Consider the following 55571-nt stretch of genomic DNA (forward strand, 5'->3'; position numbering starts at 1 on the left):
TCTGGGTCACGCCCGAAGGCGGCGGCGGCCCCAACTACGCCGGCATGTGAGCCCGTCGGCATGGGCCAGGCAGCCTGCAGCCGACTGCATCACCCATTTCCCCGATCACAGGAGACGACACCATGGCGCACGCCTTCATCTGCGATGCCATCCGCACCCCCATCGGCCGTTACGGCGGCGCGCTTTCCAGCGTGCGCGCCGACGATCTCGGCGCCATTCCTCTCAAGGCCCTGATGGCACGCAACCCGCAGGTCGACTGGCAGGCGGTGGCGGATGTCCTCTATGGCTGCGCCAACCAGGCCGGCGAGGACAACCGCAACGTCGCGCGCATGGCCAGCCTGCTGGCCGGGCTGCCGCAGGAGGTGCCCGGCATGACGATCAACCGGCTGTGTGGTTCCAGCCTGGATGCGGTGGGCACCGCGGCGCGTGCCATCAAGTCCGGCGAGGCCAGCCTGATGATCGCCGGCGGCGTGGAGAGCATGACCCGCGCCCCCTTCGTGATGCCCAAGGCCGAGAGCGCCTTCAGCCGCAGCAACACGGTCTACGACACGACCATCGGCTGGCGCTTCGTCAACCCCTTGATGAAGACGCAGTACGGCATCGACTCGATGCCCGAGACGGCCGAGAACGTTGCCACCGAGTATGGGATCAACCGGGAGGACCAGGACCGCATGGCGCTGGCCAGCCAGCTCAAGGCCGTTGCGGCGCAGGAAGCCGGCCACTTCGCGCGCGAGATCACGCCCGTGACGATCGCGCAGAAGAAGGGAGAGGCGCTGGTCGTGAGCCGGGACGAACACCCACGGCAGACCAGCCTGGAAGCACTGGCCAGGCTCAGGGGCGTGGTGCGACCGGACGGCACGGTCACGGCGGGCAACGCCTCCGGCGTCAACGACGGCGCCTGCGCGCTGCTGTTGGCCGACGAAACCGCGGCGGCGAAGCACGGACTGACGCCCAGGGCGCGTGTCGTGGGCATGGCCACGGCCGGCGTGGCGCCGCGCGTGATGGGCATCGGCCCGGCCCCTGCGACTCAGAAGGTGCTGGCCCAGACCGGCTTGACACTGGAGCACATGGACGTGATCGAGCTCAACGAGGCCTTCGCCGCCCAGGGCTTGGCCGTACTGCGCCTGCTGGGGTTGAAGGACGACGACGAGCGCGTCAATGCATGGGGCGGTGCCATTGCGCTGGGCCATCCGCTCGGGGCAAGCGGCGCACGGTTGGCCACCACGGCAGTCAACCGGCTGCATGCCTCCGGTGGACGCTATGCGCTGTGCACGATGTGCATCGGCGTTGGCCAGGGCATCGCAGTGATCATCGAGCGGGTGTGACCGAGCCCGGACGTCGACGCCAGCCCTGATGATGCCCGTGGGCTCCGAGAGCCGGCGACTGCAGGATGGACCAATCTTGCCAACGCTGCTGCGCCTGGCACTGCCCAACGTGCTCGCGATGGTGATGACAGTGCTGGTCGGAATCGCGGAGACCTGGTACGTCGGCCGCCTGGGCACCACACCGCTGGCTGCGATGACATTGGTATTCCCGTTTGTCATGCTGACGCAAATGATGTCGTCCGGTGCCATGGGCGGCGGTGTGTCGTCCGCGCTCAGCCGCGCGCTGGGGGCGTCCGACGCATTACGCGCCCAGGCAGTGGCCAAACATGCAGTGATCGTCGGCGCCGGTGCTGGACTTCTCTACTCGCTGGTGTTCCTGCTCTTTGGCCCCGCGCTGCTCCATCTGCTTGGCGGGCGTGGCGCAGTGCTGCACGAAGCAGTGGACTATGCGACGGTGATGTTTGGTGGGGCACTGCTGCTGTGGCTGGCCAACACGCTGGCGTCAATCCTGCGCGGCACGGGCGACATGCGCGTTCCTTCGGGCGCAATCTTTGGCATGGCGGCCCTGCAGATCGTGCTCGGCGGCGTGTTGGGATTGGGCCTCGGGCCGCTGCCCTCGTTCGGTCTGGTTGGCATCGCGTCAGGGCATGTGTTGGCAACCGCTGCCGGCGCGACATTCCTTGCGTGGTACTTGTTGAGCGGGCGAGGACGCTTGACGCTACACCTGCGGGGCATCGCACTGCAAGCCGACATGTTTTTCGACATTCTCAAGGTCGGCGCCATCGCCTGCCTGTCACCGCTGCAGTCGGTCCTTGCGGTGCTGATCTTCACCGGGCTGGTAGCACGGCTCGGGGTACTGCAGCTCGCCGGCTACGGCATCGGACAGCGGCTCGAATTTCTCCTCATGCCGATCGCCTTCGGCATCGGTGTAGCTTCCGTGCCGATGGTGGGCATGGCCATGGGCGCAGGCAACGTGGCGCGTGCCAGGCAGGTGGCATGGACTGCCGGCGGTGTGTCGGCCTTCAACTTGGCGTTGATCGGAGCCGTCGTCTTCCTCGCACCGGATCTATGGGCCGGAGCTTTTAGCCAGGATGAGGCCGTACTTGAGCATGCGAGGCAGTATCTTCGGATTGCCGGCCCGGCGTTCCCGCTGTTCGGGCTGGGTTTGACGCTGTACTTCGCGTCTCAGGGAGCAGGCCGGGTACTGGGCCCGGTGTTGGCAAGCACGGTGCGACTGGTGCTGGTGGCGGGTATTGGAGCCCTGCTGAGTGCCAACGGATCAACGGCAAGCGGATTCTTCTGGCTCGTGGCGGCAGCCATGGTCGCGTATGGGTTGAGCACTGCCGCAGCGGTCAAGTTCACGTCTTGGGGCAACACCCACTGACCGGCCATCGTGATCGGTGTCGAAGATCGCAGTTACTGGCAATAGGACCGCAGTTGCTGAAAGTGCGAACGTTCTAAGGGCAATCCTCAAAACAGATGCATTCGCAACGATATTTAGGATAAGAGAAAACTGCGGTGGTAGCGCTCGCACCGCGAGTTCTCGCAGCGCCGTATGCGCTGCCGCAGTCCCGGCGTGCCGCCCCGCGTCACTACGGCACGCCAGTTCTTGTATTGGTAGCGCATCTTCAGCACAGCTGGTGTTATTGGGCCCGCCTGGCCGCAGCAAGTTTTGCCTTCCTAGAAAAGAAGCCCCGGTCCTTGCGGATCCGGGGCCTGTGCGCAAAGTCAATCAATGAAGCGTAGCCGCGCTGCCGCAGCCTACGTCGGCCATCTTGCCCGTCATGGGCGGTAAGCCCGTTGTGGAAACCCACAGGGTGCTGGCTCTTGAGGTGCAGTGGCTGCTTGGTCTCGTCCGTGCGGGCGTCGTCCACCAGGGTCGCAGCCACGACGCGACACGCCTTGAGGCTGCCGCCGGGGCGAGCATCGGCTGCTCGGCCATCAACGCCAGGCGCTGCGCATTGATGGCTTCGACATCCCAATCAGCCTCGCTCAGGAAAAACTGCAGTCGCTGTACTGCTGCAGCCTGGGCCTGCACCACGGGCTCGGCACCGGCCAGCGCCGTGAGTGTCTTGTTGCGGTCGTGCGGCAGCAGCAGTCCAGTGAGGTACGCCCGGAAGCTGCGTCGCTGGGCCAACGTGTGGAACAGCTCATCGAACCTCTTGACGTAGTCTTCAAGAGGGCCAGGCGCCGGTGGGCATGGGCGTGGAGCAGTCATGGCAATGACCTCCCAAACCGCTTACAGCAATCGACATGCCTGCTTCAACAAAGTACCGTTATTGGGCGCGGCTAGCGGAATTAACGAACGCCAACACCAGCACCAGCATTCCGGGCTACCCCTGAGCCGAAAGAACCTCAGCGGGCGGCTGAGATTCGGCGCAAGTACCTGCGCCCGGTGGCGCCCATTGCCGGCCGGGAGCGGGCTTGGGCTGCACAGATGGTGCAGCGTGCCGATGCCGGCGAGCGCGTCTCGGGCTACAGCCTGCGCGTAGCGCTGGATGCGCTCAAGCGGCCGGGCTCGCCGTTTTGATCGTTGGTGGCTCGGGCAGACCCTGCGCCGCAGGCGCAGGACCGGGCTTTCGTGCTCCGCATCGAGCCTGCGTGCCGGGGTCCCAACTCTGGAGAGCTTGCGCTTGGCTTTCCCCTGAATACCGCCGCCCAAGCTGCGCCTGACCGGCTTGCAGGCACGTTGAATCAGTCACTCCTCAGCGCTTGTGCCGACCAGCAACCCTGGCATGCTGCGCTTCCCGGGGCGCGCCCCTTTTTTCGGCTTTGTCTTGGAAGTGCGGCTCAGGTTGGGTCTGCTGCGCTGGCCCGCGGTGGTGTTCCTGGCAGGACTGGCTGCCGCATGGGGCGCCGCCTGGTGGCAGCAGGAGAGGAACGACGCACTACTGCAGTCCGAGCTGCGTGCTGCGGCGCGAGAAGCGGCCGAGCAACTGCGTCAGCGCATGCTGCTCTACGAGCGCGGCGTGCGCGGGGCGCGCTCGGTCGTGCTGGGAGTCGGCCCCGACCAGGTTACCCGCGAGGCCTTCCACCGGGCGCTGGCATCACGCGATTTCCAGCGCCTGTACCCCGGCATTCGCGCTTTCGGGTTCGTGCGCCGCGTGCCTGCCGCGCAGGAGGCGGCTTTCGTGCAAGCCGTGCGCGCTGACGGCAATCCGGACTTCCGCATCAAGCCCATTACCCCGCATGCCGGTGAACGCTTCGTGCTGCAACTGGTGGAGCCGCTGGAGGGCAACGCAGGCGCGCTGGGGGTCGACATGGCGTCCGAGCCCGCTAGACACGAAGTCGCGCTGGCGGCAATGCACGGCGCCACTACGGCGCTGAGCGCGCCATTGCAGGTGACCCCCGTCATTCAGGGCCGCGAGTACGGCTTCCTGCTGATGTTGCCGATCTACCGCACTCTCGACCCGCCACCGCCATCACAACGCGACGACGAAACCATCGGCTGGGCCGTCGGCGCCCTCTTCACGCACGAGGTGCTGTACGACTTCATCGAGCCCAGTGGCCATCTGGCCTTGGCCCTTTCGGACATCACGCAGGCAGATCGGGCGGTACGGCTTTTCGCTTCGGCGACATGGCACGCAGCTGGACCGGCGGGGTTGACGCAGCAGGCGCCACTGGAGCTGTACGGGCGCCGCTGGCTGGTGGAGGTGCAGGCACTGCCCTCCTTCACCGAGCAATTGAACCTCCACCGCCCTGCGGATGTCGTGGTGGCCGGGCTCCTGTTGTCTGCACTGCTGGCGCTGCTCACGCACGCGGGTGCTCTGGTGGTCACCAGCAGGCAGCTCGCCTACGAAGAGCGGGCCAGCCGCGCAGCGGTGGTGGACAGCGCACACGACGCCATCATCGTCCACACGCTCGGCGATGAGGTGTCGAGCTGGAATGCTGGCGCGCAGCGGCTGCTGGGCTGGGCACCGCAAGAGGTGCTGGGGCGCAGCCTTTCGGCACTCACGGTGCCCGCCGAGCGCCAGCGGGAGCATCGGCAAATGCTGGAGCGGCTTGGCGAGGGTCAGGACGTGCCGGCTTTCGACACCGTGCGCCTGGACCGCTCGGGCCACGCGCTGGACGTGGCGGTTTCCATGGCGCCGATCCGCGACCGGCATGGACGCGTCACCAGCGTCGCCACCACGATGCGCGACATCCGCTCGCAACGTGCCGCACAGGCCCAGATCCTGGCGCTCAACGCCACGCTGGAGCAGCAGGTGCAGCAGCGCACGGCCGAGCTGCACGCGCTGGCCGAGCGCGAAAGGGCGATCCTGGCCGCAGCCGGCAGCGCCATCGTCGCCACCGATGCCGAGGATCGGATCGTGCTGTTCAATCCGGCGGCAGAGCAGCTCACCGGGCGCCTGGAGCAAGAGGTGCTTGGCAAGAAGGCGACCGGGCTGCTCTTTGACCCTCACGAGCTGCGTGAGCGCTTCCTGGCCCGGCAGGCCCAGGTTGGCCACCGCGTGCGGGACACCGAGGTCTTCATGTCGCATCTGCACGATGCCGACCATGCCGAGTGGCATCTGGTGCGCAGCGACGGGGTGCGCGTGCCCGTGCTGGTGGACGTGCGGGTGCTGCGCGATGGCGACGCCACCATGCACGGCTTGGTGTACGTGGCCGTGAACCTCACCGAGCGCAAGCGGCTTGAAGAGGCGCTCAGGCAACGCACACAGGACGCCGAGGCGGCCAGCCGCGCCAAGAGCAGTTTCCTGGCCAACATGAGCCACGAGATCCGCACACCCTTGCACGGGATGCTGGGCATGGCCCGGACGCTGGCCGAGGCGCGGCTGCCGGCAGGGCAGCGCCAGCAGGCCCAGTTGATCGTGCATTCGGGTCGGCTGCTGCTGGGCCTGATCGACGACATCCTGGATTTCTCGCGCATCGAGGCCGGTCAGCTCAAGCTCGAACAGGTGCCCGTGGACTTGGCCGCCATCGCTGCGGAGGCCGTCGCGCTGTTCCAGCCCGCCGCGGCGCACAAGGGCCTGGCGCTGCGGCTGCATCTGCCGCAGCAAGCACCTGCGCCCGTGCTGGGCGATCCACTGCGGCTGGCCCAGATCCTCAACAACTTGCTGTCCAACGCCGTGAAGTTCACGTCCACAGGCGGCGTAGATCTGCGCCTGGTGCACGAGGCAGGCGAGCACTGGCGCTTTGTGGTGCGCGACAGCGGCATCGGGCTCAGCGCCGAGCAACAGGCGCGGATCTTCGAACCGTTCATCCAGGCTGATGGTTCCACCACGCGGCGCTTCGGCGGCTCGGGACTGGGCCTGTCCATCGTCAGGCACCTGGCGCAGCTGCATGGCGGCGAGGTGGGCGTGAACAGCGAACCTGGACAGGGCGCGGAATTCTGGGTGCTGCTGACGCTGCCATCGGCCGCCCTGGCAGCGCCAGCTGTGGCGCATGCACCGCCAACTCCTGGTACGTCGGCGGCCGCGCTGGCAGGCAAGGCCGTCCTCGTGGCCGAAGACAACGAGGTCAACATGCAACTGGCGTGCATGATGCTGGAGCAGCTTGGGCTGCAGGTACATCCTGCCCCGGACGGCGATGCAGCCTTCAAGGCCTATGCGCAGGGTGCCCCGGATATCGTCCTGATGGACATGCACATGCCTGTCATGGACGGTCTGGAAGCGACTGTGCGCATCCGCGCGTTGGAAGCCGAGCGGGGATTGCCGCGCACGCCCATCGTCGCGCTCACGGCCAGTGCGCTGGCCGAAGACCGCCATCGCTGCAAGGCAGCCGGCATGGACGACGTGCTGGTCAAGCCGTTCGACATGGCGCAGCTGACGGCGCTCCTGGAACACTTTCTGCCGTCCGCGGCTCCTGGCACAAGCGGGCCGTGATGCATGCCTGCTGCGCAGCCGTCATGCAGTGGTGCCCAACGCCCGCCGGGCCGCCGCAGTCGGCGGTCCTGCGCTGTCGTTCTTGACCATGTTGACGGACTGGCTCCGAGCCCAGCGCTGGGCGATCGAAACACTGGCATTGGCATCGAGCTCGAGGCCCAATCGCGCTTCTTTGAACCGTTCACTCAGGCCGAGAGCTACACCGTGCGCCGCTTTGGCGGCACCGGGCTGGGTTCGTCCATCGCAAGGCGGTTGGTGGACATGATGAGCGGGCAACTGGAGCTGCGAAGCGAACTCGGCAAGGACAGTACTTTCGGCGTGACCTTGCCGCTGGGATTGCCGCCGCCATGACGGAGCTGAAGTCAGTGGACACCCACTGGTGCTACTCGACCCGATCGAGCCACTCACGGCGACACAGCCTTGTGGCTGGCACCGGGAGGTTGATCCCGAGCAATCAAGACTTCTGCGCGCGAATCGAGCCCAGCCACTCCACCAGATCCCGCACCTGCTCCCGCTGCCGCTCGTTGAGCACAGCCGACAACGCGCCCGAGCCGAGCTGCTGCTCCAGCAAGGCCGTCATGGCGAGCTGCATTTGAGCGTGCCTGGGGTGCGTCTGGATGAGCGCGCCGATGGCCACGGTGAGGCCGGCAATGCTGGCGCGCAGCGAGTCGATCCCTGCCGCGAGATCTTCCTTGTCTTCGTCATCCATGGAGGTCCTTGCCATAGCCGAGCAGGCGCACTGGAGTTTTGTGTGGCAAGCAAGGGGCTCGCCCTTCGTGGCCCCATGGATGCAGTCTTTCCATGGCGGTGCCGCCGATGGCAATGCAGCCGCCAAGCAAGCACCGCTTTCACCAGTCAGCTACGCACCAAGTGACGGCTTCTGGTGAAGACGACGCCCAGGGCGGCTGCTGCCTTTCCAGGATCATCTGTGCGGGAGGATGACCCGGTTTCGCTGTGCCGTTGCTGGTGGCGCTCGCTGATGAGGACCAAGGAGAAACCCGGGCCTGGCTGGGATAAGCCGGAAGCGTCTTGCGCGCTGACCAGGGTGTGCTCAAACACGGCATTGCGCCACCCTTGTGGCGGTGAGTCAGTGGTTGTGCTCCTCCGGACTCCCGGGACGGACAGCTCCCTCCCCTCCTCCCTCCTTTTTCCGTCCCGTTTCCGGCCCGCCTTCGCGCGGGCCGTTTTCTGCCGGCAGCGCAGCGCTTGCCGGGGCCGTGTTCCGTGGTGCTGGCGTGGACGTCGGATGGAGGCGCCTTCCGGCGTCCGGCTGAGAAATCCCTGTGCCACTGTCCGAGCACCAAGTCGTTGAGTTGTCATGCGACCCTCGCGTCAACCGGCGGCTCGATGGCGCCTCACCGTGGCGGCTCGAGCAGGCACCGGCATAACAGCACCGGCATAACAGGTCAGATCCACCGGCAGTGATGCCGCCAGCGCGCGCGCCGGTGATTACCGGTGTTGCGTCGTGGCATGGACGAGAGCTGTTCCTGGAACGGGTACGGCTAGCTGGGCAAGCCTTCCCAGGACTCGGACATGCCGCGCCTGGTTGCGGCCTCAAAGTCAGGACGTTACGAGGCGGCGATGGCTCGGGTTCCATCCGCTGCTGGCCGCGCTGCCAACCGACACGGTTCTGCCCGGGGGCCCTTGGCGCTCATCCCGGCTGGGCTCTGACGCCTCTGACGGCCAGAATCTTCGAACATGGAGCAGCATGACGAGTTGCGGGTGGAGCGTGACGCCCTGGAGAGCCAACTCCTGACGTTGGAGCTCGCCATTCAGGGCTGCTGGCAACGCAATGGCGCCGCACCTGTTGACCTGCTGGAGCGTGTGGAGGTGCTGCTGCGGCAGCTCAGGACGGTGAACAGCAAGTTGTCCGATCCGCGTAGGGCAGTAACTTGAGGCTGCACGAAGCCCGGGGTGGACCCAGCACGCAGGTCAACCGGTTCTGATGCCTAATGCCCCGCCAGTCGCTGCAGCAACTTGTGCCACCCGCTCGGCGCAGGGTCGTCGGCGTAGTCCTCGCCAATGCGTTTGAGCACGCCTTCGGCCCAGCCCGCATCCCACGCGTCGGCATCCCTGGAGCCATCCGGGTACGGGTTGAGACCGTTGAGGATCTGGCCTGCCTCGAAGCCTTCGTGCCAGAGCGCGTCGGATTCTTTCCCGGCCTTCGTCATGGAGCACTCTCCTGGATCTCGCCCGGCTTGGTCTCCACCACACGGAGCCGCGCGAAGTGGCTCTTCAGGGTGGCCGTCATCTGCTTGAACTGTGCTTCGCCCACACCAGGCAGGGGCTCCCGAATCGTTTGCTCGATGGCGGCGAGCTCACCTTGCAGCCGCTGGCGCTGCGCATGCAATTGGGTCAATTCATCCATGCCCGGCCGCTGGGCAAGCCAAAAGCCGGCGGACTCCCGGGAACATCCCGTGTGAGGCCCGGAGCCGGCCTGGAGCCCGGTTCGGCGAGGCGGTTGCTGCACGGCAGTGGTCCGGGCACGCGAGCCCTGCCGCCGTGACTGCCTCGCCACGCCATCGGTGGCGCTTCTGCAGCAGCCAGGGAACGGTTCCGATTTCCCGGCAGGCCCGGGGTTTGCCCGCCCTCGGGCAAAGGGGCTACGCCATGGAAGATGCGACAGAGGCGATCTGGCGCGCGGGATTCGAAGCCGGCCAACAGCTACAGAGCTGCCGCTGTCCGTTTCCCTATCACTCGCTTCTGGCCGATGCCTGGGAGGACGGCTGGACGCAGGGCATGCTCAAGCGAGAGGGGCTGCCCTACCGGAGCCATCCGCAAGGCTTGATTGGCAGCGAGCCAAGGCCCGCAAGACAGCGCCTGTGGCGCGCTTGGTGGCTGAAGTACGAGACATTCCGCCAGCGGTAGTGACCACAGGGCCGGGTGCTATCCATCCTCACAAGCCATGCTGGTGTACAGCAGAACGCTGAAGCTCCCGTGCCGACCCTGCGCCGCTTGATGGTGCACTGACGGGGCCGTCGCCCTGGTGAACTCGTCCAATGGCAGCGGCTGCAGCAGACGACCCGATAGGTGATTTCCCCCGGTGTTCTTGCAATGGTCGGTGGGGCGGCGCACATTGCGCAGGCCTGAGGGGCAAGGGGAAGAGCGCAGCGCGAATGCCCTCGCGCAAGACGCCGCTGGAGGCAGCCCACCGCCGTCACCGAGAAGCCGCAATTTCGGTGGCGGCGGTGGACAGTATCGAGAGCCGTGTCCCAGCCTTGGCTCGGGAGATGCGCTCTGCTGTCGCCGGCTTGCTGGCCCAGGTGCCCTGCATCAGCCGCCAGACGGTTCAGCGGGCCGTGAAGTCAACAGGCATGCCAGTTCCTCCGGATCGACCGGTTTGGTGATGAACCCGTGGAAGCCTGCGGCCGCGGCCGCCTGGCGGTCCGCCTCCTGGCCGTGCCCGGTTACGGCAATGAGTCGCACAGCGCCGAGCTCCGGCAACTCCCGGATGCGGCGTGCCAGCTCATAGCCATCCATTGCGCGAAGTGCGATGTCGAGCAAGACGAAATCGGGCCGCAAAGCCGCCGCCATGCCAAGCGCCATGGGTCCGTCTTGTGCGACCTGCACGTCGTGGCCTGACATGCGCAGCAGCATGGCCATGCTTTCAGCGGCATCGTGCTGGTCGTCAACGACCAGCACGCGCTGCAGGCTTGGCACGATGGTTTGCGTAGCGATTGCAGCTGGTGTGGCTGTTTGCTTTTGAACTGGCAAGGTGATCGTGATGGTGGACCCCTTGCCAATGCCGGGGCTCGCTGCGCTGACGCTGCCTCCATGGAGCTCGACGATGCTCTTGACCAGCGCCAAGCCCACACCCAGGCCGCCTTCGGCCCGGTCAAGCGCGCGCACACCCTGCACGAAAGGCTTGAAAGCCCGCTGCAGCAGGGATTCGCTCATGCCGATGCCGTTGTCGCACACCTGCAGCGTGGCGATGTCTGCATCGTTGCTGACGCTGACGTCGATGCGCCCTGGCGGCGGCGTGTACTTGGCGGCATTGGTGAGCAAGTTGGCCACGACCTGCGTCAGCCGCGTGGTGTCGCCCATGATCTGGATCGGCACTGGCGCCAGCCGTACGGTCAGTGCGTGTCCACGCTGCTTGACCATCGCGCTGGCCGCGTCGACGGCCATGCGCACCAGCGTGTTGAGCTCCAGCGAAACGGGTTCCAGGCGGATCTTGCCGCTGGTGATGCGGCTGACGTCGAGCAAGTCATCCACGAGGCGGCTCATGTGAGCGATCTGTCGCCCCAGCAGGTCCAGGCACCAGCGGGCCTGCGGCTCGCTGGTGAACCGGTCCAAGATCGCCACCGCGTTGCGAATCGGCGCCAGAGGGTTGCGCAGCTCGTGCGAGAGCACGGCAATGAACTCGCTCAAGCGCCGTCCCTCCATCTCCAGCGCCTCGGCGCGGCGACGCTCGGTCAAGTCGCGGACAATGCGGATGAATCCTCGCGGCTTGTCACCATCGCCGTCCAGGCGGGTCGTCGTGACCTCGGCCCAGAACGTGGTGCCATCCGCGCGCTGGCGCCAGCCCTCGACCATCAGGTACCCAGCGCTCCGGGCCGATGCGAGCTCGGCCTCGGGCTTGCCAGACAGTCGATCCTCCTGGGGGTAGAACATCGAGACGTCGCGCTCCAGGACCTGGGAGCTGTCATAGCCCAGCAGGCGCTCGCCTCCCGCGTTCCATGCCTTGATCCGCCCCTGGCCATCGAGCAGGAACATGGCATGGTCCCGGACTCCCTCGACCAGCAGGCGCAGGCTCTCCTCGCGCTCGCGCAGCTGCTCCTCGTGGCGGCGCCGCTCGGTCAGGTCGCGGGTGACCTTCGAGAAGCCCAGCAGCCGGCCGTGCTCGTCCTTGATGGCGGTGATGACGACGTTGGCCCAGAATCGACTGCCATCCTTGCGCACTCGCCAGCCCTCATCCTCGAACCGGCCCAGCTCCGTGGCGCGCACCAGTTCCTCCTGCGGCCAGCCGCGCGCCACATCCGGCGGCTCGTAGAACATCGAAAAATGCCTGCCGACAGCCTCCTGGGCCGTATAGCCCTTGATGCGCTGTGCGCCGCGGTTCCAGCTGGTGATGACGCCGTGGCAGTCCAGCGAGAAGATGGCGTAGTCCTGGACCGTCTCCACCAGCAGCCGCAGGTTGCGCTCGCTCTCCACCAGGCGCTGTTCGCTCTCGCGCCTTTGCGTCATGTCGCGCGTGACCTTGGAAAAGCCCAGCACCTCGCCGTTGGGGCCCAGCAGCGGGGAGATCAGCACGCTGGCCCAGAAGCGGCTGCCGTCCTTGCGCAGCCGCCAGCCCTCGTCCCGCCACTGCCCTTGCTGCACGGCCGTGCGAAGCGCCTGCGCGGGCACGTCACGGTCAAGCGCCTCCTGCGGGTAGAAGACGGAAAAATGCCGGCCGATGATCTTGTCGGTGCGGTAGCCCTTGATGCGCTCGGCGCCCGCGTTCCAGGAGGCGACCAACCCTTCGGGCGTCAGCAGGAACATGGCGTAGTCGTGGACGCTGTCCATGAAGCGTCGGAAGAGCTCGTCGTGCCCGTCGCTGAGCAGCTCGCGCATGGTGGGTGCCAGCATTGCGGGTGGCGCCACGCCGGACCCGTGTACCGAGATCGTCGCTTTGGGCTTGGTCATTGCATCAATGGTATGGCCGCGAAGCGCCCAACCAATGAAGGCGTGGTCAGGTCGGTTGACATCGGCCGCTTGCAGCCGTGCCTGGCCAGATCGGCACCGCGGCACGTGGCTTTCAGGCATCTGCCTTGCGCGGTTTCCCTGTGCCAGCCAAGTCACTGCTGGAGATCGGTACACCGCCCATCGGACACCGAACGGCACTGGCCCCACGCAGCGGACATCGGCCCCTTTGTACGGTCAGCGTGCCGGACATGGCACCGGTCGCAGTGCTCGGTTGACGGCCAGGACCCATCAGCAAGTGGCCTGGAACAAAAAAGCACCCCATCACCCTAGCGGCCGACCCGGAGCGTATCGATGCGCTCGACAGCACCGTCTTCAGCAGGCCCGGACTGCGTCAGGTATTGGGGCATGAACGCCCAGCGCAAGCCGTCCAGAACCACCGCCACCAGCCCCAGCTCGCGGCACACCGAGTGTTCCTCGACCAGGCCCTCGCGGCCGGCCACGGTCTCGGCTTCACAGGCATCGAGCCGGCAGAGCTCCTGCTGCATCAGCTGCGCCACCGAGGCCGTCACGCGCACGCGGGTGCCGGGCAGGAAAGCGGGCGTCGGTGTGGCGGGGGAGGCGGCAAGGGCACGCGGCGCCAGGATGTAGTTCGGCACGAACGACAGCCGCCCAGCCGGTTCAGTGGTGAGGTGTCCCAGCGCCGTGTTGCGGCAGGACGCCAGTGCCAGACGCTCGCACAGGTGCGGCTTGAACACTGTCCTGTAGCGGCCAGAGAAGCGGTTACCGATGCAGGGACCCAGGGTGTCCGGCATGCTGCTACTCCAAAGATCTCCAGCGACAAGGGCCGCCGGCCTAGGGCCTGAGGCCCGCACGGTGTCGCTGATGCACAGCGCAACTGTCGCCATTGGCCCGGCGTCCCAGCCACTGCAGCGGGCAGTGCGCCTTTCCAGAAAACGCCTGCCTCGCGCGCAGCCATGGGCAAGCCTTTATGAACTGCAATGTGTCGGATCCTTGGATCCTGCAGTACCGGGGCCAGCCGACAGTCCCCCGGGGAAAGGACAGGGTGAGCCGGTGCAGTTACCGAGGGCCGAGCAAACACCCAGCCACCGCTGACCAGCAGCAGCGCCTTTGCCAGGCACTGCGTCGGTCGACACCCGGGCAGAGTGAAGTGCTCAGGATGCAACGTTGCGGTTCGCCGCCGCCGCAATCAGATGCTCGATGTGCTCGGCGCTGGCCGGCTTGGTGACGTGGACATCGAAGCCTGCTTCCAGGGCGCGCTACTGTTCCTCCCGGTGAGCGCCACCAGGTACGCCGTGGACAGCCACGGCTCCTGGCGCAGGCGGCGCGCGACGTCGTAGCCGCTCAGACCTGGCATGCCGATGTCCTGCACAACGACTTCCGGAAGAAAGGAGGCCGCCGCCAGCAGGGCACCCTCGCCGTCGCTGGCGGTGCGCACTTCGTGCCCGGCCATGGTCAGTACCGCGGCCAGGGTCTGCGCTGCACCGCCGTTGGCGTCGGTGATCAGGACACGCCGTGGCCGTGCCGACGACGTGCTGCCGTCCTTTGCTCCCGGGCCGGGGACGGCATCCGGCGACTGCGCCAGCGGCAGATCTATAAAAAAGCTCGAGCCCTGGTCCTGCCCCGCGCTTTCGGCCCAGACGCGGCCACCGTGCATTTCCACCAGACGCCACGTGAGCGCCAGCCCGATGCCCAACCCGCTCTGGACGCGGCCGCCTTGCTGGTCGAGCGAGGCAAACATGTCAAAAACGGCCTTTAGGTGCTGCGGCGCAATGCCGATTCCGTCGTCCCTGACCTCGATAAGGGCGCTGCCGGCTGCGCACTGCAGCGACAGCCGCACCTCGGACCCTGGAGGCGAGTACTTCGATGCGTTGACCAGCAGGTTGCTCACGACCTGGGCGGTACGCACGTCGTCGGCCTCGGCCCACAAGGGCTGTGGCGCGGGGCTCACGCTCAGCGTCTGCCCCCGCGGCTCGAAGACGCCGGCATGGGCCTCGGCGGCCGCGTCGCCGCCGGTGCGCAGATCCAGGCGCTTGCGGCGCAGCTCCAGCCGCTGGCGCACGATGCGCGAGACGTCCATGAGGCCGTCGATAAGCCGCACCAGGTGTTCGACCTGGCGCTCCATCACCTGCAGCACCTTCCCGGCGGCCTCGGAGCCTGGCGCGGTGCGCACGATGTGAAGCCCGGCGCGCAATGGCGTGAGCGGGTTGCGCAGCTCGTGCGCCAGCGTGGCGAGGAACTGGTTCTTGCGCTGGTCCACCCCCTGCAGCGCCCGGGTCAGGTCCGCGTTGGTGATCTCGGCGAGCTTGCGCTCGGTGATGTCGATGACGTTGCCGACATGGCCCAGGAAGGCGCCGTCCTCGCCTATGCGCGGCACGCCCATGTCGATGCACCAGCGCCATCGGCCGTCGGCACTGCGTACACGGTAGTCCAGCTCGAAGGCCCCGCGCCGGGCCGGAGGGTGCGGAAGCTGGCATCCGCAGTCGGGCGGTCGTCAGGGTGGACGGCATTGAGCCAGCCAAAGCCCAGTGCGTTTTCGGGCGATTGGCCGGTGAACTCATACCAGCGCCGCGACAGGAAGCCCGCTGCCAGCGCCTGAAGCTTGCCAAGCTGCTGCTGCGACAGCCCCGTGGCTGCCGAGAGTTCCCGCGGTGATATGGAGCGCATGGGATCAGTTGTTATTGGTACGCGAGCCAGCTGCCTTTGAGGCCACTGCCTTGACCCGCGCCAGAAGGTCTTCAGCCGGACACGGCTTGGGCAGCACCAGCAAGCCCAGGTCCTTGGCCTTCTGTAGCTCTTCGGTGAACCCGGTCATCAGGATGACGCCTGTCGAGCTGCCGCTCTGGGCGATTCTGTGGGCCAGAGCAATGCCGTCCATGGACCCGGGCATGCGGATGTCGCTGAGAACGACGTCAAAGGGCCCCCTGCCCTCCAGCGCCTTCACGGCATCGTCGGCCGTCCTGGCCTGCTCCACCCGGCAGCCCGCGGCCACCAGGACGTCGGCCGCGGCCTGGGCCAGGTCCTCGTTGTCCTCCACGAGCAGCACGCGAGCGTCGATGGACGTGATGCCGGTCGCATCGCCGTGGGGTCCGGCGGCCGACAACGGCTTGCGGGACAAGGGGAAGTACAAGCGGACCGTGGTCCCGCGGCCCAGTTCGCTCTCGATCGTGGCGGTTCCTCCCGACTGCGCACACAGCCCGTAGACCTGGCTCAGGCCCAGGCCCGTGCCGTGGCCCACCGGCTTGGTGGTGAAGAACGGCTCGAACACCTTGTCGACCACGTCAGGCGCAATGCCGACCCCGGTATCACGGACCTCCAGGACCGCGTGGCCGGCATCCGAGCCGCTCACCTCGTTGGCATTCGCGCGGCCTGCGGTGAGGTGCAGCACGCCGCCATCGGGCATCGCATCCCGGGCGTTGACCGCCAGGTTGACCAGCGCGAGCTCCAACTCGTTCGGATCAACCTCGATGTGCAGCCGTGCCGACTCGATCTCGCTCTTGAGCTCGATCCGGCTGTGCAGGGCCGAGCGCATCAGCTCCGTGAGCGCGGCGAGCTGCTCGCGCAGGTCGATGATTTCCGGGCGCATCGGCTGGCGGCGCGAGAAGGTCAGCAACTGGCGGGTGAGCTTGGTGCCGGCCGACACCGAGCGCTCGATCCTCGACAGGCAGGGCTCTAGCGCAGGCGGCACTCCCTTGTGGCGCAGGATGTGCGCGTTGGTGCCGATGACCATCAGCAGGTTGTTGAAGTCGTGGGCCACGCCACCGGTGAGGTGCGCGACGGCCTCCAGGCGCTGGCCCTGGACCATGGCCTTGTGCGCCTGCTGCGCCTGCTCCAGCGCCTCGTTGATGCGGCGCTGCGTCAACGCGTGGGCGTTACGGATGGACGCTGCGGCGTCGGACATGGCGGCACCGGTCTCGTCGATCTCGATCACGCCCGTGGGACTGAAGGCCACGGCACTGCCTTGTCCCAGCGCCTGGGCGGCCTGCTTGAGCGCCACGACAGGCCGCATGAGCGCCCGACCCACCCACAGGGCACTGATGACGGCACCCACCGCCAGCAACGCGGCCACCGAAGCAAACCATGCCAGTGCCTGCGCAGACCATGACGCGACTTCTGCACGGGGAACACCGATCGCAAAGCCCCAGCCATAGTTGCTGCCCTTGCTGAAGGCTGTCGTGACGGCTCGCCCATCGACGCTCACAGTTTCGAAGCTGCCCTCCTGGCGGGCCGCGAGCTGTTGGAGCATGTCGGCCGTCGCCTGCTTGCCCACCAGCTTCTCCGGGTTGATGGTCCGGGCCACGATGAAACCGTTGCGGTCAAAGACGGAGCCGATCCAGCTGGCCGGCAACCGCTGCTCCTTGAGCAACTGCTGCAGGTAGCTGGCATAGCCACCCACGGACAAGTAGTAGCGCAGCTGCCCCTTGATGACGACGGGCACCTCCACCGCGAAGCTGTACTGCCGGCCAAAGGGCGCGAAGTACAGGTCCGACACCAGCGTGGCCGTCGGGTCCGCTTGCCGGCGCAACTCGGAGAAGACCGTGCGCGGCAAAGGTGCCTCGCCGAAGGTTCGCCGGGTATTGAGCAGTTGCTGGCCCGAGAGGTCGCTGAGCACCACCACCATGTCGGGCTGCGGGGCGACTTCCCGCGCGTAGCGGTGGAAGGCCTCCAGATCGTCCTGCACCAGCGTGGGCGACTTGGCCAGCGTCTTGACCATCGCCTCGCGCCGTGCGAGCTCGCGGTCCACCACCATGGACATGGCCCGGGCTGTTTCCAGCACCCGCTCTTCGAACGACTGCCTCTCCTGGCGATAGAAGTACGCGATGCTCGCCACCGCTGCCAGCAGCGTGGGCAGCAGCACCGACATCGCCAGGAGAACCAGCCAGGAACGCACACTGAACCTGCGCGGCATTCACCTGCTCCGTAGGGACAACAACCGAAGACCTACGGAACCAGCTTCCTCAAAGGTCGGGCACGAGTGTAACGAGCACAAACTTGCCGGGTTCCCGGCCTTGGTGAGGGCGTTGATGGCTACCGGCGTCGCAGGGCCTGTCCTCAAGGAGCGTGTCGAGGACGGGCACGCCCTGAAGCCATCGAGCAAAGAGGGACAGTGGCCGCGAATGAACATGCGCAGCGCCATAACGCCAGCCAGCTCAGGCAAGGTGGCCTAGTGCCAGGACTCGTTGCGCCAGACCAGATTGGTGTCAGGTTCTGTGACCGGGCCATCCCGGTAGCTGAGGCCGTCTGTCTTGAGAGCGCCCTGGTACCAGCCATCCAGCCAGGCATCGGCTTCGACCGAGCCGTGCGGGTATAGGCAGACTCCAGCTACTTCCGAAAGCGCTTGACCATGAGCGAAGCCTTCGCTCCATATCTCTCGTTCGTTCCGTCTGATGGCTTTCATGGCACGAATCCTTTGGGGTTGCCCCTCTCGCCCATGGCAGCTCTTCAGCAAATCCGGAACCAACCCGCCCGACCATGCCGCGTCAGTGCTCGGACGTGGCAAAGGCGCTCCCGTCTCCTTGACCTGCAGGGCCGTTGTCCTCAACCGTGCACGCCGCCGGCGCAAAAAAAGCCCCGAGCCTTGCGGACCCGGGGGCTTTGAAAAAGGCCGATCGATGAAACGCAGTCAGCCCAACGACTACGGCGTCCATCTTCGCAGCAACCGGTGCGAGAGCCTTTGTAGCAGGGTTGCAGTAGGTCTCTTACCTTTGGGTACGGCAGGTCGTGGTTCGCGGGGGCCGTGTGGGCGTCGCCTACCCCGCCACAGCCAAGCGTGTAAGACGCGTTCAGGCGCCAGCCCAAGCTTTTTTGTCCACGGATAAGGGCGCTAATCTGAGGGCGGTTTTTGGCGGTTGATTTCCATCCCTAAGCAGGCTTGGCGCCAGCTGCCTGTGGCGACAAGGACTTGCAGCCCCGACCAGACGCGCGCTCTGGTCGCGGCGCACGCCCAAGTGAGCGTGCCGCAGCAATCCAGCCCTGCCGCGCACGACCGGGAATCGCACCGTAGGTCATACCGGTCCACAGGCCAGCGTGGCAGCAGGGCCGAAACCTCGCGGCCGGTGCAGCGGGCCAACGATCTACCGGGTGCGACAAGTCGGTCCGGGCTGCGCGACCTGTCAGCCCCCTCCCCTGCAAGTGCTGCTGGTCCCCGCCGTAGAGACGTCACAGCAAGGTATGCCACAAATGCCGTACGTTGTTAAGATGCGGCATATGTGGCGATCAAGGGGGTTGTGATGCGCATGGCTCTGGTCTCGGAGGACTTCATCAAGGCACTGTCGCTTCCGAACAAGGAGCAGCCGGCGATGATCGACCTGCCCCAGGAGGTGACGCCGGACCTCCTGAGCTCGCTCCAGGAGGCGCTGAGCAAGGCTGCGCAGGTGCTCGGCCCCAAGCTCGTGGCCGATGCGGATCGGCTGGCGCAGTTGCTGGTGGGCGTGGCCACGCCGTCCGCCGACCTGGTGCGCGAGCGCATCGAGCGCAACAAGACCATCAAGCTGCTCACGCAGCAGACGCCGTGGTTCACGGCCGCCGAGATCCAGGCGGCCAATGACGGCCATGCCCGGGCGGTGGCTGACTGGAAGCGCCGCGGCCGGATCTTCTCGGTCGCGAGCCCGCGCGGCATGGACCTGTACCCCGCCTACCAGTTCGATGCCGCCATGCAGCCGCTGCCCGTCATCCGCTCCATCCTCCAGGCCTTCGGACCCGTGGCGGACCCCTGGACGCTCGTGGCCTGGTTCCATTTCCCCAACGGCTGGCTGGTGCGCAAGGACGATCCCGAGCACCGTCCGCAAGCGCCGAAGGATTTCCTGGACGACGAGGAGGCGGTCGTTCGAGCTGCCGGCCTGCGCAGTTCGAGCTATGTGGCATGACGTACACGCCCCCTCGCGCCCCGGGCGTGGACGAGCGGTTCGTCGTGCGGCAACTCACGCGCGAGGACGCGCCTTTCTGGTACCACGTCTACAGCAAGAGGGCGCCCTACGCGGCCAACACGGCGCTGAGCTTCAACCAGGGCTGGGGAAGCACGCGGTTCGCCCCCATCAGGCTTGCCGACGGCAGCTGGGCCCACACCTACTACGTGGCCAGCAGCCGCGAGGGGGCGTACCTGGAATCCGTGCTGCACGACATCCCTCTCGGGGTCGCAGCCTTCTTCGACAAGACGGCGCTGGACGTGTCGTACCTGGCCAGGATCCAGCTGTCCGATCCGTTCGAGTACGTGAGCTTGCACAGCCATGATCTGCCGGCCCTGGGCCTCACCCGCGCCCAGTTGATCGACAGCCTCCCCGCGGACTATGGCCTGACCCGGCCATGGGCCGAGGCTGCCCTGATCCAGCGGCCCGGCGCCGCGGCCATCGGCTACACGTCTCGCCGCAACGACTCGGCTCGCTGCCTGATGCTCGTCGAACAGCGGATGCCCAGGCCGCCGTTCACCGTGGTCGAGGACACCTGTATCGGCTCATCACCGGCGCTGCGGCGAGAAGTCCTCGACCTGGTTTCGAGCCTGGGCATCAGCGTTCTCTGACGCCAGGCGTGCTTCGGGGCAAAGGCGCTGGCGCTCCAGGGCGGACCGGAGGTCCGCGCAGCGCGGTGGCGAGGACGACGCGGCGCGGGGCGCGCCAGCGCGGCCCATGCGCGCGGCACCACACCGTCCGGGCTGCGGGCACAGGCTTTGAAGAAATGGACGACGGCGTGCCGGTGCGAGCTGATCCCGGGAACTCAGCACGCCACCTTTTCGAGGCGGCGCCATGACGTTCTTCAGCCGGAGTTCTTGCGGAGCCGCCCCCGGCGCTTCGGAGCTGGCACCAGCCCAAGATCCGCCGGCGTCAGCTCGAATGCCCGCATGAGATTGCGCACCTTCACCAGCGCCTCCAGTCGGGCGCCCTCTTCCATCTCGCGCAGTTGGCCTTCGGCCTCGGCCAGCTCGGTGCGCAACTCAGCAATGCGAGCCCGGAGGGTTTCGGGTGTCGGTTTGGCAACGGGCTTCACCCAACCCTTGGGCAGGTCGTTGTCGGTCTTGTACATGCCGCAATGATGCCGCCTTGCTCATCGCGAGGTACGGGCTTGGCGAGATCGAAAGCCCAGCAACTCACTGCCCCTTGTCTGGCCTGCCAAGCTGAACAGAGCCGGTGAAAAAGGCATGTGACGGTTTCGCTGGCGCACATCGCGGACAACGTGGAGAGCTTGGACGAACCGGCTGCGAGAGGTGCAGCCAGCACACCTTCAAGTACCGGCTTTACTTCGGCGCCGCAGGGGTGTGCCGCGTGCGCTACGACAACGAGCGCGGCAAGGGCGACCATCGTCACCTGGGCGAGCGGGAAGAGGCTTACCGCTTCACCACGGTGGAGCAGCTGCTGGCCGATTTCGAGCGCGACGTGCGCAACTGGAGGCCATCATGAAGGCAATCATTGAGGTAGCACCCAGGAACTCCATCTTCAGTGCGGCGGCGCGTCAGCTCGAACAGTCCCGCCGCGGCCAGGAGACGGACTTTCACCTGTCGTTCGAGACCGCGCGGCTGCTGTTCTCGGAGCTGACGCCGGCGCGGCTGGAGTTGCTCAACGTGCTGCGCGGCACGGGAGCGTCCACCGTCTACGCCTTGGCCAAGGCAGCCGAGCGCAACTATTCGAACGTGCATTCGGACGTGGCGCGCCTGGTCGAGTTGGGCCTGATGGAGCGCGACAGCGACGACAAGGTCTTCGTGCCGTTCGACGCCGTCGAGATCCGGCTTGCGCTGGCGCAGGCAGCGTGAGGCGGTGCCCCTGGCTCAGGAATGCCTCGGCATCGTGTCTGACAGTGGTGGGCGTAAACAAGTGCTAGCGCACCTGGCCAGATTGAAGTCGCAATGCCGGTGACTGCTCGCCCGGCACAGGACATCAAGCTCACTCCATACCCGCCAACGCCATCGACGCCCGCACCTGCCGCCCGCGCGAGATCGTGACCGCTCTGGGGCGGCGCTACCCGCACGCCTGGAAGGTGTGCGACGAGTTCCGCACCGACAAGGGAAGCGCCCTGCCCGACTGGCCGGACTGGTGCTTCCTGCCGCTGCCGGCCATGTACCCCGTCGTGACCGACGGACGCGATGTGAAGCTGTCGCAGCAGCAGGCGCTCGACCTGTACCGGCTCGCGGCCCTGTCGGCGTGGCGGATGATGCAGGGCATCTACCGCTTCGACCCGGCCGTGTTCGAGGCCATCGCAGACACGCCGGTAACGGGTGACCTGCCTCACGAAATCCTGTTCCGGCTGCCCGAATGGGCCGTGTACGTCGAGACGCCAGGGCTGCTGTACGGGGGCGAGACGCTGCACGGCTTCTTCGCACACCTGGACTTCGCCCTCGACACCGGCGCGGCCGAGCTGCGGCTGCTGCTCGATGCCGATGGCGCGTTGGACCCGCTGGGGCTGCCGCTCGGACCCTGGCCGCTGTCGGAGTCCATTGCACGCACGCTGGCAGCCACCGGCACCGAAGCCGCGCGGGCGGCATCCGCAGCGGCTGGCGCTGGTGTCCGGACCGTGGTCGAGCCGCTGGTGTCGCTGCTGCTGTACCTGTGCAGCCAGGCGGCCGAGATTGGTGACGGCACTCGCCGCCCGGCCAACCCACAGCCGAAGAAGACCAAGCGCGGCCCGCGCCTGTTCCAGGCTGAGAAGCCGACCGCCTGGGACGTGGGCGTGAGGCTGGGGGCGGCCCTGCGCCGCGCCTAACAAGCCCAGCAGACGCGCGGTCCCGGCGACGGCACCCACCCCGGCCAGAAGCCCCACATCCGACGCGCGCACTGGCACGGCTTCTGGAGCGGACCGCTCGAAGGCCAGCGGCGCTTTGGCCTGCGCTGGCTGCCGCCCATTGCTGTCAACGTCGAGAGCTGGGACGAACTGCCGGCCACCGTGCGCCGCGGCGAGTAGTCAGCCATCAGCGCCGCCCCGCCCTGCCCCGCCCTTTCGTCACGGCGTGGTCTGCCGAGGAACGCACTCAAAGTCGGGATGCTGGTTGGTCTTGAACAGCATCAACTCGAATAGCGGCTGCGACATCTGCGCGCCCTCGTAGGCCGTCTCGACCTTGCTCAGCCAGCGCACGCTCTTGACCCCGAGTAGCCGGCACAGTTCGGACTGGGACAGGCCTGCGCTCTTGCGGTAAGCCACGACGTTCTCAGCAGTGGGTTCTGGCAATGGCATGGGGGCCTCTGTGGCTCAGTTTGATGCTGCAAATATAGTCCATAAGACTACGGCATCAAATCCAGATCACGAGGCTATCCAACCGGAGTGTCACCGGTAGCGCCTTGAGCCGCGGCCAGCGCCTTCTGTGCCTTGTCTTGTCGGTTCAGCGGCGTTGCAACGCCATCAGTTGCAGCACACAGCACGCCGTCACGCTCACGCCGCGCCAGCGCGAAGGTGTGGGTTTCACCCCGCGCAGCCATGCTCACGGTGCCCAGCATCTCATGGCCAGGAATCGGCCGGGTGTAGATGCACCACTGATCCGTGAGAGCCACAACAGGGCGTGCTCGGTCCAGGCGTGACGTGTCGATCTTGGGACGCGAGGGTGGTTGCATGGCAGGAGCTGCGGGTTGCATCGGGTTCCAGCACAAAGCGGCATTCTGGCTGACCAGAAAAAGTTTACTTGGCAACTACATACCGATACGCATCGGTGCTTGAATATATAGTCCTAAAGACTATAGTTAAGACATTGCAGCACCGCTGCACCGGCACCCCCCGGCAAGAGGGGTAAGTGAGAAACCATGAGCCAGTTCTATGCGCAGTTCTCCGTCTTCATCGAGGAGTTCAAGGCCCAGCGTGGCCTGAACAAGGCCGTGGCGCAGCGCCCCGCGCCTGCTGTCCACCGCGTCTTGACCGAGGCCGAGAGGAAGGCAGCGATGGACGAACTGGACTTGCTGCTGCCGCAGTACGACCCGGCGTATGAGTACGCCGCAGGCGATGCGGCATACGAAGCCGGTAAGCGCGTGGAGGACCGTATTCGGTTCCTAACCTGGTATCTGAGCGCTGCCTGAACCTGCCACTAGGCGCCAGGGGCAGGCCGATCACGCCCCTGGTGCCGGTTCGGGCAACCACAGGAAGCCGACATGAATACGCCCGTTATCGCCTAAAGCTGAGGACGTCCACTATGCGAAACATGCACTACTTTGGCAGCGACGCTTTGGCTGCTGTTTGCTGTGAAGCCATGGGCAAGGTACTGCACCCAATCGACGGAGAACTAGCCTGCGTCTACCTCCAGGAGGCCAACTGGATCGCAGAGTGGCTTGGGCGCTGTAACCCGCATTCAGAGATGCCTGCCATCTTCACCCTGCTGTCGCCCGAGATGGAAGGACGTTGCTCGCAAGGCGCCTGTGACGCGCTTTCACTGCGCAACGCACACCACGAGCTTGATGTTTGAAGCGGGCGGCGGGTAACCAATCCGCCTACGCTACACGGCCGCCTTCGAGCGGCTTTTTTTGTGTTGACTATTGCTGGGGCCAGCCCAGTACTTCCAGGCCTACCCTGCTACGTAAGGCTCAGTAAACGCACTAGTAGCCCAAACAATCGGATTGCAGGATATGGGCAGTGCCTTCTCTGTATTACACGTTGCTCCGCTAGTAGTCCATGCCCAGCCCCCGTCAGCTTCTGGTCGTCGATGTCGGCCCGCTCAAGCCGCTGATCGCTTCATGCGCGGCGCAGGCCGGCAAGCCCCCGACGACATGGGCGCGTGAACTGATGGCTCAAGCCGTGGAAGCACTCGGCGCAGGACCAGCCCCTGAGCGCCCTTCGCCCAAGCGACCGGCGCGCAACGGCAATCTGGTCAAGTTCTTCGCGCGCCTCACGCCAGAGGAAGCTGCAGCAATCAAGGCCTCGGCCAAGACTGCCGGCCTCTCACAGTCCGAGTACGTTGGGCGGCTGGCGATGAATCCGACTGCCGCCGGCGCCGTAGGCGTGCCGGCCCTGCAGGCGCTGGCCGAGTCGAACCGCCAACTGCTGGCCATCGGCCGCAACCTGAATCAGATTGCCCGCACGCTCAACGAGTCCCCGGGCCAGATGACGGGTGCCGACCACGCTCTCATCCTCAGGGTGGCAGAGCTGGCCAGGGCTCATGTCGAACTCACCGCCAGCGTCATCGCGGAGCTGTCGGTCACGCGCCGGAGCGCCGCACAGCGGGAGAGATCAGATGGGCCAACCCCGAATCGACGGCGTGCTGCTTGAGTGGGGCACGCGACTTTTCTACCCCGGTGCGAAGCGAGGCCGAGCTGGCGAGGAAGCGAAGCCAGTGCGGTTCGGTCGGCCAACGCCCAAGGCGATCCGCAAGCGCATCGAGGCCACGGTGTACCGTGTGCCGCAGGTCATGGTGAAGATCACCGGCGGCAGCCGCGGAATGATTCGGCTGCGCTCGCATCTTGACTACATCACGAAGAACGGCCGGCTGCCGCTCACTGACGACAGCGGGAAACCCCATACCGGGAAGCCGGCGGTACGTGAACTGGCCGAGGACTGGAAGTTTTCGGGCTCGCTCATCCCGGAGATCAGCAATCGCAAGGAGGCGCTGCACATCAGTCTGGGCATGCCTGCCGGCACGCCGGCCGAGGCCGTGATTGCCGCGGCTAAGGAGTTCGGGGCAGAGGAGTTCCCGGACTACGAGCACGCCTGGGTTTTTCACGGGCACCAGAAGAATCCGCATGTCCATCTGGTTGTGAAGATGGAAGGGCGGCACTTCAAACGGCTGCCGACCCGCAAGCCGGACCTTCACCGCTGGCGCGAGGGCTTTGCGCGAGCACTGCGCCAACACGGCATCGAGGCCGATGCAACGGGGCGCTTGGTGCGGGGCGTGGTTCGGAATGAGGATCTACTGTGGCGGGTGAAAGCGCGGGAAGACGGGCGTCTTCTCAAAGAGCGGACAACCCACGGCACGGTAACGGTGCAGGAGTCCTCAATGGAGTACACGCTGCAGGCCTGGGGACACCTTCACAACGCGTTGGCAGAGTCGCTTGATACAGCGGATCAGAAGCTGGCCCGCGACGTCAAGGAGTTCCTGGCTGGAACGCCAATGGTGCAGCACATGGCGGCACTCGAACAGGCAAGACAGCAGGAGCGGGCACGTGGACAAGAAGCGCAGCAGCCGGGACCGGCACCGAGTTGGTGACCCTTCTCAACGAGCTGCTACCTCTGACAAATTCCTGCGACGGCGGATGCTGCGTGCGGCAGGGAAGGCCGCGCAGAGGAGCCAGTCCAAGGCCTGCGCCTCCAGTCAACCAAGCACCTTCCGCAGCGCCTTCTCCACTTCAATCCATTTCTCTGGCGGGAGGAGGGTGGCGTCGATCTGCAGCAGCGTGTGCTTGCCATCGGCGCGAAACACTACAGGCTTGCCGGCGATCTTCAGGCGCTTCTCCAATAGATTTTCTGGAGTCGTGGACGGCGACGCAGACGCCTTCGCCGCCTCACCGACAGCTGTTTGACCGTCAAACTGATCCGGGGACGGTGCGGCCGGCTCTTGTCCCGAGGACGGAGTTTGACCGTCAAACCGTTCTGAAGACGGTGCAGCTGGGTCCTGCTTGCTCAGCAGAGTTTGACCGTCAAACTCGCTGCCTTGGTTCGCCAGAATGCCTTTCAGCGACTCCACCGTGCCGCGCGTGACGCTCTCGTGTCCAGCCACTTGCTGTTCCACAACGTCCGGCTGCTCCTGGTGCAGCTTGCGCAGCTCGTAAAGTTCACGCAGCCCGCGACACTTGCCACTGCGGTACTGCTCCATGATCCAGTCCGGTGCATCGACCAATGCCAAGGCGTAGGACACCATGCTCTTGCTCTTGCCAAGACGCCGAGCGATCTCGGTCGGTGTCAGGCCATCATTGGTCTTGCGCTTCACGAACAGAGCCAACTCCATCGGCGTCAGCCCTTGGCGCTGCTCGTTCTCCGCGACCTGATCAAAGTCATCCGCAGTCTCGTCCACGAACGCCGGGATGGTTGCCTTGCCCGCCATGCGCGAAGCACGCAGGCGCCGCGCGCCGAAGTTCAGGACGTAGCGCCCAGGCGTTGCAGGATGCGGTTTAACGGACACCGGTTGACGCACACCGCGCTCGCGAATGCTGTCAGCGAGCTCCTGCAGCGACTCGGTATCGAATTCCGTCCGCGGTTGGTTCGGGTCTTCGTCGATGGCGTCCAGTTGCAGTTGCAGTGGAATACCGGCGGCGCCCTGAGCACCCTTCTTCATCTTGCCCAGATCGACCACGTCGGGCAGATCCAGGGAGAACCTGCGGCTGCTCATTACGCCACTCCCATGAGATGCGTGATGCGGTCGAGCACCGGCTTGACTTCGCGCCACGTTTCACGCGCTGCAGTCTGGTCGCGGATCTCGCCGATGAACTGTCCGCTGGCTTGGCACTGTTGAATTACCGTCCGATCTGCCACCATCGCGAAGTCGTCACCGCTCTTGGGATCATCCACGAGCGTCAGAAGCATCGACCGATACTGGCTGGACGAGAAGATCGTTCGCATGTTCTCCTTGTGGAGCGCCACGGCCTTGACCCGGGTTGGCAGCATTCCCAGGAACTTCAACGACGGATTCAGGCCGGATCCCATGACCGTTGCGATACCAACCTCCGGGGCATTGATCAGCTTGCCAATACCATCGATCGCTTCCTGGCCGAGGTCGATAGGCGCCAGAACGAAGTCTGCAGACACCAGGGCTGACAGTACGCGGATGTCCGGATTCGGGCCAGTGTCCACCAGGCAGACGTCGAACTTGTCGGCTGCGCTGGCTCGCAGGAACCGACGCATGTTCGTGGCCAGGATGTTTCGCTCATCAACAGGGTAGTCCAGCAGTTCGAGCAAACCGTCGTAGTCGCTGGGCACCAGCACGAACTTCTCCGCTTCGACGGTCGCTGCCGGATCGGTGAACACCTGATCGGCGGTAGTCGCCGACTGCAAAGGCTTGCCCGACTTAACGAGGGCACGCGTGGTGTTGCCTTGGTGATCCACATCGAGTACCAGCACGCGCAACCCGAGGCGGACCAAGTGGTGAGCCATGAGGCAGCACAAGGCCGACTTGCCGACGCCGCCCTTTTGATTCGTGAATACAAGGGTCTTCAAGGCTTACTCTCCGGAGACGGTTGCGCGCTCGCAGGCACGGGCTTGGTCTGCTTGTGACGGCTCAGGTACTCATCAATTGCCCGCCGCAGGTGCTCGGACACTGACAACCCAGTCACCTGGGACAGTTCCTGAAGCTCTCTCCTGGCCGGTTCGGGCAGGAAGAAATTTGTGCGCTTCATATACGCACATCATACGTACGCTGAGAAGCTATGCCTACTGGCTACCGAACTCTCAACTGCTGCCGCGAGTCCGTCACCAATCAGCGGGGATGCTAGAAGTCCTGTTTCGTGCTGTTCGCACTCTCAGTACAGCGTGTTGACGCTCTCGTTCTACGGAGGCGGTGCAGTCTCGTACAGCACCGTTAGGGGAGAGGGCCTAATCCTGGCTGGACCCGTACAAGCATCCATATCTGGATCACCGGCATGTCTCAGTTTGAAAAACGGCCGACGGCGTTCGCATGTCGATGTGCTGTACCGACACTCCGAGGAGATTGGCCACCTGCATCACCGCGCATCATCACCGTTCCGCGCTGCTGTTGAGTGGCAGCTCGGTATCCAAGGGCATGCGCGGGCCATCCGACATGAACACGCAGCAACTAGGCGGTGTGGCCGCTAGCTTCGGTTGTAGCGTATCGGGATCAGCTTTCGTTCGTAACTTCCATCAGGGGCAAACCCGAGCAGCTGGGCTGCCGCCAAGGGATCAAAAACGCGATTAAATTTTCTGACTCGAAAAATGTATGAGATTGTCGCAGCAACTCATAACGACTCTGGTTTACCAAGCAACGGTGCGATTACCTCTGCCAGCGTCAAGTCGTAGTACCGCGCAATCTGCATGAGCTGCGGCAGCGTCCAGTCCACCGTGCCCTTGACAAGCCGGTGCGAGTGCGAATAGCTCATCCCCAGGATTTCCTGGACTGTCCGCGACTGCTGGCGGTGTTGCACGCCCCGATTTCGTAGGAAACGGCATACGCATGCCGCCACCCGCGCCCTATCAGGCGACAGGTCCAACTCGTTCATTGCGCTGGCGTCCTCCTCGGCTTGCGCAGATCCAAACATCCGCTTCTCCCTTTCCCGGCTTCTTTGTGTTGCCTCGAAACAAACGGCCAGCGCTTGAAACGGCCAGCCTGCCTGTTAACCGATAGTTTCTCCCGCAAGTTCCTGCCAGTGGATCGTTCGCTTCAAGGCGGCCATGATTGAATTTCCTATTTAGGAAATTTCATATCATGAAAGCAGTTGCCCTCCAGACCAAACAAGTGCTGGGGGGCGCTTGCGCCGCCCTCGTGCTGGCTGCAACTTCCCCTGGAGCCCATGCTTTTGACAGCTGCAAAGTGCTGTTGTGTTTGGCGGGCCCATGGCAGTCGATCTCTGAATGCGTGCCCGATGTGACCGAGTTCCTGCGGTGCTGGTCTCGTGGGAAATGCTCCCTGTCGTGCTCCCAGGCTGGCACCGTGTCCTGGGCCTCAAGTGCCAACTGCCCACCGCAGTACGGCCTCTATGAGTACGACGTCTACGGCCAGGCTACCTTGGTGGGTTGCACCAAAAGCGGCGTGATTGACGTGAACTGGCAAGGCATGCCGAACTGGACGCGCGTGTGGTGGACCATGGGCGGCACTGAGGAGCCAGTCATCGAGTACAGCGATGCGGCCCGCTCCCTCCTCGGCGAACATGTGAATCCGCAGTTTGACGAGGACTACGCTACATGGTTGGCTAGTCAACCAAAACCAGCTGATAACTGCTACTTGTACGGGTGCAGCAGCCATTAAGCACAAAGTGGTCGGAGTCGCCTCGTGGACCCCATCGCCGCGCTGCTTCCCTTGCTACCAATCTGCGCTCCAGCAGTCCACCCCGACACGATTCTGCGGGTAGTCCATACAGAGTCTGGCTACAACGCTCTGGCCATCGGCATCAACGGCGCACGGCTTGAGCGACAGCCGCGAAATCTTGCCGAAGCCATCGTCACGGCGCGCGAGCTTCGTCGCCTGGGCTACGACTTCGACGCCGGGGCGGCTCAGATCAATGTACGAAACTGGAAATGGCTCGGCCTCGATGAGGCGAGCGTCTTTGATCCCTGCAAAAACCTGAAAGCAGCACAAACAGTGCTGCTGGACTGCTTCAAGCGGGCACCCGCCGCGGACCCGCAAACGGCGTTGCGCCAGGCGTTGTCTTGCTACAACACCGGCAACCACCGCAATGGCTTCACGAATGGCTATGTCACGAAAGTCGTTCGTGCAACTGTTGCCTCTATCGTTGTTCCTGCAACTTCACAGGAGTCGCCACCATGAAAGTCAACGCCGTACGCCAGCTGCAGCAGTCCCAGTATTCCGTCCATGGCGATCCGCGGCCCGAAGCCGCGCCGGCACGGGCAGCCTACTGGCAACTGGCGCTGCTGGCGGCTTTTCTGGTGCTCACATCACTGCCGCAGGCAGCGCATGCAGGTCTGCCCGACCTTGAAGGAAAGGTCAACGACATCGTTACGTGGCTCCAGGCCGCTGGTATCGCCCTCTTCACCGCAGGAATCATGTGGGCAGGCTACCGCATGGTGTTCGCTGGCGCGCAGTTCCGCGACGTAAGCAACATTCTGTGGGGCGGTGTGCTCGCCGGCGGCGCTGCAGCCTTCGCGGCATGGCTGTTCTCGTGACTGCCATGCGCGAGATCATCTACAAGGGCGCCACGCGCCCACCGGTCATCTGGGGCGTGCCGATGCTGCCAGGCCTCGGAGCCGTAGGCGTCGGCAGTGTCGTCGCCGCGTGGACCGCATACGCGTTGTCGTCCCCTTGGCCACTGGTTGTCACTTTCCTGCTGCTCGTACCGTTGCTGGGCTGGATGAAGATCGTCACGAAGAAGGACGACCAGCGCGTGATCCAGTATTTCTGCTGGATGCAGATGCAACTACTGCATCGCAACCGATCGCTCTGGAACGGCTGCCGCAGCTACTCGCCGATTGTCTACACAGGAGGCAAGGATGTCCTTTGACGAATCGAGGCGATGGCCGCTGGCACGCCAGGAGGTCACAGTCCCCGCGTTCGTCCCGTTAGGGGAAATGATCACGCCGAGCGTGAACAAGCTCCTGAACGGGGATTACGCGACGACCTGGGAGGTCGAGGCCATCCCTTTCGAGACTGCTGCTCCCGTCACCATCGAGGGGCGCCACATTGCGAAGGTCAACTGGCTCAACTCGCTTCCCCCGTGCTTCTTGGTCCACGAGACGCGCGCTCAGTATTACGAGTACGACCGGCTAGATCCGGTTCGTGGTGAAGGCTACGCCGTCGTCTTCGACGAGGACCTGGCCAAGAGGCAGGCGCGCGAGCCTTACCTGACCAACAAGATCTTCATCACGCTTGTGCTGCGTCTGCAGCAGCCTCGGCGCAAGGGACGGTTCGGATTCCCACTGAGCCCGAACCGCAGCCGTGAGCAAATACTGCGGGACGAGATGCAAAACCTCCAGCTGCTGGAGGAGGCAGCTGCATCCTTCGAGCGCATGCTGCAGGCCTGGAGACCCCGCCGCTTGGCAGAGCGGGTGCAAGGCGGTGTGAAGTTCACCGAGTTCGGCGAGTTCGCATCCTTGGTAATCAACGGCCAATGGAGCCCAGTGCGCGCAGGGCGCGGTTCACTGCACAGGCGCATTCCCAATGCGCGTGCCTCGTTCCGCAACGGGCAGGTCGAACTGCGCGGCATCGACACGGTGCGCTACGCCACGCTGCTGGACCCGCTGGAGTACGGCGACGGCGAGGTTGAGCCTGGAACCTTCAACGCCGCCCTGTACGAAGGCGTCGAGTACATCGAAACGCTCACCTTCGCTCCACTCAATCGCCACGATGGCGTGGAAAAGCTCAAGCTCATGCGGCGCCAGTTGCTGGCCTCACAGGACCCCGCCGCATCACAGATCGCAGCGATGGAGGAAGCGATCTCAGAGGCCAGCGACGGCCGCGGGAAGATCGGCGAATTTCACTGCAGCTATGCCGTGTTCGCCGACACGCCCCAGGACTCGAAGCGCAATGCCTCGCGCTTGGCCAGCGCCATCGGCGAGTTGACGGGCATCCGACTGGTCAGGATCGACTTGCTTGCCGACCGAGCTTGGTACGCGCAATGTCCGGGCAACTCGTGCTGGCGCGCCCGCAAGGCGCACCTGACCACGCGGGCGTTTGCTGCTCTAGCCGCCAACCATGGCTTCTATCAAGGTAAACGTGATGGGAATCCTTGGGGACAAGCTTTGCTGATGGCCAGGGCACGCAGCCGGCAGAAGGTGTGCGTCAACCTGCACAAGAGCCCGCCACACGAGGAGTCCGAAGGCAAGAAATACCCCGGAGCCACGTTGATTCTTGGTCCGAACGGCACAGGGAAGACGGTGCTCGAAGCGGCTTTCCTGCTGCAGAGCCGCCGTTGGAGTCCGGCGCCCGACATCATCGTGCTCGACAAAGACCGCAGCCTTGAACTGGCGGTACGGGCAATGCGGGGTAAGTACAAGCGCCTGGCTGTGGGCGAACCCACAGGTCTCAACCCCTTTCAATGGAAGGACACGCCGGCGCATCGTGCGTTCTGGCGCGCCCTAGTGCTGGCGATGGTGTACGACCCGACGCTGCCTGTAGCGACCACCGAGAAGAAGGAACTGGACGATGCGCTGGCAGCGATGAGCGGTCCGGATTTCGAAGTGGAAGACCGTGGCGTGAGCACGCTTTGTGGATTGCTGCCCAAGAGCGGCCCGAAGGGCGAATCATCCAGCATCCGTACCCGGCTCATGCGCTGGCAGGCTGGTGAGGAACTGGGCTGGGTTTTCGATGAGGCCCCGGACGACGTGCCTCACGACGCGCAGGTGGCGGGCTTCGACTACACGGAGTTCTTGCCGAAGGACGAGATCCGCACGCCGGTGCTCATGGCACTGTTGCAGTACGCGGAAGACAAGATCGACGGTCGCCGCTTGATGCTCGTCATGGAGGAGGCCTGGAAGCCACTCAAGGACCCGGTGCTGGCTAGCTTTGCACACGACAAGGCGAAGACGATCCGCAAGAAGAACGGCCTGCCGATCTTCACGACACAGGAGCCAGGTGACCTGAGCAACGACAACGTGGGTGACACCTTGAGGTCGCAGGCCGCTTCCATCATCTGCTTCCCAGACCCGGGCTCAAGCCCGAAAGCCTACCTGGAAGGGCTTCGTCTCACTGAGGCTGAGTACGAGGTGGTGCGCACCTTGGGTCAGCACGGGGGGCGCTACTTCTTCTTCAAGCAGGGCGAGGCCAGCTGTGTCGTGGAGTTCGACTTGACTGGCATGGACGAGCACATCTGGATGCTTTCAGGCGCCGAGGACAACGTGCGACTGCTCGATGGAATCCGCGGCGAAGTCGGTGATGACCCAGACGACTGGATGCCGGTGCTGTTCCAGCGCATCCGGGAGCGGGAGTTGAACCACCAAAGGAGGTCCGCATGAAATCCGTATTCATCACGGTGCTGATGCTATGTGTGTCCGCAACGACTGCGCATGCCTTCAACAACGAGGCAATCAAGAAGCTTCCAGATGGGCGCCAGGAGGTTGAGTTACCACCCGGGCCGAAAACCAGCAAGCCTACCAACCGCGTACAGAAAGACCCCTGGCGCACAGACTACCTGCAGCCGTCATACGTCATCCAGACCAACACGGGGCTGCAGGAGTGTCCATGGACGTGGGTTACCTCCAGCTGTCGCCCTTACGTCAAAGGTCGCGATACCCGCGCCCGAGGCTGGGTAGTGAAGTCTGGCGGGCGATGGCTGACCTGTCCGCGTCGAGACACCACGGCCGGCTGCCGCAACTACGGTGAACTGCCGGCCACATCGGTGCAAGACTGAAGGAGGCTTTGCTATGGCTCTGATCGCATTGATTGGCTCTGAAATAGAAGGTGCGCTCAACAACTATGTGGGAGCCAATGTCTCAACGCTGATGGGCTGGCTGCTGCCCATGACGATTACTGCCGGCACGCTTTGGATTTTCATGTTCGGATTGGCCGTGAAGCGAGGCGACGTGACCGAGCCGGTGTCGGTTTTCATCGGAAAGATGGCAAAGAACATGCTCATCGTGGGCTTGGCCACGACCGCCACGCTCTACCAAGACTTGGTGGTGAGCAGCTACAACAGCGCAACGCTCGGCTTGGTCCAGTTGTTTCAGATCGCGGGCTCTGGTATGGCCTCTGCGACGAACTCGTGGGGGGCGCTCGATGCCTTCAATACCAGGGCAAGCGAGCTAGTGGGTGATGTGTGGAACGAGCTGAGCTTTGGCAAGGACATGTTTGGCGGCATCGTTGCCATTGCCCTTTTTTCCTGCGGCAACGCGGCTTTCATTCTTGCCGCTTTCGTCGTGACGCTGGTCACGACCAGTTTGAGCAAGTTTCTGCTCATCGTTGGCCCCATTTTTATCTTGTTGGGGTTGTTCGAATCCACGCGTCGCTTTACGCATAACTGGATAGGAGCATTGGCTGGCCTCATTGTCGTGTCCGCGGTGGCCTTCTTTTGCCTGGGCCTTTCTCTGTTCCTCAATACAAAGATCGTGGACGCAGCACATACGGGCGTAGGCACGATCGACCTGCTCGGCGAAAGCGCCGTTTATTTCGCCATCGTCGCAGGGCTCGGCTTGGTGATGTGGCAATCACCGGGGTTCGCTTCTGGACTTACGGGCGGTGCGCCGACACAAATGGGCATCGCAATGTTCACGCAGGTGATGACCATGCTGCGCAGCGGCGGTCGCGGCAATACACCGCCCAAGGAGCCTCCGCCCAACGCTGTGAACCGCGGCCCCAGCCGCGCCTACCAGGCAGGCGATGCGCTCGGCCGCGCCACTGGCTTCCAGCACCTCTACCAGCGCGTCGCGGCCAACCACCGCGGATAGTTCTTCGTCCCTCCCTCAACAAAGGAGTTCACCATGGCCAGTTCAAAGGGTCGCATGGTTCGCATTGCTGTTGCCGCTGCACTCGCTTGCGCTGGCAGCGCATCGCATGCCGGCATACCGACGTACGACGTGGTTGACGACATGAACAGCAAGATGGCGATGGTCCAGTTCCTGGAGGAAGTCGCCAACCAGATCACACAGATCGGTCACCAGATCACGCAGATCGAGCAGCTGCAAAGCACTCTCCAGAACATGAGCGGTTCGCGCATGCTTGGTAGCTTGCTGCGCAACGCCGGCCTCAACAACTACGTCCCTCTGGATGCAGTGCAAAGAATTGCCAACGTCACGCAGCGCGGCTTTGACGGGCTTACTCCTGCCGCCAAGGCCATGCGCGACGCAGCCACGGTCTACAACTGCACCGGTCTCTCAGATGAGACCCGGCGCCTGTGCGAGTCGCAACTGGCGCAGCCGTACCAGGGCAAAACGCTGTTGGATCAGGCCATGGCGACGGCAGCCGGCCGCATGGCCCACATCGGCCAGCTTACCGATGCTATCGATGACACGGACGACCAGGCGGCCAAGCTCGAAATCGGAGCTCGCATTGGTGCCGAGCAGGCGATGCTGCAGCAGGAGCAGACCCGTGTGCTGTTGCTGGGACAGCAGCTGGAAGCGCAGCGGCGCATCGAGGAGGCACAAAGGCGCGAGCGCATGGCGCAGATGATCCGTAACCGCGTTTCCATCGGCGACTTCATGACCCACGGGGTGGCACCGTGAAGGCCCTGAATGGTGATGCCGCGACGGTGTTGGAACCGCATCGCAGCGGCATGGGCATACCGCCCGTCATCCCCGAGGCGGTCAACTGGGACGTGGACAGCACGATGCTGCGCGAGCAATCCGAGCGGCGGGCTTGGAAAGTGGCCTGGGCAGGGTGGGGCGTTGCAGCGCTTGCCGTGATCGGCATGGCCGTGCAAGGGAAGCTGCGCGAGGAAGTGACCGTGCCCATCAGGGTCAATGACGTCACTGGTGAAGTCTCAGTGGTGCAGCGCCTTACCGAACGCACGGTGCCCATCAACGATGCGCTGGACAAGCACCATCTGGCGCGCTACGTGTCCGCGCGCGAAGCCTACGCTTGGCGCTTCCTGCAGACCGACTACAAGACGGTTGGACGCATGAGCACGCCTCAGGTGTTTCAGCCCTACGACGCGCAATTCCAAGGGGCCAACAAGCTCGACGACAGGCTCAAGGACACCGAGGAGCGCCGCGTCAAGATCGTCGGTGTTCGACTGGCTGGCGAGGTGCCGGGACTCAAGGATACGCGGCAAGCGGTCATCACCTACGACCTGCAGACCACGACCGTTGATCGGCCGACGCCTCAGGTGGTGCGATACCAGGCCACGGTGCAGTACGAGTACCGGCCCAAAGTGCTGATGCGTGAGCAGGACCGCCTGGAAAACCCACTCGGTTTCGTCGTGACGGCCTATCGAACTGACGCGGAGATCGCGACCGCACCGCGCCCCGGAGCTCCGTCGTGAGGGCCGCGCTGTGCGTCGCCGCGGTGCTGGCCGGGCCCGTGGCCTTCGCGGCGCAGGGCGACGCCGGCGCGATTCGCGAGGTGGAGTACGACCCAAGCACCGTACTGCACGTGCCTGTTGCGCGCGGCGTACCCACCCATCTGCAGTTGGAGCCGGGCGAGACCATCGTGTCGGCAGTGGTGGGCATCGGGGCCAGTTGCGATCAGCCAGAGCACCCCTGGTGCATCGAGTGGAAAGAAGGCGACAGCCGGATATTCGCCAAGCCACGCAAGGGCGCCGACCGACCCAACACGGTCGAGCTTGTCACGAACCGCCGCAGCATCAGCCTGCAGTTCGACGTCGTGGGCAAGAACCCGGCGCGGCGCGTGACGGTACTCACGCGGAAGCCATCGCCGCCGGACCCGGCTCAGGCGCGAGCGGCGCAGATGACCGCCGCAGCGCTGTCCATGGCGCCGCGCCCTGAGGAGATTGTGGATCAGCGCATGGCGATGAGGCCTCAGGTGCGCAATGCCGAATACACCGTAGCACTGGGGCATGGCAGCGATGACCTGCGCCCACGCGCGATCTTTGACGATGGGCGCTTCACCTATGTGCAGTTCACAGGCAACCGGGAAGTGCCGGCTGCGTTTCAGGTCAATCCGGACGGGTCCGAGCAGATCGTCAACGCCGGCATGGAAGGGGACTTTCTGGTGCTTGACCGCGTGCTGCGGAAGTTCGTGCTGCGCCTTGGTGGCGCTGTCGTTTCCGTGCGCAACGAGCTATTCGACGTCGAGGGGCGTGCACCGGTGGCGGGCACGTCCGCCGATGGTGTGCAACGAGTGGTGCGCAACCCGAAAACGGGTCAGTTTGAAGGAGAGCAGCCTTGAGCCAACCCGAGAATTCGATTGCGCCAGGGCCGGCGCAGGACAACCGCGAGGCATTGGAGATCCCCAACCTTGCCCAGGAGACCAACGAGCGGGTATCCAAGCGCACGATTGGCCTTGCCGTCGGAGGGGCGTGCTTGGCGGTGGCTGTCGCCGCTGGTGTGACCTGGAAGCTCGGCAAGCGCCAAGCCGAGCGAGAGACAGCCAATCGCGAAGCAGCGGAACGCACCGCCGCCGCGATGGCGACCCGCCAGTTTGATCCGGGTTCACTGGCGCCGCCGGCGCCAAAGACGGTACCACCGGCCGGATCGCCCCCTCCGAACTACCAGGTGCCCCCGATCAAGCAGCAGCCCAACGACGGCATCGACCCGATCCGCGTCATGGATGACAACCATCGTGGCAATCGCAGCTCCGCGCCACGGCAGGGCAAGCCCGTTATCGACCCGGTGGATGCGCCGATGCTGCTGGCGCCATCAAGGACCCGGGCTGGCGGAATTGCATCCGACAGCCCTGCGACCCAGATAACTGCTGCTGCCCCGTCACAAGACGACCTTGCGCAAGCGAAGGCGCAATTGCAGGAACGCCAGCGCGAACTGCGGAACACGGCACAGATGGTGCGCGAGCGACTGGCTGCACCGACGCCAGGCGCAGCCAACGGAATGCTGCCGATGCAGTTCACTGGTCCAGCGCCTGGAGCCGGCCTGCCACAGGCACCGCGCGGCATGGGTACACCGCCGCAGGCGGGGACTGCCCCCGCGCCCACTGACACCAGCGAACGAGCCTCAGGAGGCCTGGTGGTTGCACGACAGCTGCCTGACAACAGCCTTGTGATGCCCATGGGCACCACCTTCACCTGTTCGCTGGCCACGCGCGTGGTCTCTGCCGTTGCAGGACACGTCAGCTGCATCACATCGCGCGCCGTGTACGGCGCCGACAACCGGGTGGTGCTGCTGGAGAAGGGCTCGAAGCTCGAAGGCGAATACAAGATGGTGAACGTGCGCCCCGGCATGACGCGAATCCCGGTGCTGTGGACGCGTGTGCGCACACCCCCGCCCAACAGCGTTGTGGTCGATCTCGATTCACCCGCCACGGGACCGCTGGGTGAAACCGGCCTGGGTGGCTATGTAGATAACCGCTGGGGCGAGCGCCTGGGCGCCGCACTGCTGCTGTCGCTCATCGACGACGCCGTGAAGATAGTCATTGCCGACAAGCAAGAAACCGGCAGCGGCACTGTCGTGTTTGGCACCGGCACCGCACAAACAGGCAGCAAGCTGGCCGAGCAAGTGCTGGCGGCAACCATCAACATCCCACCGCTCCTGACCGCCAACCAAGGCGACACCGTGGGCGTCTACGTCAAGCATGACGTCGACTTCCGCTCCGTCTACGCATTGCGGCCTACCTCCACTGGCCGCTAATGGAGGCTCATATGCTGACCAGAAACCACATGCTGGTGCACCGGCTGCTGAAGAGGTCTCAACAGCCGTTCCATACGGTCGTGATCGCTGGGCCTGTTCGTGCGGGAGCAACGCATGCGCTCAAGCCGCTTGCGCAACGAGCCGAGCATGCTGACCGTCTGGTGACGGTCGAGGCGGCACCTGAGGTCCTGCTGACAAGCTGCTGAGGGCCATCACATGAACAATCGGGACGACCTGCCGGTGCGCCGGCTCCTGACGTCGCTGCAGCCATTCCTGGACCGCGACGATGTTCTCGAAATCATCATGAACCGGCCTGGGGAGGTGTTTGTCGAGTCGGCCAGCCGGGGCTGGGAGCAGCACGAAGTTCCGATGGACTTCAAACAGTGTCGCGCACTGGCCGTGGCTGTAGCCACGTACTTCGATGACGATATCAACGAAACACAGCCTTTGCTGAGTGCAAGCCTGCCGGGTGGAGAACGCGTGCAGTTCGTGATTCCGCCTGCCGTTCCGCGCGATACGGTCTCCATCACGATCCGGCGGCCATCCCGTGTCACGCCGCGTCTGGCCGACCTCGAAGCCGCGGGTTTGTTCGACCGCGTTGTGGAAAAGCCCAACCAGCTCCAGCAACATGAGATGGAGTTGTTGGAACTCATGAAGGCACGCCGCTATGCGCAGTTCTTGCTGCGCGCGGTGCAGCTTCGCAAGACCATCGTAGTCAGCGGCCAGACCGGCGCAGGAAAGACACACATTCTCAAGGCCTTGGCTGAGGAGATCGGCCATGCCGAGCGGCTGGTGACGATCGAGAGCGTGCCGGAGATCCTGCTGCCCAGCCATCCCAACTCGGTCCACCTGTTCTATTCGGACGCCGGCAAGACCAAGACAACACCGAAGGAACTGCTCAAGGCTGCGCTGCGCATGCGTCCCGACCGCATTCTGCTCACCGAGGTGCGCTCCGACGAATGCATCTTCTGGGTCCGTGCCGCCGCGTCCGGCCACCCCGGCAGCATGACCACGCTGCACGCCGGCTCGTGCACCGAGGCTTACGAGCAGATGGCACTGATGATCCGGCAGGCCCCAGGCGGCGCAGGCCTGACCGACCAGGAAATCAAGCGGCTGCTTACGCTCACGGTGGACATCGTCATCCAATTCGGAAATGACGGTACGGGCCGCTACGTGCGCGAGATTGACTACGACCCGCAGCGCAAGCTGGATCTGGCACACGGAGGCCGCCAATGAGCCAGGCAACCGAAAACCAGGTGGTCGCTGCTTCCACCGTGGCGCCCAAGCAGTACCTCAACATTGCCTTGCTGTGCGGACTCGTCACGGGCGTGGCGGTCATCGCAGGGGCCTGGGCCGGCGGCACCTCATCCACGAGCCTTGCGTGGGGCATCCTGGGCGTGCTGGTTGCCGAAGTTTTGGTATGGCTTGGCGGCCAGCTTGTGATGGCCTGCAAGGCCGGAGAAACCGAGCGCGAACGGGCACTAGGCTTACTGGCCAAGGGCACTGTCGGGCTGCTTCTCGCGGTTCTGTTGACCATCGCCGGGTTGTGGCTGTCTGCGATGATCTTCCTGGCCGCCAACAAGACCAACCCGACCCGCGCCCAGTGGAACTCCCTGCCGGGCTACTGGGACCGTTACGGCGACGACGAGCGCCACAAGCGGCAACTGCTGCTGTCCATGGCGCTTGCCTTCGGCTTGGCCTACGTCGCGGTGCCGCTGGCGCTGTACAAGGGCGCACAGCGCAAGCGTGCGCTCTATGGCGAGGCACGGTTTGCCAACGAGGGCGAGGTCCGCAAAGCCAAGCTGCTCGACGGGCAAGGCATCATCCTTGGCAAGTACCAGCGGCGCTACCTCACGCTGCCGGGCCAGCAGTACGTGCTGCTGGCAGCCCCCCCGCGCAGCGGAAAGGATGTGTCAGTTGCCAAGCCGAACCTCTACAACTGGGACGGCTCTGCGGTAGTCCTGGACATCAAGGGAGACCTGCGCGACAGCACCTCGGGATTCCGGGCCAAGCACGGGCAGGCGGTCTACGTCTTCGCCCCGTTCGACACGGGCGGATGCTCGCACCGCTACAACCCCTTGGGCTATGTCCGTACTGAAGCGCAGTGGCGGGTGAAGGACCTGCTCAAGATTGCGCAGATCATCTTTCCGAACGACGACTCGAAATCCGCCGACGCCGGCAACTTCTTCGCCGACCAGGCCAACAACCTCTTCCTGGCGCTGGGCCTGTACTTGTTGGAGACGCCCAACCTGCCGCGCACCATCGGGCAGATGTTGCGCATTACCTCCAGCGACGGCCGTCCCATCCGCGAGTACCTGACGGAGATCATCAACAAGCGCGAGCGCTCTGATTCCCCGCTGTCCTACGACTGCGTGGCTGCGTTCTCCCGGTTCCTGGCCAACACCGCCGAAACGACGCTTACCGGCATCGTGAGCACGTTCACCGGTCCGCTCAAGGCGTTCGCCGATCCGGTGACGGACGCGGCCACCAGCAGCAACGACTTCGACTTGGCGGACCTGCGCAAGAAACGCATGACGGTCTACCTCGTGATGCCCTTTGACGAGCTGGCTCCCGCGAAGCTGCTGCTGAACCTGTTCATTACGCAGATGATCAGTGCCAACGTGCAGGAACTGCCCGAGCAGAACAAGGCGCTCAAGTACCAGTGCTTGGTGCTGCTCAACGAGTTCACCGCGGCCGGGCGCATCGACGTGATCGCGCGCGGGATCGGCTTCATGCCGCAATACAACCTGCGCCTGCTCATCATTGTGCAGTCGATGGCGCAGTTGGCTGCCACCTACGGCAAGGAGACGGCACAGGCCATTGCCACCGCCTGTGCATGCCAGATCCTGTTCGCACCGAAAGAACAATCAGATGCGGAGCTCTACTCGCGCATGCTGGGCACCTATACCGAGCGGCGTACCAGCCGCGGCCGCAGTTACTCCAGCGGCAAGGGAGGTGGCAGCAGCAGCACGTCCTCTAACGAGAGCGAGCAATCTCGGCCGTTGATGCTTCCCCAGGAAGTCAAAGAGCTTGGTGCCGACAACGAAATCATCATCTACGAAGGCGTCAAGCCGATCCTGGCGCAGAAGGCACGCTGGTACGAAGACCCGGAGATGAAGTTGCGCGCCATCGATCCGATTGCCGTGCAGCCCCTCAACCTGGACTTGCATATCGCGCGCACCGACATGCGGCACCGGCCGGCCAAGCCGGAGGATGGTCGGCTGGGCGACATGCCTATTGAGCGCATCGCCATCGACACCCATGGCCTCACGCCACCCGCGGCAGACACGCCACCAGAGGAAGCAGAGAAGTTCCTGGGTGCGTTCTTCGGCCGCATGGATCAGCCTCAGGACGAGGCTGCACCTGCTGAGGTTGAACCGCCGAAGCCGCCGCGGCCCAAGGCCGAGCCCAACGCCATCGGCGTGGACATCAAGGTGGGCAACGACGGCACGGTTCACATGGTGGCCAAGTCCGTCAAGCCCAAGCGCACTCAGCCTCCTGCTGAGAGTGACGGGCAGGAAGCATCGCCGAAGACCACTCTCGGCAAGGAGATAGAGGTAGACGGCGACGGCGTGATCACTTTCAAGAAGAAGCCTGGCAAGCGCCGTCCTGCAGCGGACGAGAAAGCACAGGCCGACAAACCTCAAGCGGAGGGAGCCCCCAGCGAGCCCAACGGTGTCGCGCAAGAGCTTGATCTGCGCGTACTGCGCAACACACCCAGCCGGGAAGAAAACGGCCGTGAACGGTGAAGGAATAGGCATGAACCACCAAATTTCCCGTACTTCCGGATTGATTGCCGCGCTGGTGGTGGCATCACTGCTTGGTGCATGCGCCTCGCCCCCGAAGCCTCCCCAGGCCAGTGAGTCCAGCCGTCAACCGGCGAACGACCCAGCCCACATCGAAGCGCTCAAGCTGCAGGGAGAGCTGCAGCGTGCCCGGGTTGAACTGGCCTTGGCCAGCCGACAAGTTGCTTCACAGCGCATGCTGGGCGAGGCGCAGGCCATGGCCCGGCCTGTGGCGCTGCGCACCGGTGGCGGTGGCATCCCCGTCATCGACGCCACCACCAGGGGTAACAACACCATCTTCACGGTGCGTTTCCCGGTGGGCAGTACCAAGCTGTCGCTGTCGCCACAAGCACAGCAGACACTCATTGAGACTGCCAAGGACGGCGCAATAGTGGTTCTGCGTGGACGGACCGATGCACTGCGCGACAACGCGGCGGATGCGCGTATCGCACGACTGCGTGCTGAGGCAGCGCAACTGGTGCTGGTGCGCTCAGGCATCGCTCCCAACCGCATCCGTGTCACTTGGCAGGGCGCTGGCGATACGGTTGCCAGCAATGAAACCGCCGAAGGTCGAGCCATGAACCGCCGTGTGGAGATCGAGGTCTACGCCGCGCAGCCCGCGGCGAATGTCCTTGACCAGCCCCCGGCGCACAGTGCCGTGGCGTCGAATTGAGGTGAAGCCTCATGTCCGCGTCAGCAATCACGAACACCCTTGCCTTCACGCACGGCGGCACCCTGCGGGGCCTGGAAGGCATCATCACGACGGGAAAGTTGTCATCCACCGCGGCCCTGGAAGCGCGGGGCGATGCCACATTCAAGTTCACCGATGCCGAGCGGCAACACGTTGCCGAAGACAAGTACCTGTTCTTCGACTGCCCTCAGAACAACGGCTGCCTGACGTACCAGGGCGTAAAGCACGCCAATGAACCGGGAGCAGGCTTTCAGTTTGTCCTCGTCGCCAACGGCAAGTCCTTGGTGGAGCAGGCGGATCTCTTTGGCGTCAGCGACGGCATCCTCATGGGGCGGCAGGACGGTGCGCCTCTGGAGATCGACGTCCGCAAACTCGACTGCAAGGTCCTGGTGCCCGACTGCTACAAGCCGCACGTGGATCGGATGGTCGAGCTGGCGCAGATGGCCGGCAAGGAACTCGATACCGCCAAGCTTGTCTTCAGGCCGATTGAGGAGGTGCGGCAGCTGCTGCAGGAAGGTCGCCGGCCGGCTGATCCCATTGCGGCGCAGCAGGCGCTGTGTCGCGAACTGGGCATCTCGGCCGAGCCTACTGCGCGAGCCATCAATGACGCCGCCGGTACGGTGGAAACCAAGACGTCCAAGGTCGTGGTGGCCCATCGTGAGGAGTTGCTGGACCGGGCATCGGCTCCTGTCGTGCGTGTTGGGCCCAGCACCGGAGCGGAACTCGTGGCTCACATGCGCGAGACGCCCGTGTACCTCAATATCCAGTCCGACCTGCGAGAACTCTTTGGTGGCCGAGGCGCGCGCAGCCCCACGCCCCGGGTGCTGGAGCTCAAGGACCGGCCCGAGGATCTTGCTCATGCCGTGAACATGCTGGTGCGCATGTCGCCCCACTCGACGTACCACAAGGCGTTCCACGCGGGCGAGGTTGCGCCGGCGGGACAGCCATTTGTGGGCTACTTCGAGCTGGCCGAGATCAAGGCGCAAGTAGTCCGCCAGGGTAGCGACGGCCAGCGCGTGGGCGAGCTGATCGACTTGGCCAACTCGGGCGTGGTCCTCAACAAGGAGACGTGTCAGCGCGTGATGCGGCCTAGCGAGCACGTTGCCCAGATGCCGCCGCCGCCGCCGCTGCCGCAGCAGGCGCAGATGCCGCCGCCGCTGCCTGCTGAGCCAGAGGTGCCGAGCAATCAGCCGTCTACAGCGAAGCGGACCATCCGGGATTACGAGATCCCCGGAGCCTTCGAGCTGACGGCGCAGGGACGCGAGCCACGCTTCTACGACGACGCACGCCTGGCCGGCGAGGCTTTCTACGCTGCTCGGCGCGAGGAGCAACCGCGAGTGGTTCAGCACCGGGTCTCCGGCTTCGAAGACAGGACCGGCAGGTACGAGAACCTTTCGGTTCTGCCCGTCGCCATCACCGCCTTGGACAAGGACGGTCACTGGCAGCACATCTTTTTGGATGAGGCGCCGGAGTTTCGTGCCGGCTACGAGGCCGCGCGTCAGCGCATGCCCGCCAAGGCTGTGGAAACGGACGACTGGACCCAGCCAGCTCCTGTACCTGTTCCTCAGCAGCAGGCCGTCTCCGCGCTGTCTTTCACTGCAGAGCCGCCGCGGCAGCCCGAAGTTCCGACCCTTGCCACCCAGGTAGCGACCGAGCCGAAAGGACAGACCGTGAGCGACCAGCAAACCCCCGCCACGCCGCCGCGTGTTCAAGTCGGCCAGGACCCGAACCACTGGGTAAACGAAAACGCCCAATGGCACCGGGACGTTGCTGACCGCCGTGGGCTGACCGCTGGCATTGAAGCGCAGTTTGCCGAGGGCAAGACGGCGAAGCAGGTCATCAAGGCGATGGGCAAGGAACTGGAGTTCTTGCCCATTGATGATCGGTCCAATTTCATCGTCGGCGTGCGTGCCACCTTGGGAATACCGTCACAAGCCACCTCTGATGGGCAGCAGGAATTCAAGGCCTGGAAGGCTGAGTACGACAAGCGCCAGGCGCTCCAATCCGCTACGCCCACCCAACCGCAGAAAGAAGGACCGGTCATGAACTTGACGCGACTGCAGATCGACGGTGTAGATGTTGGACGCCTGGCGTTCGAGAAGCACTCGACCGAGCACGGGGTGTTTGTCGATCTGACTGCGCTGGACCGCAACAACCAGCCGCTGGCGGAATTCAATGGAGTGGACAAGAACGACCTGACCAAGGTCCTTGGCCCGACGGTGGGGCATGAAGTTGCGAAGTTCAACGGCCGCACTGGTGAGCTCGCCGGCCAGCAGCTCGACGTTCCGGCGGCCGAAGTAGCGCAAGCCGCTCGCGGTAAGTCGCCACAAGCCGTTCCGCATCACGCCGCCCAGGTGCCGCAGAAGAATGCTGCCCAGCAAGAGCATAGCCAAGCTACGCGGACGCCTGAACCTGCGTCGAAGGCACAAGGTGCAGCGGAGGTGCAGGCCGCGCCGGTACGCCGCATGGAGATCGACGGCAAGGAGGTGCAGCGTCTCTCGTACATCAAGATGCAGACACCCGAAGGGCTGCGGTTTGATGTCACTGCCTATGGCTCCGGCAGTACGGTGCTGGGACGGCACCCGGGGTTGAGCAAGGAGGAGCTGCCCCAGTACCTGGGCGAGACGCCGGCCAGGAACATCGAGATAGCGCGAGGCCGCAATGGCTCGCTGCGTGGTGAGCAGCTACAGCTGCGGGGGAATGAAGCTAGGCCGCAGCAGACGTTGCCCGTCAACTTGCAGCTGCCGCCTCGGCCGAGGCCGGAGCGGACCGTCGCCGAACGTCCTATAGCGCCTGCAGATACAGCGCAAGCGCGACAGCAGCAACAGCCGCAGCCTGCGCAAAGTCATGAGGCACAACGGAGTACCACGTCTCCTGAAACGCCGCCGCTGGCGGCCAGGACCGAGCCCATCGTCAACAGCATCGAGCGCTCGAATGCGCAGGGGCAAGGAGGGTCTTCGCAGACAGGCAAGGCAGGGGAGCGCTCCACGGAGCAGCCAGCTGCTCCTGCGACTCCGGCCCATCAGCCTGGTGCTCCAGAAAATCCATTCCTGGCGGCCCCTGAGGCCCCTGTGGATCCGGCCGAGCGGCGTCGGCAGGAACTGCTGGCATCGCTGGCCGAGCGCTTCACCATCAACGCCGGCGAGTACCGTTATCGTCACGACCAAGCCCATGTGGCATTTGTGGACCGGGACACCGCAGTGACCACCCACCGCAACGAGCCCGAGATCGCGCGTGCCATGGTGGACTTGGCCGAAGCCAAAGGGTGGAAGGGGCTGCATCTCAAGGGCACGGAAGCATTCCGGGCCGCGGCATGGATGGAGGCCTCGCTGCGTGGGCTGAAGTCGCATGGCTACGAGCCCACGCGTGCGGACCGGGAACGGTTGGCGATCCGGCTGCAAGATCAGCAGATCAACCGTGTCGAGCCTGCTCAGGAACAGACGGCCGGGCGACAGCAACAGGCGGCGGCCGCCGCTGCGCCTACACAAGCGCAGCAACGCGATGAAGTGCTTGTGAGACGGGAGGAAGCCCTGGGCGTACTGGAGGCCTACCTGAAATCGCAGCACAAATCACCGCAAGAGATTGCCGCGTTACTCAAGCAGGGCGGGGAGATGCTGGACAAGATGGTGGCGGCAGGCAAGCCACTGCCCCAAGCCCGCGTCTATGACATCAACGCGCAGCGTGCCCACACGGTGCATGTGCAGCCACAGCGCGAAGTGAACAGCCCGGCGAGGTCTCGGTGAAGGCGGCGCGCGCAACTTACGGGCTACCCCCCGGCACCTGGCGCGCGCCACATCTATCCAGCGGCAGCGTCGAGGCGCTGAAGTGGCTGGGACTGGCGCTCATGGTGGTGGACCACACCAACAAGTACCTGTACCACGGCCACGTACCCTGGATGTTCGATGTCGGGCGCGTCGTGATGCCGATCTTCGGCATCGTGCTGGCATGGAATCTCGCACGAGGCGATGAGGCAACAGCATGGCGTGCAGTGCGCCGCATGTTGATCTTCGCGGCGCTGGCATCGCCGGCGTTCATGGGCATGCAGCAGGGGCGCTGGTGGCCGTTGAACATCCTGTTCACCCTGGCCACGAGTGCGGCCGTGATTGCTTTGCTACAGCGCGGTCGCAAGGGCTTGATGCTTGCGCTGGTGCTGGCCGTGCTGGCGGGCGTGCTTGTCGAATTCTGGTGGCTTGCCATTGGCGCCACTGTGGCGGCCTGGTACTGGTGGCGGGAGCCGTCATGGCGTTCGGCTCTGGCGTGGATGGTGTGCATAGCCCTTCTGATGCCGGTCAACGGCAATGCGTGGGCATTTGCAGCCTTGCCCATCGTGCTGATCGCATCACGCCTGGACTTTGCCTTGCCGCGGCTGCGCTGGATCTTCTACGCCGCATATCCAATTCACCTGTTTATTTTATGGAGCATGCAATGGATGAAGCTCTGAGTATTTCGGCGATGCCAATTGCAGACAAGGTGATTCGCTATTTGAATGCGCGCTATTACGCCGTTCAACTGGCTGCGCTTGAAAAGGCTGCAGGAAATATTGGGTGTTCATTTGTTGAGCGAAGCGCTGCAGACGCCATGACTCCTGAAGTCGAGGAATACTTGGCAATAGCGGTCATCCTCGCTCGTGAGAACTACATAAGGCCAAAGTGCAGTGGCGGACAACACTACAAAAACGCAGAATTTCAATTGGAAGATGGCTATGCCATTGCGCTATTCAGAGAAATCGTGGCTGCACTGGATGCCATTGGTCTGCGTTTCAAGATTCGAGAGCAGGGTGTCGATTCTTCCGCTTTAGAGAGTGAGCGCCGCGAGTGGAAGAAACCGGATATAGAGCTGGCGGAGTTGGTTAGTTGCGCTGAATCTATTCCGCCACTCTCTGGGGATGGAGAGACTGATCCAGCAGAGTCAGCGGAATTTATGAACAGATTCTTCGAGGTAGTGCAAAACCAAGGAGGTCATGTCCATGAGCGCGGCTGACCATTTCAAATTCGATCCAGGGCTGTTCGCTGATGGACCAGCGCGAGAAGCGACTGACTCGATGCCTACCGGCACGGTTGTTCGCCTGCGACGATGGCCGGTAGCGGCACTGCTTGTTGGCATCATCGCTGTCAGCGTGGTAGTCGTAAAAGCCAACATTCCGGAACGCAAAGGCCAGCAAGACCTGGCTGAGGCGTCGACAGTGAATTACCCAGGACAACCTGTCGCAACTAAGTTTGTTTCGGAATCTCGCGACGTTCCTGTATCAATTGCACCCCCGTCAAGCAGTTGGTGCGAAGACAGCGACGCGTTGTGCACGAAGCTCACAACCAGCAAGCCAGCAGAGGCCTTGAGGAAAATTATCTCTACCATCCCGCAGGGTATGGCAAAGCAATACCGTGTTCAGGTATCAATCACCCCCATCGAAGATGCGCTAAGCGAGTAAGGAGCGGTTTTATGAGGGTCTTTCCTGTTATCGCATTGGCCGGTGTTATAGCTGCATCGCCGTGTACTGCGCAAATTCCTGTTATTGGGCCTACCATGTCCGCAGCAGAAATAATTTCCCTCACCGAACAACTCCGGCCGCAACTGGAGGTGGTTGAACAATACCAGAAGCAATTGAATGATTTCCTCCAGAGCCAAGCGATGCGCGAGGGAAAGCGGGAGGGGAACGACCAGGAGGACGTGCCATGACCCGCAAAAGATTGGCGATCATTGACGCGCTCGGTTGGCCAACTGCGGCGTGGGTCTGGATGTACGTGGAATTCGGCGCAAGTGGTCCGTTGGAAGGATTGGTGACACTAGGACTGGGACTGTGGGCCGTCCGCAAGCTCAGTTGGGCCTTGGACGATGATTGCCGAGATCCTGGCTCACGCATATTTGCCGTGGGCGTGATCGGCTTCATTTTTGGTAAGGCGCCTGTCTACGGTCCATACGAGTTCACAACCTGGCTGTTTGCCCGCATCGGAATCATGCTCGCCGTCATCATCGCACCGATTTCTTTTATTGCATGGGTGGTGCGATTGCTGGGCTAGAGATTGGGCGATTGGATATCTATTGGCTGAGAGACGCAAAATGGATCAATTTTTTGATTTTACTGCGGCAATTTCTGCGCGTCTCGGGATGGACTCGAAGGATTTTAATGGTCATGTGATTGCATTTTTGGCTGGTATAGCCGCGGCAACCTTTGGTTTTCTGTTGACCATGATGTGGGATGCGTTTAAGAGAAGACAGGATGAGCGAGCCAAGTATAAGAATATTCTGGGTTTGATTAGGGCTGGATTGGGAAATAATGCGGCGTCTGTTCGCTGGAATGTCGATATGATAGAGAGAGAGGAGAATTCAATAATAACCAGAAAAACGGCGCTTAATGCGCCGCTGGCCTCGCTCAAAGAAAATTTTACTGGCTTGCTTATTCTTGGGGTTCCTGATAAGTTTTTGCGCAACGAGAAATTTATAGAGAAAATTAGCGATATCGACCAAAACGCTTCAATAATAAATCGTATGATTGTGGCTAGAGACATTTATAAAAACTCAAGCGGTTTCCAGTCGGGCTTTCAAGATAATGTTTTGGTGCACAATAGGGCCATAAAAAGTAGTCTTGAGTCCTTTGAAAAGCTTAATACGGAGATGATTGATTTTATGGCTGGGTTCAATTAATGAGGTTGCGATTGCTTCTGAATCATGTTGCTTGATTGCAGATATGCAACTCATCCATCCACCGCCCGGGCTTCAAGCTACTGATGTGCGGTGGGTGCCACGGGCGCTCTGGATGCCATGATACGCACAGAACTTTGCCTTGATTGGATTCCCACACGTTCAATACTGAGGAAAGCGCGGTGTCGTTGGGTAGTAGTAGTATGCCTTCGCCCAGTATGAGAGAAAGTCTACCAATCTCTAGTTCATAATGTTGTGGCATTTTGGGTGCGGCTGCGTGAAATTTTCCCTCGGACCGTAGTCGAGGCTCCAAAATGCGGATTGCCATTCTGGCGATGGCCAACCTGTCTGTGTGTCCCATATTGCTTCCTTTTGCTGTATTGGCTCGTCGTGCATTTATCGGCGTGGTGCTGAAACTCCAGCATATGCGGCTTGTTTTTAGAACTGCGGCAGTCCACCGTCCAGCGTGAGACCAAAGCTGTTGAAGGTAGGGGCCGCCGGATTCGCCAAGACCTTGCGCAACTTCAGCTCGAACATTTGGCCTGTTGATTGGCTGGCGCAGGCAATGACCAAGTCCGCCATGTGCTGCCTGGGCGGCGGCGCAGCGTTGCCCAGACGCAGGCTGCGCCGGATGCGTGAGGGTTTGTCCTTGTCGGCGGCGTTGTCGCGGCGAACCGCGGCATAGCCTCGCGTCGTCGGCGCCGGTATCACCGCGCCGACTTCCACCCCCATGGCCCGGATGCGCGGCAGCGGCGAACCCGAGATGAACGCTTTCAGTGCCAGTTGCGTACCAAACAGCCGCAGCCGGGCGGGCGTACCCTGTACGCGCTGGCCGCACCCCCAGCCCGGCACGTCGATGCCAATTCGCTCCGTTGCCGAGCCCTGTGCATGGTTGAACCCATGCATCCAGCGCCAGGCCAGCGGGACCAAGTGCGATGGCGGCTCGATGGAGTCGGTGAAATCCAGATCGACATAGTGCAGGGCGGACAGCTTCAGCATAGCGGCCTCCTTCACTCGTCGGTGCCGCCGAACACGCCACCGCGGATGCACAAGGCCGTGTAGAACAACCGGTCCTCGCGGCTCAGTGCCGGGGGGCCGCTTCTGGCCAGACGCTCGATGATCTCCTTCATGCTTCCTGTCGTGCGCCGGTAGGCGCGGGCCTCATGCGAGTTGGCACCGTAGGGCTCGACGGCGATGGGCCTGTTTGGCTTGGCATCGGGATACCAGGTGTCGATTTGCCGCAAGGCGTTGCCCGCCTTGCGGTCGTTGATGATGGCCTGGAACCCGCCATCGGGCAGCCGCAGCTTGGCCAGCATGCGCGTAACGCCCTCGCCGCCGGGCCAGCGGCGCTGGGAGGCACGTTTCTGGTCCTCGGAAGGCCACTCCTGGCTGGGATACACCCGGGCGCCCAGGCCCAGCAGGTACCTGGCCTGCAGCCGCAGCATGGTGCCGTGGCCGGTGTCTCGCTGCAGCGCCTCGGCGATCCACCCGGCCAAAGTCTGCAGCCCCCTGCGGTACGCCTCGTAGCGCGCCATGTCCAGCGAGAACGGGTCGGCCTCGTCACGCAGCAGGTTGTCGAAGTCCAACTGCTCGCTGTTCAGTTCCACCGTCATCCGGTGCCGCTGAGCCGTCAGGAAGTTGCGCCACCCGAGCATGCCGCAGGCGATCTGGATGGCATAGCGGGTGCTGAGTTCCGTGATGCCGGCGTCGGCGCCCTTGACCTGCTCCAGCACCTCGGCATGCAACTGCAGGAATCCGGGCTCGCTGCACGCCTGTGGCGTGGCGTAGCGGTTCTTGACCAGCAGCCGGCCCCGCAGGACCAGGACCTCATGGCCGGGAGCCAGCTCGCTGCTCTCGACGACCTGAAGAATGGCTTGGTCGCGCTTTTCGAGCGGCGTCTTCGATGTCGCGTTCAAGCCCCGCAGGGGCTCTTCCCGGATCGTCACCGGCACCATCTCGGACACGGGACTTGTCATGGCCGGCGCGCTGAACATCAGCATGTGGCTGGGCTCCAGCGTGCGCGCGAAAGACAAGATGGACGGGCTGGCAGTCGGCATCGTTGTTCCTCGTTGGATCGTCCAGCGGGAGTTCTGCGGTGTCAGGCCACCGCGGTGCACACGTAGCTGCCATTGACCGGCCGCTCCTTCCACAGGACGCGATAGCCTTGCTCGGCTTGCACTGCATCCACGCCGGCACGAATGGAGGCGGCGGTTTGCAGGGCGGCCAGGGTGTACATGGGCGAAGCCACTTTCGAGCGCCCCAGCCGCCCGTCCGAAAACGGCCGCGCGCTGCGCTGCGACGGCTCGGGCTCCAGGGCCAGGTAGCCGCTGGTGACCGGGTAGATGCGACGCCGCTCGAAGCCGTGCTCTTCGAAGAAGTCGCGGTAGGGCCTGGGCCGCTGCTCATGGCGCAGCGTGGCCGCCAGCAGGGCGTCCATCAGCGGCAAGCCCGCAGCCCGGGCCGCCTCGACCAGCGTGGACTCGTCGCGCAGCACCAGCGCGCGGGAAGGCAGCAGCGCCATGGCGCGCGCCAGCTCCGTGGGGTAGCGCTCGACCAGCCGTGGCGCGGCGAGGTTTGCCGCGGCGCGCTGCACGATCAGCCTGCCCTTGCACAACCGCAGCTCGGTGAGCACGCTGGCAGCGTCGCCGGAGAGCTTCTGCGTGGTCAGCAGCTCGATACCGCGCGGCGTCGCGCCGCGCAGCCGGATCACGAAGCTGGCGGTGAAGGACGCCCAGATCGCCGGCACGGCCTCTGGCGTGGCTGTGCCTTCCTTCATCGACTTGACGTAGCCGGCGTGGATCTCGTAGTTCTCGACGCCCAGGGCGATGCCGTCGGGCTGGAGCTCGCCGGGCCCAAGTCCCTTGGCCTTGGCCAGCCCGATGGCAAAGGCCCGCGCCAGGCCGGTGAGTCCTGTCACCGACGGCAGCCCGACAAACGGCCCTTGCGACACCTTGACGGACTGAGCGCTCACGCGCAGGAAGGCGAAGTGCCTTTGCATGGGGTGGATGGCCCTCAAGTGCGCTCGTGCATCACCACGGCAAGAGCGACTTCTCGTACCTCGGGCTCGTACTCCCAGCTCCACGGCTTCTTGACATAGGCCTGCTCCAGTGCGGCCACCACGCGGTTGCCTGCGTCCCTGGCCAGCGGCGCCAGCACCTCCCTGGCTTCGACAGATCGCAGCCCGGCATCCCCGGTAACGAACAGCCGCCACGGCTGCGGCGCCCACGCGATGAACGCGGCGTCCCGGGCCTGCAGCGTCTGACCGGGCGACTCGACATCGGACGCCAAGGCTTGCCAGTGGTCCCGCAGGGCCAGCAGCGGCTCCAGTGCTTCGATGACCATGGCCGTGAAGATAGCCCGCCGCCTCTCCCGATAGGGTCGCGAGTCGGCCTGCGGCAGCAGGTAGCGCGGCGCCTTGGCGCCTGGTGGAGCTGCGACGGCGGCCAAGCGCGCCTCCTCGACGTAAGCCACGGCGGCCTCGAGGTCCACGCCGGCTTGGCGGATGAAAGGAATGCTCAACCGCACGTTGGCCGTGTGGACTTCCTTGGTCACGTCCATGGCGACGTTCTGCGGGTTCTGACCACCCAGGAGGATGGTGGAAGTCGGGAACGTCAGGTGCATTCGCTCCAGCCGCTTCTCCCGGGCCACCAACTCGGACCGCAGCCGGGCGGGCTGGTGCTGGTCGGCGGCCCGGGCCGCCTTGATGGCGCTGCCGCGGCGCTTGGTTGCCTTGCCGGTTTCAAGGCTGGCGGCGAGTTGATCGTCGATTGCCTTGATCTGCTGCTGCACCTGGGCCTGAAGCTCAAGGATTTCCGCGCGGTACGCCGTGGCCAAGCGCTCTTTAGCAGCATTGACCTCGGCAGGCAGTGCGAACGGGGTCAGCACGCTCAGGCATTCCTCTGGCGGCTCGCCCGGCCCGGCAGGCAGGTCGCCCGCGAAGACTTGTGCCTCTCCGCGCATCACCGGCGGCTCACCGCCCGAGGCCAGCGCCTCGATGAGCACCGCTGCGTCAGTGAGGCCGTGGACGTTCATCGAGCCCTGCACCTGTTCGCACAGATCAGGGTGCCGCGCAAGAACATCGGGCAGTCTCGCCCGGACGCCCCGGTAGTCGATCAGCGGCAGAAGGACATGCCAAAGCGGCTGATACAAGGCGGCACAAGACAGCGTGCGAGTGGCCCGGGTGCTGAAGTCCTCCTCGGTGACCATCATCTCCAGGCCCTCCGTGCGGGGCTTCTGCAGTTTGATGAACCCGCCTTGCCCGCCCATGTTTCGAAACCGGACCGGGTGCGTGCACACGCTGTCCCGGGCTCTGAGAAAGGCGCGGCTCTGGACGAATGACACCAGGTCGATCCGGTTGGCGGCGCTCCACGGGTTGGCCAGCACCGCGGCGAACTTGACGGGATCATCCTGGACCAGCGGCGCGGGCTTGGTGCCAGGCTTGCGCCGCACCTTCCCCTTGGAGTCCAAAGCGACACTGACGAATGGATGCGGCTGCAGCACGGTGCGCCAGGCTGCGTCCTGCTCGTCTGCCGTGAGGCCCGCCTGAGTACTGTCGCTGATCAACGCATTGCCGTTGTCGGCGTGAAGCACGGCCAGCAAGAAGGCGAGCAACTGCGCAAGCTCCTGGGGGGACTCCAGACGTAACCAGCCGGGCTGGGTGCGAAGCAGGGCGTTTTTGATGGTCCTGGTGGGTGACGTTCCCCGTGCCAAGTTTTCAGTGAACTCGGCGAGCGACTGCGTGAAATCGAAGTCGATCATCCGCAGGCACCCGGTATCCCATGAACTCGAAAAGCGTTTTGAGCACGGAGCCCAGAGTCGAAGCGCGTGTTGCTTGTAGCAAAACGGCCTGCACGGCCGTCACAGTTCCGGAAGTGCGCGAAGCTCTGAGCTGCATTTCCTAAGCGGCCTGCGCGGCCGAGCGTTGTAAGGTGATGCTTTGCATGGCCGGCAACTGTTTCTAAGCGGCCTGCGCGGCCGAGAGCATTACGTTGGCCTAACAAGGTATGTGCTGGTGCCTCTAAGCGGCCTGCGCGGCCGAGAGCTATGGCAAAGCAACGCCAACTCATTGCATCGATGGGCAGTTCTGCCCATGAATAACCAACGATTCAAGTCTGCAGACAGCGGCAATTTCTTCGTCAGCCAACGTCATAGCGGAGACTCAAAAGAACGGGTTGGGGTGGGCAAAGGCTACCTGCGCTGCCGTGCACTGCGCAAGTGACGCCGGTGATGTGGTCCGGGTGCAGAGCTTGGACGGTGTAGCAGCACGACATACCGAAGCCAAAACAGGGCGGCCGGGCTCAACCTTCGATCTTTGCTCCGCAGTCCATGCAAAAGCGCGCGTGGGCCGGGTTCCTGTGTCCGCAGGCCGGGCAGAACCGAGCTTTGGCCTGAGGTACCTGCGCACCTGGCAGGTCGCCATCTCGCTGTTCCAGCGCTGCGGCCACGTCGCCGGCAAGGCGGTCCTGCGCGGGCGAAGCGATGCTGCCCTGCAGCGCGCGCTCTGCGTTGGCCAGCGCGTGGATGCGGTTCAGGTCCTCGGTGCTGCCCGGCGCGACCAGGCTGGCGCGCGACTGGCCGAAGTCGATGAGGTGGTCGGAGAGCGCCTGGGCCTCCGCGTCGGTGGAAAACATCGCCGTGATCTGCCGCGCGCTGTCCTTGCCGAAGACCACCGACTCGATGCGGGCGCGCCACACGCGCAGTGTCATGGATTCCGTGCGGACGATCTGGTTGGAGCTCTGGACCTTGCCGGTGAGCGTGTTGCCCGTGCCGATGCTCGCCGTCTGGTAGGTGCCCTCCATCTCGACCCAGGTCAGCACCGAGGCGAAATCGAAGCGGCCCCACAGGCGGCTCGATGCGCGAAAGCCGAACGCCGCCACCACCAGGAAGATCGATGCCGCGCCCAGCAGCCGCAGCGGCAGGTCTCCGCCGCCGCCGACCGAGCGCACGAAGGCCAGCGCAC

Annotated in this window: 58 protein-coding genes and 2 pseudogenes (1 of these 60 running past the window's edge); 39 read left to right on the forward strand and 21 right to left on the reverse strand. The window is 64.2% G+C overall.

The annotated features are described in order from the left end of the window. Positions 1-122 precede the first annotated feature (122 nt). Together pcaF and ALA01S_RS08120 are read left to right on the forward strand one after the other, a co-directional pair. Positions 123-1325, forward strand: coding sequence for a 3-oxoadipyl-CoA thiolase (pcaF, locus tag ALA01S_RS08115; protein ID WP_066334529.1), 1203 nt, complete (start codon positions 123-125; stop codon positions 1323-1325). Between the two features lie 76 nt (positions 1326-1401). Next, complete coding sequence (locus ALA01S_RS08120) at positions 1402-2709, forward strand: MATE family efflux transporter (RefSeq protein WP_238455730.1); 1308 nt, start codon at positions 1402-1404, stop codon at positions 2707-2709. A 534-nt stretch (positions 2710-3243) separates the two neighbouring features. On the opposite strand, the pseudogene ALA01S_RS35540 reads toward ALA01S_RS08120, so the two are convergent. Then, a pseudogene (locus ALA01S_RS35540) lies at positions 3244-3543 on the reverse strand (transposase); the annotation flags it as partial. Between the two features lie 177 nt (positions 3544-3720). On the opposite strand from ALA01S_RS35540, the gene ALA01S_RS35170 reads away from it, so the two are divergent. The 3 genes from ALA01S_RS35170 (at position 3721) to ALA01S_RS31580 (ending at position 7501) form a co-directional block, all read left to right on the forward strand. After that, positions 3721-3855 (forward strand): hypothetical protein, encoded by a 135-nt coding sequence (locus tag ALA01S_RS35170; RefSeq protein ID WP_259375509.1) that lies wholly within the window; start codon positions 3721-3723, stop codon positions 3853-3855. Positions 3856-4060: 205 nt separating this feature from the next. Further along, entirely contained in the window at positions 4061-7150 is a 3090-nt protein-coding gene (locus tag ALA01S_RS08130; protein WP_066334538.1) for a CHASE domain-containing protein, read from the forward strand. A 3-nt stretch (positions 7151-7153) separates the two neighbouring features. Further along, a complete protein-coding gene (locus ALA01S_RS31580; protein ID WP_084267332.1) occupies positions 7154-7501 on the forward strand; it encodes an ATP-binding protein in 348 nt (115 codons plus the stop codon). A 103-nt stretch (positions 7502-7604) separates the two neighbouring features. Here the strand turns inward: ALA01S_RS31580 and ALA01S_RS08135 are convergent, their stop codons facing one another. After that, complete coding sequence (locus ALA01S_RS08135; RefSeq protein ID WP_066334541.1) at positions 7605-7859, reverse strand: hypothetical protein; 255 nt, start codon at positions 7857-7859, stop codon at positions 7605-7607. Positions 7860-8848: 989 nt separating this feature from the next. Here ALA01S_RS08135 and ALA01S_RS08140 point away from each other — a divergent pair. Beyond that, entirely contained in the window at positions 8849-9046 is a 198-nt protein-coding gene (locus ALA01S_RS08140; RefSeq protein WP_066334544.1) for a hypothetical protein, read from the forward strand. A 53-nt stretch (positions 9047-9099) separates the two neighbouring features. Here ALA01S_RS08140 and ALA01S_RS08145 read toward each other — a convergent pair whose 3' ends face one another. Both ALA01S_RS08145 and ALA01S_RS08150 read right to left on the reverse strand, forming a co-directional pair. Then, on the reverse strand, positions 9100-9321 hold the full coding sequence (locus ALA01S_RS08145; protein ID WP_066334549.1) for a hypothetical protein: 222 nt from the start codon (positions 9319-9321) through the stop codon (positions 9100-9102). Continuing rightward, the gene (locus ALA01S_RS08150) at positions 9318-9518 is read right to left on the reverse strand and encodes a hypothetical protein (RefSeq protein WP_157118818.1); all 201 of its coding nucleotides are present in this window, start codon (positions 9516-9518) and stop codon (positions 9318-9320) included. Before ALA01S_RS08150 ends, ALA01S_RS08145 begins: the two co-directional genes overlap by 4 nt. Before the next feature lie 242 nt (positions 9519-9760). On the opposite strand from ALA01S_RS08150, the gene ALA01S_RS08155 reads away from it, so the two are divergent. Then, on the forward strand, positions 9761-10018 hold the full coding sequence (locus tag ALA01S_RS08155) for a ribosome modulation factor (protein ID WP_157118819.1): 258 nt from the start codon (positions 9761-9763) through the stop codon (positions 10016-10018). Positions 10019-10423: 405 nt separating this feature from the next. Here ALA01S_RS08155 and ALA01S_RS08160 read toward each other — a convergent pair whose 3' ends face one another. The 6 genes from ALA01S_RS08160 to ALA01S_RS32650 form a co-directional block, all read right to left on the reverse strand. Then, positions 10424-12721 (reverse strand): hybrid sensor histidine kinase/response regulator, encoded by a 2298-nt coding sequence (locus ALA01S_RS08160; RefSeq protein WP_066334555.1) that lies wholly within the window; start codon positions 12719-12721, stop codon positions 10424-10426. Between the two features lie 383 nt (positions 12722-13104). Then, positions 13105-13590, reverse strand: a complete 486-nt coding sequence (locus tag ALA01S_RS08165) for a hypothetical protein (RefSeq protein ID WP_157118820.1) — start codon at positions 13588-13590, stop codon at positions 13105-13107. Between the two features lie 395 nt (positions 13591-13985). After that, a complete protein-coding gene (locus tag ALA01S_RS08170; protein WP_066334561.1) occupies positions 13986-15179 on the reverse strand; it encodes a hybrid sensor histidine kinase/response regulator in 1194 nt (397 codons plus the stop codon). After that, positions 15161-15463: a PAS domain-containing protein gene (locus tag ALA01S_RS35445; protein WP_084267334.1), complete on the reverse strand. Its 303-nt coding sequence runs from the start codon at positions 15461-15463 to the stop codon at positions 15161-15163. The genes ALA01S_RS08170 and ALA01S_RS35445 overlap by 19 nt, the downstream gene beginning before the upstream one ends. Positions 15464-15467: 4 nt before the next feature. Beyond that, positions 15468-17705, reverse strand: coding sequence for an ATP-binding protein (locus ALA01S_RS08175; protein ID WP_084267335.1), 2238 nt, complete (start codon positions 17703-17705; stop codon positions 15468-15470). Between the two features lie 255 nt (positions 17706-17960). Continuing rightward, the gene (locus ALA01S_RS32650) at positions 17961-18194 is read right to left on the reverse strand and encodes a hypothetical protein (protein WP_157118821.1); all 234 of its coding nucleotides are present in this window, start codon (positions 18192-18194) and stop codon (positions 17961-17963) included. 838 nt (positions 18195-19032) lie between these two features. On the opposite strand from ALA01S_RS32650, the gene ALA01S_RS08180 reads away from it, so the two are divergent. After that, entirely contained in the window at positions 19033-19662 is a 630-nt protein-coding gene (locus ALA01S_RS08180) for a hypothetical protein (RefSeq protein WP_157118822.1), read from the forward strand. After that, positions 19659-20312, forward strand: coding sequence for an RES family NAD+ phosphorylase (locus ALA01S_RS08185; protein ID WP_066334570.1), 654 nt, complete (start codon positions 19659-19661; stop codon positions 20310-20312). Before ALA01S_RS08180 ends, ALA01S_RS08185 begins: the two co-directional genes overlap by 4 nt. 233 nt (positions 20313-20545) lie before the next feature. Here the strand turns inward: ALA01S_RS08185 and ALA01S_RS08190 are convergent, their stop codons facing one another. Continuing rightward, entirely contained in the window at positions 20546-20812 is a 267-nt protein-coding gene (locus ALA01S_RS08190; RefSeq protein WP_066334572.1) for a hypothetical protein, read from the reverse strand. Positions 20813-20916: 104 nt separating this feature from the next. Between ALA01S_RS08190 and ALA01S_RS35175 the strand changes: the two genes are divergently transcribed. The 3 genes and pseudogenes from ALA01S_RS35175 (at position 20917) to ALA01S_RS08200 (ending at position 22681) form a co-directional block, all read left to right on the forward strand. Continuing rightward, complete coding sequence (locus ALA01S_RS35175; RefSeq protein ID WP_259375510.1) at positions 20917-21186, forward strand: toxin-antitoxin system TumE family protein; 270 nt, start codon at positions 20917-20919, stop codon at positions 21184-21186. Next, complete coding sequence (locus ALA01S_RS08195) at positions 21183-21536, forward strand: HVO_A0114 family putative DNA-binding protein (protein WP_066334575.1); 354 nt, start codon at positions 21183-21185, stop codon at positions 21534-21536. The genes ALA01S_RS35175 and ALA01S_RS08195 overlap by 4 nt, the downstream gene beginning before the upstream one ends. A 398-nt stretch (positions 21537-21934) precedes the next feature. After that, positions 21935-22681, forward strand: a pseudogene (locus ALA01S_RS08200) (AcrVA2 family anti-CRISPR protein). Positions 22682-22720: 39 nt separating this feature from the next. On the opposite strand, the gene ALA01S_RS08205 reads toward ALA01S_RS08200, so the two are convergent. After that, complete coding sequence (locus ALA01S_RS08205) at positions 22721-22951, reverse strand: helix-turn-helix domain-containing protein (RefSeq protein ID WP_157118824.1); 231 nt, start codon at positions 22949-22951, stop codon at positions 22721-22723. Between the two features lie 560 nt (positions 22952-23511). Here ALA01S_RS08205 and ALA01S_RS08210 point away from each other — a divergent pair. The 4 genes from ALA01S_RS08210 (at position 23512) to ALA01S_RS08220 (ending at position 25898) form a co-directional block, all read left to right on the forward strand. Continuing rightward, positions 23512-23781: a hypothetical protein gene (locus tag ALA01S_RS08210; RefSeq protein ID WP_066334578.1), complete on the forward strand. Its 270-nt coding sequence runs from the start codon at positions 23512-23514 to the stop codon at positions 23779-23781. Positions 23782-23894: 113 nt separating this feature from the next. Continuing rightward, entirely contained in the window at positions 23895-24164 is a 270-nt protein-coding gene (locus ALA01S_RS32655; protein WP_157118825.1) for a hypothetical protein, read from the forward strand. A 206-nt stretch (positions 24165-24370) separates the two neighbouring features. Beyond that, positions 24371-24964, forward strand: coding sequence for a plasmid mobilization protein (locus ALA01S_RS31590; protein ID WP_084267336.1), 594 nt, complete (start codon positions 24371-24373; stop codon positions 24962-24964). Next, complete coding sequence (locus ALA01S_RS08220) at positions 24930-25898, forward strand: relaxase/mobilization nuclease domain-containing protein (RefSeq protein WP_157118826.1); 969 nt, start codon at positions 24930-24932, stop codon at positions 25896-25898. Before ALA01S_RS31590 ends, ALA01S_RS08220 begins: the two co-directional genes overlap by 35 nt. Before the next feature lie 105 nt (positions 25899-26003). Here ALA01S_RS08220 and ALA01S_RS08225 read toward each other — a convergent pair whose 3' ends face one another. The 4 genes from ALA01S_RS08225 to ALA01S_RS08235 form a co-directional block, all read right to left on the reverse strand. After that, entirely contained in the window at positions 26004-27017 is a 1014-nt protein-coding gene (locus ALA01S_RS08225) for a ParB/RepB/Spo0J family partition protein (protein ID WP_066334587.1), read from the reverse strand. After that, positions 27017-27841, reverse strand: a complete 825-nt coding sequence (locus tag ALA01S_RS08230; protein WP_066334589.1) for a ParA family protein — start codon at positions 27839-27841, stop codon at positions 27017-27019. The genes ALA01S_RS08225 and ALA01S_RS08230 overlap by 1 nt, the downstream gene beginning before the upstream one ends. Then, the gene (locus tag ALA01S_RS35450; RefSeq protein ID WP_084267337.1) at positions 27838-28020 is read right to left on the reverse strand and encodes a ribbon-helix-helix domain-containing protein; all 183 of its coding nucleotides are present in this window, start codon (positions 28018-28020) and stop codon (positions 27838-27840) included. The genes ALA01S_RS08230 and ALA01S_RS35450 overlap by 4 nt, the downstream gene beginning before the upstream one ends. Before the next feature lie 576 nt (positions 28021-28596). After that, a complete protein-coding gene (locus ALA01S_RS08235; protein ID WP_066334595.1) occupies positions 28597-28896 on the reverse strand; it encodes a helix-turn-helix domain-containing protein in 300 nt (99 codons plus the stop codon). Positions 28897-29063: 167 nt separating this feature from the next. On the opposite strand from ALA01S_RS08235, the gene ALA01S_RS32660 reads away from it, so the two are divergent. The 22 genes from ALA01S_RS32660 to ALA01S_RS32690 are packed head-to-tail and all read left to right on the forward strand — an operon-like array spanning position 29064 to position 49615. Next, positions 29064-29603: a hypothetical protein gene (locus ALA01S_RS32660; protein WP_157118827.1), complete on the forward strand. Its 540-nt coding sequence runs from the start codon at positions 29064-29066 to the stop codon at positions 29601-29603. A gap of 24 nt (positions 29604-29627) precedes the next feature. Beyond that, entirely contained in the window at positions 29628-30122 is a 495-nt protein-coding gene (locus tag ALA01S_RS31600) for a lytic transglycosylase domain-containing protein (protein ID WP_084267338.1), read from the forward strand. Continuing rightward, positions 30119-30478 carry a TrbC/VirB2 family protein gene (locus ALA01S_RS08240; protein WP_066334598.1) on the forward strand — a complete coding sequence of 120 codons (360 nt, stop codon included), beginning with the start codon at positions 30119-30121 and terminating at the stop codon, positions 30476-30478. Before ALA01S_RS31600 ends, ALA01S_RS08240 begins: the two co-directional genes overlap by 4 nt. Before the next feature lie 5 nt (positions 30479-30483). Continuing rightward, positions 30484-30813 carry a VirB3 family type IV secretion system protein gene (locus ALA01S_RS08245; protein ID WP_169805874.1) on the forward strand — a complete coding sequence of 110 codons (330 nt, stop codon included), beginning with the start codon at positions 30484-30486 and terminating at the stop codon, positions 30811-30813. Beyond that, positions 30803-33262 (forward strand): VirB4 family type IV secretion/conjugal transfer ATPase, encoded by a 2460-nt coding sequence (locus ALA01S_RS08250; RefSeq protein ID WP_084267339.1) that lies wholly within the window; start codon positions 30803-30805, stop codon positions 33260-33262. Before ALA01S_RS08245 ends, ALA01S_RS08250 begins: the two co-directional genes overlap by 11 nt. Further along, the gene (locus tag ALA01S_RS32665) at positions 33259-33657 is read left to right on the forward strand and encodes a hypothetical protein (protein ID WP_157118828.1); all 399 of its coding nucleotides are present in this window, start codon (positions 33259-33261) and stop codon (positions 33655-33657) included. Before ALA01S_RS08250 ends, ALA01S_RS32665 begins: the two co-directional genes overlap by 4 nt. A 13-nt stretch (positions 33658-33670) precedes the next feature. Then, positions 33671-34690 (forward strand): TrbL/VirB6 family protein, encoded by a 1020-nt coding sequence (locus tag ALA01S_RS08255; RefSeq protein ID WP_066334606.1) that lies wholly within the window; start codon positions 33671-33673, stop codon positions 34688-34690. Between the two features lie 33 nt (positions 34691-34723). After that, the gene (locus ALA01S_RS08260) at positions 34724-35464 is read left to right on the forward strand and encodes a TrbJ/VirB5 family protein (protein WP_084267340.1); all 741 of its coding nucleotides are present in this window, start codon (positions 34724-34726) and stop codon (positions 35462-35464) included. Further along, the gene (locus ALA01S_RS08265) at positions 35461-36222 is read left to right on the forward strand and encodes a VirB8 family type IV secretion system protein (RefSeq protein ID WP_174548611.1); all 762 of its coding nucleotides are present in this window, start codon (positions 35461-35463) and stop codon (positions 36220-36222) included. Before ALA01S_RS08260 ends, ALA01S_RS08265 begins: the two co-directional genes overlap by 4 nt. Further along, positions 36219-37088 carry a TrbG/VirB9 family P-type conjugative transfer protein gene (locus tag ALA01S_RS08270; protein WP_066334615.1) on the forward strand — a complete coding sequence of 290 codons (870 nt, stop codon included), beginning with the start codon at positions 36219-36221 and terminating at the stop codon, positions 37086-37088. The genes ALA01S_RS08265 and ALA01S_RS08270 overlap by 4 nt, the downstream gene beginning before the upstream one ends. Beyond that, on the forward strand, positions 37085-38500 hold the full coding sequence (locus ALA01S_RS31605) for a TrbI/VirB10 family protein (protein WP_157118829.1): 1416 nt from the start codon (positions 37085-37087) through the stop codon (positions 38498-38500). The genes ALA01S_RS08270 and ALA01S_RS31605 overlap by 4 nt, the downstream gene beginning before the upstream one ends. 11 nt (positions 38501-38511) lie before the next feature. Next, positions 38512-38706: a hypothetical protein gene (locus tag ALA01S_RS32670; protein ID WP_157118830.1), complete on the forward strand. Its 195-nt coding sequence runs from the start codon at positions 38512-38514 to the stop codon at positions 38704-38706. Between the two features lie 10 nt (positions 38707-38716). Further along, positions 38717-39736 (forward strand): P-type DNA transfer ATPase VirB11, encoded by a 1020-nt coding sequence (gene virB11, locus ALA01S_RS08280; RefSeq protein WP_066334620.1) that lies wholly within the window; start codon positions 38717-38719, stop codon positions 39734-39736. Further along, positions 39733-42249 carry a type IV secretory system conjugative DNA transfer family protein gene (locus ALA01S_RS08285; protein ID WP_066334622.1) on the forward strand — a complete coding sequence of 839 codons (2517 nt, stop codon included), beginning with the start codon at positions 39733-39735 and terminating at the stop codon, positions 42247-42249. Before virB11 ends, ALA01S_RS08285 begins: the two co-directional genes overlap by 4 nt. Before the next feature lie 10 nt (positions 42250-42259). Beyond that, entirely contained in the window at positions 42260-42958 is a 699-nt protein-coding gene (locus ALA01S_RS08290; RefSeq protein WP_084267343.1) for an OmpA family protein, read from the forward strand. An 11-nt stretch (positions 42959-42969) separates the two neighbouring features. Further along, positions 42970-46719 (forward strand): LPD7 domain-containing protein, encoded by a 3750-nt coding sequence (locus ALA01S_RS08295; protein ID WP_066334626.1) that lies wholly within the window; start codon positions 42970-42972, stop codon positions 46717-46719. After that, a complete protein-coding gene (locus ALA01S_RS08300; protein WP_218011441.1) occupies positions 46716-47417 on the forward strand; it encodes a TraX family protein in 702 nt (233 codons plus the stop codon). Before ALA01S_RS08295 ends, ALA01S_RS08300 begins: the two co-directional genes overlap by 4 nt. Continuing rightward, complete coding sequence (locus tag ALA01S_RS32675) at positions 47402-47956, forward strand: hypothetical protein (RefSeq protein WP_157118831.1); 555 nt, start codon at positions 47402-47404, stop codon at positions 47954-47956. The genes ALA01S_RS08300 and ALA01S_RS32675 overlap by 16 nt, the downstream gene beginning before the upstream one ends. After that, positions 47943-48401 carry a hypothetical protein gene (locus ALA01S_RS32680; RefSeq protein ID WP_157118832.1) on the forward strand — a complete coding sequence of 153 codons (459 nt, stop codon included), beginning with the start codon at positions 47943-47945 and terminating at the stop codon, positions 48399-48401. Before ALA01S_RS32675 ends, ALA01S_RS32680 begins: the two co-directional genes overlap by 14 nt. Positions 48402-48412: 11 nt before the next feature. Further along, complete coding sequence (locus ALA01S_RS32685) at positions 48413-48649, forward strand: hypothetical protein (protein ID WP_157118833.1); 237 nt, start codon at positions 48413-48415, stop codon at positions 48647-48649. Then, entirely contained in the window at positions 48646-48990 is a 345-nt protein-coding gene (locus ALA01S_RS08305; RefSeq protein WP_066334628.1) for a hypothetical protein, read from the forward strand. The genes ALA01S_RS32685 and ALA01S_RS08305 overlap by 4 nt, the downstream gene beginning before the upstream one ends. A gap of 40 nt (positions 48991-49030) precedes the next feature. Continuing rightward, positions 49031-49615 (forward strand): hypothetical protein, encoded by a 585-nt coding sequence (locus ALA01S_RS32690; RefSeq protein WP_157118834.1) that lies wholly within the window; start codon positions 49031-49033, stop codon positions 49613-49615. A 435-nt stretch (positions 49616-50050) separates the two neighbouring features. Here the strand turns inward: ALA01S_RS32690 and ALA01S_RS08310 are convergent, their stop codons facing one another. Genes ALA01S_RS08310 through ALA01S_RS08325 form a run of 4 tightly spaced genes read right to left on the reverse strand, consistent with a single transcriptional unit; the run spans position 50051 to position 54370 of the window. Next, positions 50051-50611, reverse strand: a complete 561-nt coding sequence (locus tag ALA01S_RS08310) for a type I-F CRISPR-associated endoribonuclease Cas6/Csy4 (RefSeq protein WP_066334629.1) — start codon at positions 50609-50611, stop codon at positions 50051-50053. Positions 50612-50622: 11 nt separating this feature from the next. Beyond that, positions 50623-51669, reverse strand: a complete 1047-nt coding sequence (locus tag ALA01S_RS08315) for a type I-F CRISPR-associated protein Cas7f/Csy3 (protein WP_066334632.1) — start codon at positions 51667-51669, stop codon at positions 50623-50625. A gap of 41 nt (positions 51670-51710) precedes the next feature. After that, complete coding sequence (locus ALA01S_RS08320; RefSeq protein ID WP_157118835.1) at positions 51711-52628, reverse strand: hypothetical protein; 918 nt, start codon at positions 52626-52628, stop codon at positions 51711-51713. Beyond that, on the reverse strand, positions 52625-54370 hold the full coding sequence (locus ALA01S_RS08325) for a hypothetical protein (RefSeq protein ID WP_066334637.1): 1746 nt from the start codon (positions 54368-54370) through the stop codon (positions 52625-52627). Before ALA01S_RS08325 ends, ALA01S_RS08320 begins: the two co-directional genes overlap by 4 nt. 331 nt (positions 54371-54701) lie before the next feature. On the opposite strand from ALA01S_RS08325, the gene ALA01S_RS35180 reads away from it, so the two are divergent. Next, positions 54702-54830 (forward strand): hypothetical protein, encoded by a 129-nt coding sequence (locus ALA01S_RS35180; protein ID WP_259375511.1) that lies wholly within the window; start codon positions 54702-54704, stop codon positions 54828-54830. Between the two features lie 79 nt (positions 54831-54909). On the opposite strand, the gene ALA01S_RS08330 is transcribed toward ALA01S_RS35180, so the two are convergent. Next, a protein-coding gene (locus ALA01S_RS08330; RefSeq protein WP_066334639.1) for a zinc ribbon domain-containing protein crosses the window boundary here: on the reverse strand, positions 54910-55571 show its final stretch. The gene runs 1111 nt beyond the window's last position; only the last 662 of its 1773 coding nucleotides appear in the window; the start codon falls outside the window, past its right edge; its stop codon occupies positions 54910-54912.

Origin of the sequence: Azohydromonas lata NBRC 102462 (assembly GCF_001571085.1) — a bacterium.
Classification (GTDB): domain Bacteria; phylum Pseudomonadota; class Gammaproteobacteria; order Burkholderiales; family Burkholderiaceae_C; genus Azohydromonas; species Azohydromonas lata.

Bases quoted from the DNA above. Each gene is read 5' to 3' on its own strand.
- pcaF (WP_066334529.1), top strand. From the start codon at position 123: ATGGCGCACGCCTTCATCTGCGATGCCATCCGCACCCCCATCGGCCGT.
- ALA01S_RS08130 (WP_066334538.1), top strand. From the start codon at position 4,061: ATGCTGCGCTTCCCGGGGCGCGCCCCTTTTTTCGGCTTTGTCTTGGAA.
- ALA01S_RS31580 (WP_084267332.1), top strand. From the start codon at position 7,154: ATGCCTGCTGCGCAGCCGTCATGCAGTGGTGCCCAACGCCCGCCGGGC.
- ALA01S_RS08135 (WP_066334541.1), bottom strand. From the start codon at position 7,859: ATGGATGACGAAGACAAGGAAGATCTCGCGGCAGGGATCGACTCGCTG.
- ALA01S_RS08140 (WP_066334544.1), top strand. From the start codon at position 8,849: ATGGAGCAGCATGACGAGTTGCGGGTGGAGCGTGACGCCCTGGAGAGC.
- ALA01S_RS08145 (WP_066334549.1), bottom strand. From the start codon at position 9,321: ATGACGAAGGCCGGGAAAGAATCCGACGCGCTCTGGCACGAAGGCTTC.
- ALA01S_RS08150 (WP_157118818.1), bottom strand. From the start codon at position 9,518: ATGGATGAATTGACCCAATTGCATGCGCAGCGCCAGCGGCTGCAAGGT.
- ALA01S_RS08155 (WP_157118819.1), top strand. From the start codon at position 9,761: ATGGAAGATGCGACAGAGGCGATCTGGCGCGCGGGATTCGAAGCCGGC.
- ALA01S_RS08160 (WP_066334555.1), bottom strand. From the start codon at position 12,721: ATGCTGGCACCCACCATGCGCGAGCTGCTCAGCGACGGGCACGACGAG.
- ALA01S_RS08165 (WP_157118820.1), bottom strand. From the start codon at position 13,590: ATGCCGGACACCCTGGGTCCCTGCATCGGTAACCGCTTCTCTGGCCGC.
- ALA01S_RS08170 (WP_066334561.1), bottom strand. From the start codon at position 15,179: ATGGGCGTGCCGCGCATAGGCGAGGACGGCGCCTTCCTGGGCCATGTC.
- ALA01S_RS35445 (WP_084267334.1), bottom strand. From the start codon at position 15,463: ATGCGCTCCATATCACCGCGGGAACTCTCGGCAGCCACGGGGCTGTCG.
- ALA01S_RS08175 (WP_084267335.1), bottom strand. From the start codon at position 17,705: ATGCCGCGCAGGTTCAGTGTGCGTTCCTGGCTGGTTCTCCTGGCGATG.
- ALA01S_RS32650 (WP_157118821.1), bottom strand. From the start codon at position 18,194: ATGAAAGCCATCAGACGGAACGAACGAGAGATATGGAGCGAAGGCTTC.
- ALA01S_RS08180 (WP_157118822.1), top strand. From the start codon at position 19,033: ATGGCTCTGGTCTCGGAGGACTTCATCAAGGCACTGTCGCTTCCGAAC.
- ALA01S_RS08185 (WP_066334570.1), top strand. From the start codon at position 19,659: ATGACGTACACGCCCCCTCGCGCCCCGGGCGTGGACGAGCGGTTCGTC.
- ALA01S_RS08190 (WP_066334572.1), bottom strand. From the start codon at position 20,812: ATGTACAAGACCGACAACGACCTGCCCAAGGGTTGGGTGAAGCCCGTT.
- ALA01S_RS08195 (WP_066334575.1), top strand. From the start codon at position 21,183: ATGAAGGCAATCATTGAGGTAGCACCCAGGAACTCCATCTTCAGTGCG.
- ALA01S_RS08205 (WP_157118824.1), bottom strand. From the start codon at position 22,951: ATGCCATTGCCAGAACCCACTGCTGAGAACGTCGTGGCTTACCGCAAG.
- ALA01S_RS08210 (WP_066334578.1), top strand. From the start codon at position 23,512: ATGAGCCAGTTCTATGCGCAGTTCTCCGTCTTCATCGAGGAGTTCAAG.
- ALA01S_RS32655 (WP_157118825.1), top strand. From the start codon at position 23,895: ATGCGAAACATGCACTACTTTGGCAGCGACGCTTTGGCTGCTGTTTGC.
- ALA01S_RS31590 (WP_084267336.1), top strand. From the start codon at position 24,371: ATGCCCAGCCCCCGTCAGCTTCTGGTCGTCGATGTCGGCCCGCTCAAG.
- ALA01S_RS08220 (WP_157118826.1), top strand. From the start codon at position 24,930: ATGGGCCAACCCCGAATCGACGGCGTGCTGCTTGAGTGGGGCACGCGA.
- ALA01S_RS08225 (WP_066334587.1), bottom strand. From the start codon at position 27,017: ATGAGCAGCCGCAGGTTCTCCCTGGATCTGCCCGACGTGGTCGATCTG.
- ALA01S_RS35450 (WP_084267337.1), bottom strand. From the start codon at position 28,020: ATGAAGCGCACAAATTTCTTCCTGCCCGAACCGGCCAGGAGAGAGCTT.
- ALA01S_RS08235 (WP_066334595.1), bottom strand. From the start codon at position 28,896: ATGTTTGGATCTGCGCAAGCCGAGGAGGACGCCAGCGCAATGAACGAG.
- ALA01S_RS32660 (WP_157118827.1), top strand. From the start codon at position 29,064: ATGAAAGCAGTTGCCCTCCAGACCAAACAAGTGCTGGGGGGCGCTTGC.
- ALA01S_RS08240 (WP_066334598.1), top strand. From the start codon at position 30,119: ATGAAAGTCAACGCCGTACGCCAGCTGCAGCAGTCCCAGTATTCCGTC.
- ALA01S_RS08245 (WP_169805874.1), top strand. From the start codon at position 30,484: ATGCGCGAGATCATCTACAAGGGCGCCACGCGCCCACCGGTCATCTGG.
- ALA01S_RS08250 (WP_084267339.1), top strand. From the start codon at position 30,803: ATGTCCTTTGACGAATCGAGGCGATGGCCGCTGGCACGCCAGGAGGTC.
- ALA01S_RS32665 (WP_157118828.1), top strand. From the start codon at position 33,259: ATGAAATCCGTATTCATCACGGTGCTGATGCTATGTGTGTCCGCAACG.
- ALA01S_RS08255 (WP_066334606.1), top strand. From the start codon at position 33,671: ATGGCTCTGATCGCATTGATTGGCTCTGAAATAGAAGGTGCGCTCAAC.
- ALA01S_RS08260 (WP_084267340.1), top strand. From the start codon at position 34,724: ATGGCCAGTTCAAAGGGTCGCATGGTTCGCATTGCTGTTGCCGCTGCA.
- ALA01S_RS32670 (WP_157118830.1), top strand. From the start codon at position 38,512: ATGCTGACCAGAAACCACATGCTGGTGCACCGGCTGCTGAAGAGGTCT.
- virB11 (WP_066334620.1), top strand. From the start codon at position 38,717: ATGAACAATCGGGACGACCTGCCGGTGCGCCGGCTCCTGACGTCGCTG.
- ALA01S_RS08285 (WP_066334622.1), top strand. From the start codon at position 39,733: ATGAGCCAGGCAACCGAAAACCAGGTGGTCGCTGCTTCCACCGTGGCG.
- ALA01S_RS08290 (WP_084267343.1), top strand. From the start codon at position 42,260: ATGAACCACCAAATTTCCCGTACTTCCGGATTGATTGCCGCGCTGGTG.
- ALA01S_RS08295 (WP_066334626.1), top strand. From the start codon at position 42,970: ATGTCCGCGTCAGCAATCACGAACACCCTTGCCTTCACGCACGGCGGC.
- ALA01S_RS32675 (WP_157118831.1), top strand. From the start codon at position 47,402: ATGGATGAAGCTCTGAGTATTTCGGCGATGCCAATTGCAGACAAGGTG.
- ALA01S_RS32680 (WP_157118832.1), top strand. From the start codon at position 47,943: ATGAGCGCGGCTGACCATTTCAAATTCGATCCAGGGCTGTTCGCTGAT.
- ALA01S_RS32685 (WP_157118833.1), top strand. From the start codon at position 48,413: ATGAGGGTCTTTCCTGTTATCGCATTGGCCGGTGTTATAGCTGCATCG.
- ALA01S_RS08305 (WP_066334628.1), top strand. From the start codon at position 48,646: ATGACCCGCAAAAGATTGGCGATCATTGACGCGCTCGGTTGGCCAACT.
- ALA01S_RS32690 (WP_157118834.1), top strand. From the start codon at position 49,031: ATGGATCAATTTTTTGATTTTACTGCGGCAATTTCTGCGCGTCTCGGG.
- ALA01S_RS08310 (WP_066334629.1), bottom strand. From the start codon at position 50,611: ATGCTGAAGCTGTCCGCCCTGCACTATGTCGATCTGGATTTCACCGAC.
- ALA01S_RS08315 (WP_066334632.1), bottom strand. From the start codon at position 51,669: ATGCCGACTGCCAGCCCGTCCATCTTGTCTTTCGCGCGCACGCTGGAG.
- ALA01S_RS08325 (WP_066334637.1), bottom strand. From the start codon at position 54,370: ATGATCGACTTCGATTTCACGCAGTCGCTCGCCGAGTTCACTGAAAAC.
- ALA01S_RS35180 (WP_259375511.1), top strand. From the start codon at position 54,702: ATGAATAACCAACGATTCAAGTCTGCAGACAGCGGCAATTTCTTCGTC.